This window comes from Bradyrhizobium sp. Rc3b (assembly GCF_900114915.1).
In the GTDB taxonomy this organism is placed as follows: Bacteria; Pseudomonadota; Alphaproteobacteria; order Rhizobiales; family Xanthobacteraceae; genus Bradyrhizobium.
In genome coordinates this window covers 1-57,671 of the sequence record NZ_FOUS01000002.1, presented here as the reverse complement: position 1 = coordinate 57,671, position 57,671 = coordinate 1, and the positions used below count along the sequence as shown (strand labels likewise).

The following is a 57,671-nucleotide window of genomic DNA, read 5'->3' as shown; positions in this document are numbered from 1 at the left end:
ACAGTGATCGCGGCGCAGAAGGAGGCCGAGGGCTACGGCACGCTGCATTCACCTCAGCATGCCTCGGCGCGTGACATGTTCGAAGGCGTGTTCTCGGAGATGCCGCCGCACCTGCGACGGCAACGCCAGGAAGCGGGAGTCTGAGCGATGCCGCGCAAAACCATGATCGAGGCGATTCGCGAGGCCATGGATGTGATGATGTCGCGCGATGACGACGTCGTCGTGTTCGGCGAGGACGTCGGCTATTTCGGGGGCGTGTTTCGCGCCAGCCAGGGCCTGCAAGCGAAATACGGAACGAGCCGTTGCTTCGATACCCCGATCAGCGAGCTCGGTATCGTCGGCATCGCAGTGGGCATGGCGGCTTACGGCCTGAAACCCTGTGTCGAAATACAGTTCGCCGACTACATGTATCCGGCTTACGACCAGATCGTCTCCGAGGCTGCGCGGTTGCGCTATCGCTCCAACGGTCAATTCACCTGCCCGCTCGTGGTGCGCATGCCGACCGGCGGCGGCATTTTTGGCGGCCAGACACACAGCCAGAGCCCGGAAGCTCTGTTCACGCATGTCTGCGGTATCAAGACGGTCGTGCCGTCGAACCCACGCGACGCCAAGGGCTTACTGATCTCTGCGATCGAGGATCCCGATCCCGTGATCTTCCTCGAACCGAAGCGGCTCTATAACGGTCCATTCGACGGTCATCACGACCGGCCGGTAACGCCGTGGTCGAAGCATGATCTCGGCGAAGTCGACGACGGACATTTTGCAATTCCGCTCGGCAGCGCCGCGATCCGCAGGCCGGGTGAGGCCGTCACCATCCTCGCCTACGGGACGATGGTGCACGTCGCCGAGACCGCCGCGACCGAATCCGGCATCGATGCCGAGATCATCGATCTTCGCTCGCTGCTGCCTCTCGATCTCGACACCATCGAAGCCTCGGTCAAGAAGACCGGACGCTGCGTCATCGTGCACGAGGCGACGCTCACCTCTGGCTTCGGTGCTGAGCTCTGCGCATTGGTCCAGACACGATGCTTCTATCATCTGGAATCCCCGATCGTGCGTGTCGCCGGATGGGACACGCCCTACCCGCATGCGCAGGAATGGGACTACTTTCCGGGCCCTGCGCGTGTCGGCCGCGCATTGATCGAAACGCTGGAGGCTTGAGATGGCCGAGCGCGTGGTCAGGCTGCCCGACGTCGGCGAAGGCATTGCGGAAGCAGAGCTGGTGGAATGGCACGTGAAGGTCGGCGATATCGTGCGCGAAGACGCCGTGCTCGGTGCCGTCATGACCGACAAGGCGACGGTGGAGATTCCCTCGCCGACGGACGGACGGGTCATCTGGCTCGCCGGCAGTGTGGGCGACGTTCTCGCCATCGGCTCGGACTTTGTTCGGCTGGAGGTAGACGGCAAAAGCGCGCCAGCGGCGGAGGCAGTGAAGTCGGCCTCGTCCACGGCAAGCACTTTGGCCAAAAAGCCTGACGTTGCCGCAAGCGCCCCGCGCATAGCGCGCGAGCCGCCCAACATGCTGAAGTCGCAGCCCTCTGCGGCGCCACCCCACCACGCAGGCGATCGGCCTCTCGCCGCCCCCGCGGTTCGGCTCCGCGCGCGGGAGGCAGGCGTCGACTTGCGTCAGATCCGCGGCACGGGTCCCGCCGGGCGGATCACCCATGATGATCTCGACGCCCATCTCGCGCGCGGCCGCACCGGAACGACGGCGACGCCGTATCCAACGCAAACCGCGGTCACCGACATCAAGATCGTCGGCTTGCGACGCAAGATCGCCGAGAAGATGTCCGTTGCGAGCTCGCGCATTCCGCACATCACTTATGTCGAAGAGGTCGATGTCACCGCGCTCGAGGATTTGCGCGCGAAGCTCAACAGCCAGAAGCAGCCGGGTAGACTCAAACTGACAATGTTGCCGTTCCTGATGCGCGCCATGGTGCGCGCGATCGCCGAGCAACAGCATCTCAATGCCCATTTCGACGACGAGGCCGGGATCGTTCACCAGCACGCAGGCGTTCATATCGGGATCGCCACGCAAACGCCGGCCGGCCTCGTGGTCCCCGTCGTCCGGCATGCGGAAGCGCGCGACCTCTGGAGTTGCGCCGCCGAGGTGGCACGGCTCGCGGAAGCGGCTCGGAACGGCAGCGCCACCCGCGACGAGCTCACCGGCTCGACCATCACCATCACATCGCTCGGCGCGCTGGGCGGGCTCGCGACGACGCCCATCATCAATCATCCGGAGGTCGCGATCATCGGCGTCAACCGTATCGCGATCCGTCCGCATTGGGATGGCGCCGCCTTCGTGCCGCGTCAGATGATGAACCTGTCGTCCAGCTTCGACCACCGGGTCATCGATGGGTTCGATGCAGCCCAGTTCGTGCAGCGGATCAAGACACAATTGGAGACACCCGCCATGATCTTCATTGACGGGTAGGATGATGACCGAAATCACCTGCAAGCTCCTTGTCATCGGCGCGGGCCCCGGCGGCTACACCTGCGCGATCCGTGCCGGCCAGCTCGGCATCGATACGATCATCGTCGAGGCCGAGAAGCCGGGTGGAACCTGCCTCAATGTCGGCTGCATTCCTTCCAAGGCCTTGATCCATGCGGCCGGTGAGTATGAAACCATTGCGCGCGCCGCGGCGGGCGAGAGCGCACTGGGCATCACCACCGCGAAGCCGTCTCTCGACTTCGCCAAGACCATCGCCTGGAAGGACAATATCGTCCGACGTCTGAACGGCGGTGTGGCTGGTCTCTTGAGAAGGGCCGGTGTCAGGCTCGTGGCCGGCTACGCTCGCTTCCGCGACGGCAAGACCGTCGAGGTCGAAACGCAATCCGGCCGGCAGGTGATCCATGCCGAAACGGTGGTGATTGCGGCAGGCTCCGAGCCGGTCGCCCTGCCGTTTCTCCCCTTCGGCGGGCGGGTGATCTCTTCGACCGAGGCATTAGCGCTCACCGAAATCCCGAAGACGCTTGTCGTGGTCGGCGGCGGGTACATCGGTCTCGAGCTCGGTACTGCATTCGCGAAAATCGGCACGGCCGTCACGGTCGTCGAGGCCGCGCCACGCATTCTCCCGCAATATGATCGCGATTTGAGCGAGCCCGTCGCAAGGCGCCTGACTGCGCTCGGCGCCACGGTTCTGACCGACGCAAGGGTGAAAGCACTCGAAGCCAATGGCACGGCGCTGGCGATCGAGACCGCCAATGGTGAGCAGGCTTCGCTCGCAGCCGACAAGATTCTTGTTACGGTCGGCCGCAGACCCGTGACGAGTGGCTTTGGCCTCGAGCAGCTCGATCTCGATATGGACGGACCATTCATTCGAATTGACGACCGATGTCGCACCTCGATGCATGGCATCTGCGCGATCGGAGACGTCACGGGAGAGCCGATGCTGGCGCATCGCGCCATGGCGCAAGGCGAGATGGTAGCCGAGATCGTTGCCGGCCGCCGTCGCGCCTGGGACCGGGTTTCGATCCCGGCGATCTGCTTCACTGACCCCGAGCTCGTCACGGTCGGCCTGTCACCCAACGAGGCGAGCAGCAGGGGATTCGACGTCAAGACGGACCTCTTCCCGTTCAAGGCCAACGGCCGCGCATTGACGCTGGATCGGGAAGACGGCTTCATCCGGACGGTCGTGCGAGCCGACAACCACCTCCTGTTGGGTATCCAGGGCGTCGGCGCCGGCATCGCCGAGCTTTCGGCAGCCTTCACACTTGCGCTGGAGATGGGCGCGCGGCTGGAGGATATCGCCATGACCATCCATGCGCATCCAACCCAAAGCGAAGCCTTTCACGAAGCTGCGCTGAAGTCGCTAGGGCATGCGATTCATATCTAAGCACAGGCGCCAACTGCGCAGTAGAGCTGCCAACTGGCGCCACAACGTGCGTCCGGTCACTGGTCATCGAGGGAGACCAAGGACGATCAAGCATCAGAGAACATGGTCCCATGCCTCAACAGATTGTGAGCCGCCGCTACCACGATGTTGCTGCGGCAGAACCGGCTTCCTCGATTGTCGTCCTATCGCAGAGAGATCGTGATCTGACTGATATTGGCCGCCAGCTCGAGTCCCGCCTTGGGGCCCTGCAGCACGATCGTCACGCCCTTTTCGTTGCGGAGGTGGGCGCCGCTGACGCCGCCGACCAGAGCAAAGCCACCGCCGACCGAACTGTAGGTGCCGGCAAAGTCGCCGACCTCGCGGATCCCGGAGGCCCAGCCATCGAGCCGGCCGACTGTCGCGCCGACCGTGATGCCGAAACTCAGGCCGCTGATCCTGAACGGATAGGACTTGCCACGATAGGTCAGCACGCCATTTCCGGCGCCGCCGCCGACCAGAAGGCCGGCCTTGACGATCTTGGCTCTGACGTGACCGGACGCCTGCGCCAAGGCTGGCGTCGCCGGCATGGTCAGTCCGATTGCCAACAGGAGGAACGCTATCAGGCCGAGCCTGCGCCGGCGCATGGACATGCGCCATTCAGGGTTTTGCGGCATCGACCTTCTTCCAAGTCTCATCGGGATCGAACAGCGTGGTGCGCTCGGCGACAAACGCCGTGCGCTTGCCGAGATCCTTCTGGTAGACGGTGCCGGCGTGATTGACCAGGAAGGTCATGATGCCCGAATTGCCGTACTCCGCGGGCCACGCGATCAGGGCGAAACCACCAATCATCTTGCCCTTGACCACATAGTCGAGCGCGCCGCCGGGCGCATCGCGCCCCTGCCCCTTGAGGATGCGGAAATAGTAGCCGTGATAGGGCGCAGGTCCGACGTCGCCCGCGCGATAGCCCTCCTTCGAGGCCTCGGCCGCCAGCGCGCCAAGCGGGCTCGGGTCGCTGTCGTCGCGCCAGAACAAGCCGTCCTTCTTGCCGGGCGATGAGACGATGCGCTGCGCATAGACGCCGGCGCCCTCACCGCGGTCCTTGTCGGCGTATTCGTTCTGCGCGTCGACAAAGGCGAGCGCGGTCTGGATCGCGTCGAGCTCGTTACGGCCGATGCGACGGCGCAGCACCTCGATGCGTCCCTCGTCGGTGTCGAACTCCCAGCCGGCCTTGGTATTGACCAGCGGAATCGGGAACGGGAAGTCATCGGGCCCCAGCATCAGGGTCGCCGTCTTGTTGCCCTCCGCCTTGATGCCGTGCTTGGCGTCATACATCGACGTGAAGCGCTGGCGGATGTCGTTGTCGGCGATCTCGTCGCCGGACGAGACGATGTCGTCTGCGGCGCGGCCCAGCACTTTCAGGATATCGTCTGGTCCGTTCTTGACCGCGGCGGCAAGCGCGGCCGCTGCATCTTCCGGCGTCTTGAAGGATTGCTGCGCCTGCGATGCTGAGCCGAGCAGCGCCAGCGCCACGAGTCCCGGCAACATCGCGCGACGGAATGATTTCAAGCCGGTCATGGCGTCACCTCCGCAGGAATCTTCGCGCCGCCGGCGAGCCAGTCACCATAGCTGCGGAATGTCAGTCCGAGTTTTTCGTAGCGAACCCGCAGATATCCATCGCTGCCGCGGGTCACGGCGGCAGGCATCACCTGTTCGACCTCCTGCGCCATGACGCCGACATAGGCCTTGTCGTTGCCGATGTAGCTGAAGCGATAATAGCCGAGGCCGTTCGCGAGATGACCGAGCAGGACGATGTCATGCTTCAACGCGATGTCGGAGCGTCGGCCACCGCCGCCGCCACCACGGAAGCCGCCACCGCCGCCTCCGCGGAATCCACCGCCGCCACCGCCCCGCATTGCCATTCCGCCACCGCCGCCGCGGCCGGCCATGCTCGGTCCGCCGCCGCCACCGCGCGGCATGCTTGCCATGCTGGATCGTCCGCGCGCGGACGCCGCCGCGGCCGAGCGGCCGGAGGAGACGTTCATGGCACCGCCGCGATTGCCGCCACCACGGTTGGCTGCCGCACCGCCGCCGGCGCGGTTGGCGGCCTTGGCGCGATCTCCGCCGCCCTTGTTTGCAGCCTTGGCGCGGTCACCACCGCCCTTGGCACGATCCGCGGCTCCAGCGCGATCGCCCCCGCCGGGCCGATCGCCGCGGTTGCCCGCACGATCACCCGCACGATCGCCTGCGCGATCACCGGGACCACCACGATCACCAGCACGGTCACCGGCGCGATCGCCGGCCCGGTCTCCAGCACCTTGGTTGGGACGCAGCACCTGGTTGCCGTCACGGCCGCGGAAATCCATCCGGTCCGACACGCCGGCCTTCAGGTTGTTGTTGCCGAAACGCTGCTGAACGTTGCTGTTGTTGTAGCGCACGCCACCGCGATGCGCCGGATTATGCTGCCAGCCGTTACCGATGTTGGTGGTGCGATGATTGACGTAGACATTGCGGTTGCCCCAATTGCAGCCGCCGCCCCAGTAATTGCCCCAGCGCCCGATCGCCCAAGCCGTGCCGAAAGCGAGGCCCGCCGCAACCACGCCGGCGCCGATATAGGACGGGTAGCCCCAATAATACGGCGGATACTCCGCATAGGGCCAGCTGCCATAGACCGTCGCCGGATCGTAATACGGCACGTACATCTCCGCGGGATTGGCCTGCTGGATCACAACGACCTGCTTGCCTTCCTGCGACTGGACACTGACCTTCTGCTGCTTGGTCGTGACCAGCTTCTTGTTGTCATAGGCCTTGTTGCGCAAGCGCTGGATCGCATCCATCACGTCAGGCTGCTGGGCGAGAAAGGCATCGCCGAGCTTCTTGGTCCAGTCGAGCTGATCGCTCATCATGGTCAGGACATCGGCGGTGCTGGCCAGCGCCTTGATGCTGTCGTCCCAGGCCTGCTTCTCGACCTCCGTCTTCAGCGCATCGCCCTTCAGGGTCTTGCGCTCCTTCAGCCAGCGGTCGGCCTGCACCACCTCCAACGGATAGGTTGAGGCGGCAAGCACATTGGCAAGGAGCTCGTCTGGATACAGTGCGATCGGCGCCACCAAGGCCTCGAGCTGCTCCGGCTTCAGAAGCTCGGCCGTCGGCGCAGGCGGAGGAGCCGGCTGCGCTTGCGGAGACGGGGCCGCAGGCGTCGTGTTGGTTTGCGCCGTTGCGGCGAACGATGTCGCCATGACGACCGCAAGCGCCATCAGGGTCTTGCCGCAGCGGAACATTGCATCCTCCCTTGCACTTCCAGCGTGGGACGATCGGGCCGGGACGCAGACGTTTGTTGATCGAGATCAACGAAACGAGGCCCTCGTGGCTGCTGCAGCGCGAGAGCCATGCGTCATTCGATCAGTTCGGCGTCCATCAGAAGCCGGCTCGGCACCGTCAGGCCGAGGGCATGGGCCGTCTTCATGTTGATGACGAGCTCGAACCTGGTGGCGAACTGCACCGGAAGCGATCGAATCTCGGCGCCGCGCAGGACGCGATCGACGTAGCCGGCGCCGTCGCGAAATTGCTGGGTGAGATCGGCGCCATAGGACATCAGCCCACCGTTCACCGCGTAGAAGCGGACCGCGAAGATCGCGGGCACGCGGCGCTGCGCCAGCAGTGCGATCGTCATCGCGCTCTGGGTCCCGAAGAAGCCGCCATCAGGGAGCACGACGAGGCCGCCGCCGTCGCGTGTCGCGCTCTCGATGGCCGCCGCGATCTCGGCCCCACTCCGGACGCTGGCACCGGTGACCTTGAGACCGAGCCGGTTTTCCATCTGGTGCGCCGCCTGAAGATAGAACGGCGCATAGGGCGACGATTCCGGATTGAACAGCAGCGCCGCGTGGCTCATCCCCGGCACCATATCCTTCAGCAGACCGAGCCATTTCCCGCTCATCGAGTGCTCATAGAGCGAGAAGCCGGTGAGATTGCCGGTCGGCCGCGCCAGATTGGCGACGAGGCCGGTCCCGACGGGATCGGAGAGCCCGACGAAGACGATCGGAATTCGCTGCGTGGCATCGCGCAGCGTCCGGGTCGTGCCCGTGCTGGTCGAAAGCAGTACGTCCGGCCCGGCGGCAATGAGCTCGAGCGCCTCCAATTGCTGGCGTGCCGGACTGGGACCCGGCCAGCGCACCTCCAGGCGATAGTTCTGGTTGGCGATCCAGCCACGATCGGTGAGCCCCTGCTGAAAGGCATCGACGCGCATCTGCGCGCCGGGATCGCCGGCGACATTGCCGGTCAGCACGCCCACGAACGGCGCTCTGTCCTGGGCCCGCGCCAAGACCGGGAACGCCGCCGCGGCACCAACCAGCGACATGAACTCACGGCGTCTCATGGCCACCGACACTCCCCACATGCGCCCCCATCCCGGTCATCGCGCAATTGCGAGAAGGAAACGGCTTCGCCGATCCCGTGAGCTTGATCAAAATCAAGACACCGGCGATCAGTGAAGGATCGGAAGACGGATCGTGAAGAGCGCGCCGCCCGCGGCCTGGTTTTCGGCAGAGATCGTGCCGTGATGGGCCTCGATGATGGTTTTGGCGATCGCGAGCCCCATGCCCATACCCTGGGGCTTGGTCGTGAAGAACGGATTGAACACGTTCGCAAGGTCGGAAGCGGCAATCCCGGGACCAGTATCGGAGACCCGGATCTCCGCTTCGTTGCCGACGCGCAGGGTCGAGACGCTGACCTGGCGTTTTCCGGGATCTGCGTCGAAGATCGCATCCATCGCATTGATGATCAGGTTGAGAACGACCTGCTGAAGCTGGATCGGATCGCCTCGGACATGCAGGTCGGCCAGGACAGGCGTGTAGATCAATGTGATCCGGCGTCCATCGGCGACGGCGCGCACAAGGCCGATCGCTTCGCGGACCATATCGTTGAGCTCGATGTCCTTGACCTCGAACGGCGTCTTTTTCAGAATACTGCGTAGCCTGCGGATGACTTCGCTGGCCCGCTGATCGTCACGCCGGATGTCGGCGAGGATCTGCCGGATCTCGTCGATGTCGGGCGAAGCGGCCTTCAGCATCAGCTCCGCAGTCTCGGCGTTGGTCAGGATGGAGCCGAGCGGCTGGTTCAGTTCATGGGCGATCGACGTGGTCAACTCGCCAACGGCCGAATAGCGGTTGGCGTGAGCGAGCTCGGCCAGACGCTGGCGTGACTCGACTTCGGCGATCTGGCGCCGACGGCGCTCATGCAGCATCCCGCTGATCAGGCCGGCCTGCACCAGAATGACGGACGCGATCAGCAGCATCTGCCAACGATAGCGCTCCCAGATGCTCTGTTCGCGAAACATGATTTCGCTGCCGGGAGGCAAACGGCTCTCGCTGATGCCCCAATGCTGCAATTGGCGCCAATCATATCTCGGCGCGGCGAATCCGATCGGCTCGTAACTGATGCTCGCTGGTTTCGCGCCGCCGAGAATGCCAATCGCCGCACTGACGGTCCTGGAACTCGTTTCCGCGATCATATGCATCGGTCCCCCGACAGTGCCGTCACCGAAGAACGGCTCCTGGTAGGAGAAGATCGGGGCATTCGCGGCCGCGTACAGGCTGCGCAAGGCGATGTCGCTCTCGTGGACGACCCCAGCCGCATCGACCGACATCAGCCCCCAGAACAGCGCGGTGTGCGGCGGCAGCTTTGAAGCGCGCTTCAGGATTTCGTCGAATGACAAGTCCGAGTACCAGACCAGCTCGACCTCCTCGCCCAAGGGTTGCAGTTCCCGCTTGACCTCCTCCACCCAGAACTTCTCGAGCGGCGAGGCGCCGATCACGACCACAATCGACTTTGTGTCAGGCAAAATCTGGAGAACGTTGCGGAACGCGACCATGAAATCGTTGCGGATCGCCACGACGACGTCGTTGTCGCTGAGATCGGCGCGATTGATCAGCCGATGCTCGACCGCGGAGAGAATCAATGGCACATCAGGGAATAATCTTCCGCGGTATTTCTGCGCAAACCGGGCCGCAGGCGCGCCGATGCTCAACACGATGTCGGGCATCGCTCCCTGGTACAGCGATTGCAGATAGTCGACGAAAGGTGCCTCAGGACCGGGATTGTTGAAGCGCGCGGTGAGCAGCGCGTGCTCCTGTATATCGAGTGGCCAGGGCGATTGCCGTTCGAGCTTGGCCTTGATGTCGCGCGCATACTCGCTCCACGGCCGAAAATCACGGCCGAATGAATGCAATACCAGGACGCGCTTCAGCTCGCCGCGGAGACTCCGCTCGACTGCACCAACTCGCCCGGCGGACAGGCACACGGCGAAAAGCAGCGCGAGACAGTATAGCGCCGTCACGGCCCCTGGCCTGACCTTGGAGATGGACGTGCGCCCGCTCATGCTCCATCCTTGCAGCTCCAGCAACTGCTGTCGCGGAAATTCTAGCGGGAATTGCACCGCTGCGACAGGCCCCGGGGGCGGCTTCACAGCTCAATGCCCGCTCAGCACCAGCGTCTGGATCGGCAGCAGCAGCGCCTGGATGCGCAGCAGCAGCGCGTGCACCAGGCCGACACCGTCGACCACGTGCAAGGCGATCTTCCTGCTGGTCGAAGTCCCCTTGGCCGAGATCTCCTCGTGGTTGCTGGTATAGGCATTGACGACGCAGCTGCTGCCCGGCGTCACGCCTTCGAGGCCACCTTTGTAAAGCGGCTCCAGGAACACCAGGATGGTGCCGGGGCGGACGGCGTTCTGCGGATCGACCAATTGCTCCCCGGATCGGAATTGTCCGGCCGCGATGTAGTCCTGGACTGTCGTGATCACCATGGGGATGATCACCCATGGCCTGGAGATGCAGGTCGCTTCCGCCACCATGCCCTCTTTCATCACCTGTGCCTCGATCTGGCCGAACCCGGCCTGCAGCATCTTGCGGCCGGCCCCCTCCGGGATGAGAACGCCTGCAGGCCGCATGAGTTGATTGACGACGTCGCCGGGACGGATCAGGAATTGCTCGACGCGCCCATCGACACCGGCGCGGACCAAGGTCTTGTCGATATCCACCTGGGCCTGGTCGAGCGCGGCCTCCGCGCTGGCCTTCTGCGCCGGCAGCAGGATGGAGACCTGCATTGATACGGATTGCTTCGCGGCGGTCGCGGCATCGATCCCGGACTGACGTTGATCGACCAAAACCTGGAGCTTGTCGATATCACGCTGCGGAACGATGCCGGGATTGCGGCGCTGGAGCTCGGTCTTGACCTCGAGCTCGTCCTTGGCCTGCTGATAGTTCGCCTTCGCCTCCCCGATCTGCGCCTCGGCCTTGACCACGTCGGCCTGCGCGGTCTGCATGGCGGCATCGACCTCCGCAACCTTCCGCCTGGCGGTTTCGAGCGCGGCCTGCTGCTTCGAGTCGTCGAGCGTGAACAGCACGTCGCCCTTCTTCACCGGCGCGCTGAAGCCAACCTTGACCTCGGCAACGCGGCCGGAGCCTTCGGGCAGGATCGGCACGGTGCGAAAATAGAGCGTCGCCGATGACGTCGAAGGATGGAAGTAGAAGATCATAGTGATCAGCGACACCGTAAGCATCAGGCAGCCGGTGATGCCCCAGCGCAGCTCGTACCAGACCGAGAAGAAGGTGATCTCCTTGCCGAAACGCTTGCCCTGGGCGTAGCGGCGATAGAGATAGTCCGGCAGGATCGTCAGCAGCGAGCAGAACATCAGCTCAAACATGGCTGTGCTCCTTCTTTGCGGCTTCCGGCTTCTGTGCGGGAGGCATCGCGGCCTCCGTCCGGATCTCTTCGCCACCGGCGGCTGGCGCTGCCTCTGCAATCTTCTCGACCGACCCGGCGATGCTACGCAGCGGGGTGCCGAAATCGGGAAGATCGATCAACGCGAGCAGGAGGCCGGCGACCCAGAAAATATGCATGTGCGTGAACAACGAGATCAGGCCGAGCACCGCGACGAGCTCGAACTGCAATTTTTGTGATTTGTGCGCCATCCGCTCGGGCAGGCTGTGCAGCTTCCAATAGAGCGTACCGACCCAGAGCACGGTGCCGATCAGGAACAGCCCCATCACAACCATCAGCGTATCGGTCCCGCTCCCCGGCGCCAGATAAAACGGCAAATGGTGCGGAGCCATCGGATGAAGCTGGTCGCTCAAAGCGTCTCTCCCGATCAAATGCGCATGTGCGATATTGTGTTCGGCAGGCCGCGGTTTGCTTGATTTGAATCAAGGGAACACCCTCCGCCCGACCCTAGCGTTTCCTGGATGCTGATTGGACAACCATCAGGAGCCGCAAGCCATGCCCGGCCTCGACGATCTCATCCCCAACGCCGCCCAGATTCGGAAGGAAGCCGCCCTCAAGGAGGCCGAGAAAGCCGAGGAGTATGTCCGCCTCGCCGCAGCGGTCGAAGCCGAGAAGCGCGCGCTGATCGAGCGGCTCAGCAAACCCTCCGGCAAGAGCGAGGAGGAGAAGATCAAACTCGCCTCGACCATCATCCAGCGTGCGGTGCGAAACGGCCTGACGGAGGTGCTGGTCTATCGCTTCCCCAACTCGCTTTGCACCGACAGGGGGCGCGCCATCAACCAGATGGAAAAGGGTTGGGAGACCACGCTGACCGGCATCCCCAAGGAAATCTTCCAGCTCTGGACCGATTATCTGAAGCCGCGTGGCTATCGCATCGCCTACCAGATCATCGAATTCCCGGGCGGCGTGCCCGGCGATATCGGCGTGACCATCTCCTGGGACGATTAGTTCTGGGGCGATTGACAAGCTCAGCAGCGAGAGGACCGGCATGGCCAAGGATGCGCCCGCGGAGCGAATGAAGCGGAAGGACTATGAGAAGGAGCTGGAAAAGCTCCAGGTCGAGCTCTGTCACCTCCAGGACTACGTGCGGGCGAACAAGCTCCGGGTGATCATCGTGTTCGAAGGCCGTGACGCTGCCGGCAAAGGCGGCACGATCAAGGCGATCACCGAGAAGGTCAGCCCGCGCGTGTTCCGCGTCGTGGCGCTGCCGGCGCCGTCGGACCGCGAAAAGACACAGCTCTTCTTCCAGCGCTACATGGAGCAGTTTCCGGCGGGCGGCGAGATCGTGATCTTCGACCGGAGCTGGTACAACCGCGCCGGCGTCGAATATGTCATGGGCTTTGCTACGCCCGCCGAGCACCAGCGCTTCCTCTCCCTCTGCCCGCAGATGGAGAGATACGTCATCGACGGCGGTATCATCCTGATCAAGATCTGGCTCGAGGTCGGAATGGACGAGCAGGAGCGTCGCTTCCACGCCCGGATCGATGATCCCGTGCGGCAATGGAAGCTGAGCCCGATGGACCTGGAGTCCTACCGGCGCTGGTACGACTATTCGCGAGCTCGCGATCTGATGCTCAAGCAGACCAGTACGAAGGAAGCGCCGTGGTACATCATCCGCTCCGATGACAAGCGCAAGGCGCGGCTGAACTGCATCGCACATCTCCTCGGCGCGATTCCCTACAAGCGCATCAAGAAGGACAAAATCAAGCTGCCGAAGCGCTCCGAGAAGGGCCGCTACAACGACCAGGCCGGCCTGAAGGGGATGAACTTCGTCGCCGAGCGGTATTGAGACGCGAAAAGGGCTGCCGGTGAGGCAGCCCGATTGCCCTGATTGCCCTCCGGATCACTTCAGGCGGATCGTGACACCGCCGACGGCAGCCGACACTTCCGCGCCAACCCTCGGACCGCTGAGCTGAAGGATCACGCCATTGGCGTTCTGCAGCTGAACGGCGCCGGCGCCTGCGGCCACGGCTCCGCCCGCTCCTCCCACCGCATAGGAGCCTTCGATGGATGCTGGCCCCTTCAGATTGAGCGCCCGACCGACGAACTTCGTGGTCGAGGCCCCGACGGTGAGGCCGACGCTCATGCCGGAGACGGTGAAGGGATATTTCTTGCCCCTGAGGAGCAGAACGCCCTCACCGCCCCCGACACCGACGATGAAGCCGCCCTTGGTGAAGACGACGGCGACCTCGCCGGTCTCGGCACGCGACGGCGTGCTGAGACCGGTCAGGGCCGCAATCGAGGCAACCAGGGCGACGCCAACGGCAAGTTTCTTCATGACTTTCTTCCCCCTCTTGATCATTGCGCAAGGATCATTGCGAAGTAGCCGAACACGGTGAGCAGGATGCCCGAGACGGCATAACCGACCGGGAATCCGATCCAGGGCACGGAGCTCTGGATCTCGACCGCGGCCTCGCGGGCCGGGCCGGAGTGCGACCGCGCGCCGGCAACGCCGCCCATCAGTACGGCCGGGTTGATCTTGAAGACGTGGTAGCCGATCGCCCAGACGATGAACGGCGGGATCGTGCACGCAATGAAGCCGACCAGGAATATCTTCAAGGCAACCGCACCCGTGAGCTGCGACAGCAGTCCCGCGCCGGCATTGACGCCGACGATGGCGACGAAGACCACGAGGCCGAGATCCTCCAGCACGTTGCGCGCCGCGTTCGGCGTGTTGCCGAAGAAGCGCAGACGCGACACGACCGACGACACGATCACACCCGACAGCAACAGACCGCCGGCGTTGCCGAGGCCGACCTTGGCGCCGAATGCCGGGAATTCGATCTTGCCGATCAGGAAGCCGATGATCATGCCGACAGCCAGCGTCAGCAGATCGGTCGAGGTGTTGGACCTGGCGATGCGGCCCCACATCTCGCCGAGCTCGTTGACGGCAGACTTCAAGCCGACCACGGAAACGATGTCCATCCGCTCCAGCTTGGTCTTGAGACCGGCCGGAATCTGCACGCCGCCGCGCTCGACCTTGGTGACCTGCAGCTGGCCGGCGATCGCGGTGTCACGGAAGGACTCGAAGGTGCGCCCCACCATCTCCTTGTTGGTGATGAGGATGTCCGCCTGGTCCATGGGAATGCCGAGCGTCTTGGCATCCGAGACCTCCGGACCGATGAGGCCCATCTTCTCGGTGAGGTGCTCGGTCGAGCCGCCGAGGGCGACGATGTCGCCCTTCTGCAGCACGAGGTCGGCATCCGCGCCTTGCGGCTCGCCGTTCCGCCCGACATTGACGATCCGGTATTCCGGATTTATCGCGCGGAACTTCGCGATGCTCATACCGACCGTCGCCGGGTTCTCCAGCCGGTAGGCCCGCAGACCGAACTGACGATAGCCGGTCAGGCCGCCGCCTTCGAGATCCTTGACGCCGAATTCCCGCTCGTACTGCTTCGCGGCGGCCCTGGCGTCGACGCCCCACCAGCGCGGCAGGTATTTGCAGATCAGGATGATGCCGACGGTGCCCCAGATGTAGGTGATACCGTAGGACAGCGCGATCATGCCTGAGGCATCCTCAGGCTTCATTCCCTCGGGCAGCTTGACGACGCCCGACGTGACGGCCTGCTCGGCCGAGCCGATCGCCGCCGACATGGTCTGCGATCCCGCCAACATGCCGCCGGCTGCGCCTGGCGGGAGAGAGAACATCTTGGCGCCGATCACCACCAGCGCCAGTCCGATGACGCTCGATATCACCGCCAGGATGCAGAACTTCAGGCCGTCGCCCTTCAGGCTGTTGATGAAGGACGGCCCGACACGCAACCCGACGCCATACATGAAGAGATAGTAGAACAGGCTCTTGGCGAAATTGTTCAGCTCGAGCTTCACGCCGTAGGTCGACGACCACACCGAGACGCCGGCGCCGACCACGATGGCGCCGGCAACCATGCCGAGGCCATACCCCTTGATGCTGGCCCGGCCGATATAGACGGCGAGGCCGACGACGAAGAACAGCAGCAGGTACGGATTCTGCTGCAGGAACGTGAAAAAGCCCTGCATGTTCGATCCCCTCTAAGATGCCGCTTTCAACTTCGGCGTCGCGGCGGGCCTGGGCTTGCCGATCTTCGCCAAGGCTTCGGAGCGGACGAGCTTCAGCCCTTCCTTGGCGTCGTAGCCATGGATCTCCTTCACATCGAGCTTGCGCATGAAGTCGATGGTCTCCTGCGTGATGACCTGACCGGGCACCATGATCGGGAAGCCCGGCGGATACGGGATCACGAAATTGGCCGAGACGAGCTCTGGTCCCGACTTGAGCCGGCGATCGATCTCGGGATCGTTGAGGCGGATGTGCTCGCAACCCGCCACGTCGTAGGCAGCGTAAAAGCCGCTGCGAATGTCGCCTTCATTGGTCTTGCTGCCGGCATCGCCGCGGAAGCTCGGGTGGAAATGCGAGAAGTTGGGCAGATCAGGTACGTCGGTCATCAGGCTCTTGACCCGTGCCTCGAAGGTCTTCTTCGCATTGACGCCGCCCTGCGCCAACCCGCGATCGACCTCGCCCGCGATCTCGGCGAGGACGCGGATGAGATGCGCGACGTCGCTGCGGGTGTTGTTGATGTTGGACTGGACCAGGACCGAGTTGCGCGAGGTCTTGTTGACCTGGATGTTATACTCGTTGGCGAGGATACCCTTGAACTGGGTGCCGTCATAACCAGCCATGCCGCATACCAATGTCATACGGGTCGGATCGAGGCAGAACTCGTCTTCGTCCAGGCTCTTGAGGGTGTTGACCCAATTCACGCCCGCGGCGAGATAATCGGTAAAGCCGCTCTGGCGATACTGGGCAGGCACCATGGTGTCGGCGCCGAGGATGCGGAAATATTTCGAGATCAGCGGGTTGTTGTTGACCGCCTGGCGAATGGCAAGCGCGATCTCCATCGCATTGGCCACGAGGCCGTAACCTTCCAGCTCCATCTGCCGCCTGGAGATATCGAGGCTGGCGATGAGTTGCTGGTTCGGGCTGGTGGAAGCGTGGGTGAACACGGCCTCCTTGAACTGCTGCTCGACCGTGTGGAATTCGACGTCCTTGACCGAGAGCATGGAGCCTTGCCGGATCGCCGACATCGACTTGTGGGTCGAGTTGGTCTGGTAGACGCGCAGGCGGATCTGCCTGGGATCGGGAATCAGCCGGGTCTTGAGCAGCATCTCGTCCGACGGGTTCTTGCCGAGCTCGGCCTGCTGCTTCTCATAGGCCGCGACCGACTTCGGGTCGTGCATCCACGCCTCGATCTCGTTGGCCGCCCCCATGGCGGTGCGGCGGCGCAGGAACGGCGAGAAACGCGCGAAGCCGAACCAGGCCTCGTCCCAGAGGAAGATCAGGTCCGGCTTGAGAGCGAGACATTCCTCCATCACCCGGCGGGTGTTGTAGATGTGGCCGTCGAAGGTGCAGTTGGTGAGGTCGATCATCTTGACGCGGTCGAGCCGGCCGTCGGCCCTGGCGCCGAGCAGCGCCTGTTTGATCGTCTTCAGCGGCACCGCGCCGTACATCGAGTATTCCGTCATCGGGAAGGCTTCGACATAAAGCGGCTGCGCACCCGCCAGAACCATTCCATAGTGGTGCGACTTGTGGCAGTTGCGATCGACGATCGCGATGTCGCCCGGCGCGAGCAGCGCCTGCACCGCCATCTTGTTCGATGTCGACGTGCCGTTGGTGACGAAGAAGACGCGGTCAGCGCCGAGCGCCCTCGCCGCTTTCTCCTGCGCCTTCTTGATGTTGCCGGTCGGCTCCAGCATGCTGTCGAGGCCGCCCGTGGTGGCGCTGCTCTCGGCCAGGAACAGGTTCGGCCCGTAGAATTCGCCCATGTCGCGGATCCAGTCGGACTTGAAGATCGACTTTCCACGGGCGATCGGCAAAGCATGGAACGTGCCGATCGGACGCTGCGCATATTTCTTCAGATTGTCGAAGAACGGGGTGTCGTAGCGATCCTGAATGCCTTCGAGGATGGACAGATGCAGCTCGAGAAGCTCCTCGACGGAGTAGAAGATGCGGCGAACGACGTTGGCTTCAGGGTTTCCAGCCAACTCCTCGACGTCGCGGTTCGAGATCATGTAGAGGTCGAGCTCGGGACGGACGCGCTTGATGATCTGGGCGAGCCGGAGCGCAGAGGCGTCGGACTCGTCGTTGAGGCCGGCCGAAGCCGTGATCGAGCGCAGCACGGGTGCATTGTGGCGCGAGCGCAGCCCGAAGCCTTCGTTGATGATGACGGCCGCGATATTGGGATTGAGCATGGTCGCGCAGAATGCATCTTCCAGGCTGCCGACGATGACAGGCTCATAGATGAAGCCATCGATTGGGCGCCGCAACTTGCGCCATTCGGCGGCGAGCGCCGGCCACTGACTTGATGATACGCCAGTCACGATCAGGGTTTCGAAATAGGGCCGGCGTGCCGTATGCGCACCGAACGTCGGTGGCACCAGCTCGGGCGCGTCGCCATTACCATCATCCTTCGCGCTCCAGTCGCCGGCATGCTGGCGGAAGGATCGTGTCGTCAGGGCCTGGGTAATCCGCGTCGCAAGGGCGAGCGTCGTTGCCCCATCGCCCGCGGAGGCCGCTTCCCGCAGTGCCGCCATCAGCTGCAGTCCGGGATAGCCGTAGAACTCCTCCGTCACCGAGAGCTCGGCCAGTGCCGCATCGTAGACCGCCCGATTGCCGACGCGAGCCCACGCCTTCGCGGCCTCCACGAGGTCGCGCCAGTCATCCGCCCGCGCGCCCGGCCCGGAAAAGAACTGATCGATCCGCTTTTGCGCCGGCTTGGTGTCCTTGGACATGTGTCTCTCCCGATCCTCGACGGTGCCTTGATGGTCACTCGATGGTCATTTGATGCCAGTTGGGGCGAAGCTGAGCGTGATCGTGAGTTCGGCGCCGCTGGCTCCATTGATCCAAGTCAACGGTCGGACGCATTCTGGCGAGACCGTCGGCCGCAGCGGTCATTCGCATTGCAACACACCCGCTCAGGCCGTCCGCTGCGCCGTCACGGCCTGCTCGTCGCCGAGAACGCTATCGAGCGATCGCAGCCACTGGCTGCTATCCGTCCTCTCCGCCAGCCCTTCCGCCCGCAAGAGATCGCGGAGCTGCGCGTGCGCGCCGACGATGGAGAAAATGACCTTTCGCGCGGCGAGCTCGTCGTAGAGGTCGTGCAGCATGCCCGCGCCGGCGAGATCGATATAGGGCGAGGCCGAGAGGTCGCAGACCACCAGCCGGATCTCGGGCGCGCGCCGAAGCGCGATCAGGACGGTTTCGAGGATCGTCTCGGCGTTGATGTAGAGCAGCGAGGCTTCGGGCCGGAACGCGATGACGCCGATCAAGGGCTCGACGTCCGCGTGCCTTGAACTGTCCGAATAACGGCCGCTGCCGGGCAAGCGGCCGAGGAACGCGACGTTTGGCCGCGAGGCCCGGGCCAGCAGCAAAAGGATCGAAGCGATCGACGCCAGGAGTACGCCTTGCAGGATTCCGAGCAATAGCACGGAGACCAGCGCAATCGTTGCGGCGTAGAAGTCGATCCGGCTGACCTGCCACATCCGCACCAGCGCGCGAACGTCGACGAGCTTGTAGACGGCGGCAAAGACGATGGCTGCAAGCACGGCCTTGGGCAGGTTGGTCAAGAGTCCCGTGAAGAACAGAAGGCACAGCCCGAGCGTCACCGAGCAGATCACCAAAGCGAGCGGCGTCCGTGCGCCGGCGCTGTCATTGACGGCCGATTGCGACAGCCCGCCGGCAACCGGATAGCCATGGCCGAAGGCGACGACGAGGTTCGCGGCGCCCAGCCCCAGGAACTCCTGCCGGACGTCGAGGGGATAGCCGTGCTTGGCGGCGAAGCTGCGGGCGGCCGAAACGCCCTCGATATAGGCCAGCAGGATACACCCTGCGGCGAGCGGGAAGAGATCGTCGAAGTCCAGCAGGCCGAGCGTCGGAATGCCCAGGGCCGGCAGACCTTCCGGTATCTTCCCGGTGACGGGCACGCCGAGAGCCGGCAGGCCGAGGAGCGTCGCCGTCCCGATCGCGAGCGCGACGATGGTGATGCCGACCGGTTTGCCCGGCAGCAGCCGTTCACCGAACAGGAGGAGCAGCAGCGCGACCGCGCCGACGGCGAGCACGAGCAGGTTGACGGTCCCGAGCTGGCCGGCCAGCGTGATGGCGCGGTCGAAGAAATTGTGGCCGCCGCCGGCAACGCCGAGCAGGCTCGGCAGCTGGCTCATGATGATCGTGAGCCCGGCACCGGCCTTGAAGCCGACCAGGATGCTGTCGCTGACGAGGCGGACCAGCACGCTCAGCTTGAACAACCACGCGATGAAGCACAGCACCGCCACTGCAAAGGCCGCAAGGCTTGCGATCTGCGCGTAGCGTGTCGCATCGCCTCCGGCCAGCGCACCGACAGTGCCTGCAATCATCAGGGAGATCGCCGAGGTCGGCCCGATCGCAAGTTGCCGGGACGAACCGAGCAACGCATAGCCGATGCCGCCGAGCATATAGCCGTAAACGCCGATCTGAGGCGGCAGGCCGGCCAGCGCGGCATAGGCGAGCGAGACCGGGATGGCGTAAGCAGCCAGGGTGACGCCAGCGACGGCGTCGGAGGAAAACCACTCTCGCCGGTAGGCGCCAAGCCAGCCGGCCGGCGGGAAGAACCGTATCCATCCAGGTTCGGACGGCGCACTCATTGGACCGCCCTCTGATGCGACGCTTCGCAGCGCAGCAAGACGACCAACAGCGCGACCACGGGAATGCCGAGCGCGAGGTCCGGAATAGCCTTGGTGGCGAAGGCGCCCAGCGCGGCGCCCAAGCCGAACACGGCGCACAAGGCGAAGAAGATGCCCGACCGACGCAGCGTCCCCAGCGGCGCGTCTCCGGCGGCGGCCAAAAAGACAGCCTCGATCGCCTGGCGCATGTTGCCCGTGATCATCACCGTGCTGCAAACAACGCCCTCGACCCTGGTGAAGATCGCGGTCTGCATCGCGGCGACGAACGAGATGCCGAGCGTTCCAGCCAGATCCGGCAGCCTGTTGTGCAGGATGCTGATCGCGATCAGCAGCAATATCTCGAGCAGGGTGCTGATTGCGCTGGCCCGCTCGCCCGCAGCGCGGCGCAGCCATGCGGCAATCACGATACCGGCGGCAAAGGCGAGAAGCGGCGGCACGAAGTGAAACGCCTTCGTCCAATCGCCGGCCGTCGCATAAACCCAGAGGAAGATCAGGTTAGCCGTCTGGGCATTCGCCATGACGCCGTGGACGATCCAGGTATAGGCGTCGATATAGCCGCCGACGAAGGCGAGCAGCAGGACGATCTCCACGGTTTCGTCGCGGCGGATGGCGCCGGCCGCGAGGTCGAGAGCGCTCATGTTGATGATGCCGGCTGTCGCGAATTCCGCATCATCCGATAGGCGGTGCCTTGCCGCTCGCAGGGCTTGATCTGGATCAAGCAATGCCCGCGATTTCCCGACTGAGATCTCGGCAAAGCGCCGGGGGAAATGCGACATGGATACCGTCAGGTGGATCATCTCCACCGCTCCCGAAATCTTTCTGCTGCTGGCCGTCGCCATCGGCACGATCCTCGGCCGAGTCCGGATCCGCGGCTTTGCCGTCGGGACCACAGCCTGCATCCTGATCGTTTCCGTGCTGCTCGGACAGCTCGGCAGTTTTGCGTTCCCGCCGCTGCTCCGCGTCATCCTGTTCAGCCTGTTCGTGTTCACCATCGGCTACCGGTCCGGGCCCGAGTTCTTCGCCTCCTTGAGCGTCCGCACGCTCGCGCAGGTCGCCATGGCGCTGGTGCTGGGCGGCACCGGACTGGTCGTCGTCCTGTTGTTTGCTCACGGCTTCCGGCTCGATCCCGGCACCGCCTCCGGGATCGCGGCCGGAGCCTTGACGCAATCGTCGGTCATCGGGACCGCCTCAGGCGCATTGGCCCAGCTCGGCCTGCCCAAGGATGTGCTGAGCCAGCAGGAGGCGAACATCGCGGCGGGCTACGCGGTGACCTACGTGCTCGGCTATATCCTGACGCTGCTGTTCGTCCCCTTCGTCGCGCCGAAATTGATGCGGATAGACCTGAAGGCTGAGGCAAAGAAGCTCGAGGCGGAGCTTGCCGGCGGCGAACCGCCCAAAACCGAAAATCTCTCTTATCGCAAGTTCCAGGCCCGCGCCTATCGCGTGACCGCGGGCGCCGGGCGCACCGTCAAGTCGATCGAGGAGGAACTTGGCAGCCGCACGGTCGTCGAGCGCATCGTCCGCCAAGGCGCGGACATCGAGCCACGTTTGGAGACCGTGCTCGAGGCCGGCGACGACATCGTCATCGCCGGCCGCACTGCGGTCATCGTCGCCGCCAAGCCGATCATCGGCACCGAGATCGACGCCGACGAAATCTTGAAGGCCGTCCCGGGCAACGTGCTGGAGGTGCTCGTGGACAATCGCCATCTCCACGGCCGCTCGATCCAGGAGATCGCGGCGCGTGTCGGCACCGACGCCCGGGGCGTTTTTCTACGCGCCCTCACCCGCATGGGCCGCGAGGTTCCCTTGAGCGCGGACACTCGGATCTATGTCGGCGACGTCATGACGCTTGTCGGCAGCACGCGCAATATCGAACGTGCAGCAAAGGCCATCGGCCAGATCCTGCGGTCGGGTGATCGCGCCGACATCGCCTTTCTTGCCGCCGGCATCGCCGCCGGCCTGCTCGCGGGGCTCGTCAGCTTCAGGATCGGCGGCGTCGCGCTCACGCTTGGCGGTGGCGGCGGCGCGCTGATCGCGGGCCTCGTCTGCGGCTGGCTGCGGTCACGCAAGCCGACCATGGGCGCATTGCCGCCGGCGGCGCAACAGACCCTGAGCGATCTCGGACTCGGCGGCTTCATCGCGGCGATCGGGCTCGGCAACGGTGCCGCAGCCTGGGCCGCGATCCAGGCCCACGGGCTGCTTCTGGTCGGCATGGGTCTCGTCATCACGCTCGTGCCGCTGATCGTCGCGACGCTGTTTGCCTTCTATGTGCTGCGCATGAACCCGGTCGTGACCTGCGGCGCACTGGCGGGAGCCATGACCGTCGATGCCGCGGTGACCGGCGCGTGCGAGGTGGCCGAGAGCCAGACGCCGGTCCTCGGCGTCGCCGTGCCCTATGCGGTCGGAAACGTGGTGCTCACGGTCCTCGGGCCGATCATCGTAGCGGCAACCTACAGCGGATGACGGAGACCCATGATGCGGCGACCGGCCAGATCGGTGCTGGGATGTTTTGCGGCCATATTGTTCGCTTGGGCCGCTTTCGCCGCGGTCGCGCGCGCGGCGGATGACGTCCTCATCCAGGAAGAGATATGGGCGCTGCCACTACCGCTTCCGATGTTCGCCTATCTGGTGCGTCCCGTCGGCGACGGTCCCTTCCCGCTCGTGATCATGAACCACGGCGTCTCGCTCAACCCGACCGACCGCAGCTTCTTTCCGTTGGTCGAATTTCGCGACGCCGCCCAATGGTTCGCAAGGCGCGGCTACCTCGTGGTGGCGCCGGTCGGCTCCGGCTATGGCGCAGTCGCCATCGACATTCCCGAGCGCGCGATCTACGGACCATTCTTTTCCAAGATCGGCAAGTGCAGCAATCCCAATTTCCACGACGCCGGGCTCGCGGTCGCCAAGGTCGACCTCGATATCATCGACTATCTGGCCGCCGAAAAGCGCATCATCCCCAAGGACGTGATCGTGATCGGGCAGTCCGCCGGTGGCTGGGCCTCGATCGCCTTGTCGAGCATGAACCCGCCGCAGGTGAAGGCCATCATCACCTTCGCTGCGGGTCGTGGTGGACGCGTCGGCGGCAAGCCGAACAACAACTGCGCCCCCGACAGGCTGGTTGAGGCCACCGCGGATTTCGGCCGCACATCGCGTGTGCCGATGCTGTGGATCTACATCGAGAACGACACTTTCTTCGGCCCCGACCTGTCGAAGCGCATGCATACGGCTTTCACCGCCGCCGGCGGCCGGGCCAAGTACCACCTGATGCCGCCGTTCGGCAATGAAGGCCATTTCTTCATCGGCTCGAGGGATGCCATCCCGCTCTGGTCGCCGCTGGTAACGACGTTCCTCGACGCGCTGAAATAGATGCCAGATCCGTAGGTGAAATCATGCCCGATGCCCGTGACTGCCTTGCCATTCTTTTGCTTATCACCATCGCCGGCGCCACGGCAGCGCCCGGCCATGCCGCACCGAAGGGCGCCCACGGCGAGAAGCCGGCGGCCGAAGTCGCCACACGTGGTCAGCGTGAAGCAAAGGACATCAGCTACGGCGGTTGGCAGAAGCTCTGCTTCAAGGCCGGCGGCGCGCCCACGCTGTGCCGGACCTCGATCACCGGCCAATTCGCGACCGGACAGACGGCCGTGCGCGTCGATCTGATCGAACGCGAAGACGCCGCCACGGCCCGGCTGCAACTGTTCGTGCCTGTCGGCATGTACCTGCAACACTCACCGAAGTTGAGCGTCGACCAGGGCGCGCCCTTCCGCCTGCCCTATACCTGGTGTCTCACCAATCTGTGCATCGCCGCCGATGTGGCGGCGCCGAAGATCATCAGGGAAATGGAATCCGGCAAGACCCTGACGCTCGAACTCGTCGATTCGAACCTCCTGGCCCTGACGACTTCGATTCCGCTGGCGCAATTCGCCTCAGTCCACAAGGGAACGCCAGCCAGGACGCTCGAGCAGCAGATCGACGAATAACGGCCGGAGTCGATCTTACGAGGTGCCGGCGCGTTCGACGGACTCGATCAGTGACTTGCCCGTAAAGGGCTTGATCAGATAGGCGATGCAGCCGGACCCAAGCGCCGCAGCGCGGTTCGCGGGGCTGTCGTTGCCGGTAATGTAGATTACCGGTGCGGTGACGCCCTGCTCAGCCAGTCTTCGCCGGACGTCGATGCCGGATTTTCCACCAAGATCGATGTCGAGGACGATGCAGATCGCGGTGTAGAATTTGCCGTGCTGGAGCAAGGCCCTAGCGGAGTCGAACAGCGTGGCGTCGAAACCGTGCCCACGCAGCAACCTGCTCAGGCTGGTCCGCATGGACTGATCGTCATCGACGACAAAAACGGACGGGCATAGCGGCAAGGCGATCTGCCTTTCGGGAGATGAACGAACTGCGAGGGCTGTGACGGCGGTGGGATACTGCACACGCTTGCTTTGCGTTGCCGACCCGGCGCCTGTGCATCATTGCGCACGCCTCGCCGTGCACTGTCAACACGCCTCGATATTGTCCTTTGGGGCAATCACACCGTGGGAACCGAGCTTGCGGTGACGACGCAGCTAATGCTCGTTCGTACCGAGCATTCCGAGCCGTTCCGCGATCGAAACGAGTTCCGCAAGCGAATGAACCTGCATCTTCTCCATCACCTGATGGCGGTGGGCTTTCACGGTGCGTTCGGTCGTCCCGAGTTCATGCGCAATCTGCTTGTTGATCCGGCCGCGCACGATGAGATTGAACACTTGTCCCTCGCGTTGCGTCAGCGTGGCCAGATGAGTCCGAAACGTCTCCAGCTTGCTGCGCTGGGCGCGCGCCGTCCGCTGACCCGCCAGAGCGCGTTCGATCGCATCGATCAACTGCTCGGAGGATATCGGCTTGGTCAGGAAGTCTTCCGCACCTGCCTTGATCGCCCGCACGGTGGTCGGCGTGTCTGCATGCCCCGTCAGGAAGATGATCGGCAGCGTCGAGCCGGACGCGATCAATCGCGCCTGCAAATCGGGGCCGCTCAATCCTGGTATGCGCACGTCGAGCAGAATGCATCCGGCCTGCTCGGGATCCAGCGCAGACTCCTCCAACTCCAGCGCCGACGCATAGGTCGCGACCTCATAGCCCGCGAGCTTCAGACGCCGTGCTATCGCAGTCCGAAAGGACTCGTCGTCATCAACCACGTGAACGAAACCCGGCACCTTCAACCTCTCGCCCAGTTCCAGCGAGGACCATTGACGTCCTCTCGCTCGACAAAGTCAGCTTCAACAGTTTGAGAACCGAAATATCTGCTTGCAATGAGCCAAATCCCCGCAGCGGCAGCGCTTTCTCATTCTGCGCACCAAGCGCCAGAAGCTGTCCCTTGGTACAATGAACCTAGGGACAATGGATTGAAATACTGCCTTGGGGGTAAATCAACCCGGCGGGAGCGGGACAGCGCGGCGCATTCCCAGCAGCGAAAATACTCGTCGAACGGACCAAATTCGGCGATGAGCTGAGGACTTGGCCTATGTTTGTTCGCATCACAACCGATTCCGCACTGCGTCCCAATTCCCTCCGTGACCTCGGCATGACCAGCGATTCAAATGCGCTCGTCAGTTTAAGCGAATTTTCGTACAGAAAAGGCACCGAGATTTACGGTGAAAAAGAGCCCGCCGAATATGTCTATCAGGTCAAGGCGGGCGCGGTGCGAAGCTACAAGCTGTTGTCCGATGGTCGCCGGCAGATCGGCGCATTCCACCTCATCGGCGACATCTTTGGGCTCGAGAACGGTGGGGAGCATCGATTCACGACGGAAGCGGTCGTCGACACCACGGTGCGCCTGATCAAGCGGCAAAGTCTTGAAACGGTGGCCGAAAGCGATGCCATGGTAGCCAGAAACCTGCTCAGCATGACCACGAACAACCTCCAGCATGCGGAAGACCACATGCTGTTGCTCGGCCGCAAGACCTCGCTGGAGCGGGTCGCGGCGTTCCTGCTCGAAATGGACAAGCGGCTGACGGCGGCGGGCGTCATCGCGCTCCCGATGTCGCGACGCGATATTGCCGACTATCTCGGCCTGACGCTGGAGACCGTCTCACGCGCTCTGTCGCGCCTGCACGAGCTCGGCATCCTCGGCTTCATCGGCAACACCCAACGGCAGATCGTGTTGCTCGACCGGAACCAGCTCGCCAGTCTCGATCTGCAGCCTTGATCTTGGTTCGACTTGCACCCGGATCAGCGTCTACTGGACGGCACGTGACGCGTCGTCGATAGAGATCGCGCGACCTCCAAAACGCCTGGTGACGATGATTTGAACGCCCATGCAAAGCAGCAGGAATGCTGACAGTCTCGTCACCGGTGCCTCCTCGCCGAACAGCCGCGCCATGAAAGCGAGCCCGTACGGGTTGATGATCGCGAACAGATCGCCCAAGCCGAACAGGAAATCGGCGATGAGTCCCGATCCCGTCACATCATCCACGCCGCTCCGTTGCGATGCTCGGATTACCCCGAACCGGTCCAGATGCCTTGACGGCTTCGAGATGGTCGAGCGTCTTGCGCAGGACCTCGAACAGCACGGCCGCCGACCATCCAAACAGCAGCACCCCGTTCATAGCTGTCAGTGGGCCAATGAGTCGCCACTCGCGAACGGGCGTGACATCACCGTAGCCGAGAGTTGTATAATTGACGAAGGCAAAATAGAGCAGTCCGTTTTCGACACTCGCCGCGCCGACAATGCCGTAAGTCGCGGCCCACACGAGGACTTCGAGTGTGTGCGCGACCATCAGCACCACGGCGGTGGCCATCATCACGCCCATCAAGTGCGATCCCGGCCGCGTCGTGTGACGCAAACCTGCGCTGCGGGCTATACCGACCGCGACGACGGTCACCAGTGCGTGCAGCCCGATACCGACCAGGCTAACAAGCGTGCCGACGAGAAACTGAAGCATCATAGCGCCCACCGCATTGCAACTGGCTGGTCCTGGTCTTCGATCACCGAGTTCCGAAACGACTGCGTCGCCACAGCTGCATCAGGTCAGCTGCTCGGCCATGCGTAGCTGGGCGCCGCCGGCAAGCGTCGCGATTGATCCACGTCAATGGTGGATCGCATCATGGGGGCCACGGAAAAGCGGTGAGATAACATGCGGACCCTATAGTCGTTCAAGTCCACCCCGGGAATAGCAGATTTCATGACTGCGCCGGGCCCCGGTGACAGCTTCGCGAAGCATCCAAAGCAGCTCCGCCGTGGGAATCTGATTGCTTCGTCAGCAAACCGTCGCGTGAGCTGAGACGCTCTCGGAGCACGATGCCGCTAACAGGCCTTGGATCCCTTCATCGATGCCCGATCGGCGAGGAGAACACCGGCGGCGGCGGCCGGTAGGGAGTGACGGAAACTCCGAAGTTCCGGCCATATTGCTGCTGAACACCGGGGATGTTGACGACCCCGAGCTTGGGGTCAGGCGATCTGGCATCGATGGGCGGCAGATTGATGCTCGGATTGACTCGATCGACCTCCCTCCTGAGCTTCTGGTTGAGACAGTCCATCGATCGGCTGGAACCGATTTCTACCTCTACGCATCTGTCGGGCAAGGCCGGCGCGCGGCTGCCATTGGGCGGGGCCGACATGCGGCCATCAGGAGCGATCCTGGGTGCGCTGCTTCCGATTACGATCGGCGGAAGAATGTTGACCTGCTCTTCGGCCACGGCTTGTGACAGGAGACAGGCTGTCAGAACGAACGACGGCGCTACCAGCCGCATCGCGATCTCCTCTTCCAAAGAGTGGGCGCGAACTGGCTCACCCGGACAATCCGTTCGTGCGCACGGCCCCTATCGCCCTGCCCGCGCCTGCGCAACGAGCGCGCTGAGCTGGGTGTTGAGCGCAACAATATTCACCGTGCCCGTTCGCGATAAGCCCACACATTTCCGCCCGCAGCCGCGGCCCGATGGAGCCGGCTCGCCAAACGTCGGCACGGGAACACTGCCGGTCACGCGAAAGCCGCGAGCGGTGAGCTTGGAACGCACCGCCATGCAGTAGTTCACCGAAAGGAATGAGAAGCGCGTTTCGCCATGGCCGGCGCGATATTTCATCGCGGCGGTACAGAGGTCGCCGCCGGCGAGGCGCCAGGCCTTCGCAAGATAGACGACACCGTAATGGATGTTGATCTCGGGCACGGCCAGATCGGCCAGCGTGCCGGAGAAACCGAGCATGCGTGCCGTCGAGGGCAGGATTTGCATCAAGCCGACTTCGCCGACCCCGCCGACGGCCCGAGGATCATATCCGCTCTCCACAGCCATCACCGCCTCGGCGATCTCGGGCGCGAGACCGGCCTGCGCGGCCTCCTTTTCAATCAGGGCGCGATAACGCGAACCCGCATCGGGGGCCCGCGGTGGCAGCGCTTCGACCGCAGCGTGACGAGCGTCGACCGTTTTCGGTGCCGAGTTCGTCTCGGCGCGAGCGCCTGCCGTAAACAGTTGGGCGAGCAGAAGCAATCCCGGGACCAAAGCCGTCGACGGGAACGACATCATTGACCGCGCCAAGCCAGCGCTCCCGTTGCGGGCCGACATTTTCTATTTCTCCTGCTGCAATCGATCCGTTGCCCGCAGCGAGAACCGCAAGTGCAGCGGTTGCAGCATCTCGGGCGGTGGCACACCAACATTTCCTCCGGTCAGCAAGGCCCGAAGCCCGACGGAAGCCTTGGGGTCATCGAGTCCGTCGAGCTCGACGCGATGCAGCCGACCGTCCGACGATACCCAAGCTCGCAGAACGAATGTCACAGGCGCCGCATCGCCGCCTGTGACGCGGCGGTCCAGGTACTCCTGGAGATGTCGTGCCCTTACGTCGTCGGACGCCAGTCGCTGCTCGATCTTCTCCTTCAATCGCCCTGCGAACGCCTGCCAAGCCGGCGGAGCTGCATCGGCCGCACGGTAGTCGCTCCTATCCGCGGCAACGGGCGATGCGTCGACGCCAGCTCCGGCGACAAGCAAACCGGCCGCCGCAGCCAGCGAACCCGCGATTCTATTCCACCACGTTGCGCGGAATTCACGGTCGGCCATCGTCAACATGTCTCGCTGGACTTGCGCGCGAACTCTTTCCGAACGCCTCGAGGACATCGCAACGCGCTACTGAAGAGCGGCCGCCTGGCCGCTGACGTCGGCGTTCTCGTATCCGGCTGCCTGTTCGACCGGCGCCGTCGTTCCCTTCCTGGCCGACAGCTCGCGAAGTTCATCGCGCAAATAAACGATCAGCTCCTGGACCAGGCGATCCCAGATGTCGATCTGCGCGCGCAGATGGTCCGCGGTCACGCCGCCCGCGACCGAGACATCCAGGGAAAGCACGAGGAACTGCTGGCTGAGTTGAAGACGCGCAAACCGGCGCGTCGCGTTCCAGCGATTGACCAGATCGAGTGGAAGCTCGCCCTGAACCTGGAGCACCGCAGTAAGGGCTGCATCGACGAAACTCTCCGCGTCCGCGAGCCAATTCCCCGGACGAATGTCGAAGGTCAGACCGCCAGTTGCCGAACGGAGATAGGTCAGATTGACCACGGGATCGGTGAGCTCCTCCACGCGGTAACCGACCTGTTGCAGTGCTGAACGCAGATCATTAATGGTGAGCTTGACGATAATTGTATTGGACATTGCTAACTCCACTGCGACTCATTTCCGGGAATTGTCGAGCAAACCCGAAAGGGCAAGCTCGTTGAGAATGGGCGGGTTCTGCTTGAGCAATTCAGCGAGATAGGCCCGCCGCAGCGCGGTGGCCCGCTCGCTGCGCATCTGCTGCACCAGCTGATCGCGCACTTCGGGCAAGGTCCGGGTGTACGCCGCCTTCGTGTCGATCAGCTTGATGATGTGCCAGCCATCGTCGAGCCGGACGGGCTCCGAGATCGTATTCCTGGCCAGTCCCTGCACCTGCGCCTTGATCTCCGGCCGGATCTGGTTGTCGGCCACCCAGCCGAGATCGCCGCCGCCTTTTGAATCGCTCTCCGCCTGTGCAATCGCGCCGAAATCGGCGCCTGGCGCCTTCAGCTTCGCCTGGATTGCCTCGATCGCCTTCTTCGCTTTGTCGTCAGCCGCTTTGTCGCCCTCGGTCGCTGCGACGAAAATCTGCGCGAGGTGGAACTGACGAGGCACCAGCAAGGCGCCGCGGTTGGCGTCGTAGACCTTTTGGACCTCGTCCTCGCTCGGGAAACTCTCTGGAGGCGTCGACACCGATTGCAGATAGATCTCGACCACGGCGTTCTCGCGCACGCGATCGAGCTGCGCCGCGACTTTGGGCTGCTGATCCCACTTCTTGGTGATCACCTCCTGCAAGACCAGCCGGTTGGCGAGCAGCATGCGAACCGCCTGGCTCAGCAGCGCCGGGTCCTTCGCGAGCGCCGCTTGCTCGCGCGCTCCCAGCGCGCCGACGTAAGCGCGGAGCTCCTCCGCCGAAATATTGGCATCGCCGACCCGGGCGATGACATCGTCGCCGCCGGTCGTCCTGGCGGAAGCAAGCCCCTGGGTCGACGGTGCGGGGGTCGCCGACATCGGCGCTGTCGCGGCGGGAGCCGCCGGCTTCGGCTTCACCGCGGGTTGAGCCGGACGTTGAGGCGCCGGCGCGGTCTGGGCAAATGCCGTCTCCACCGACAGGCTCAAGATCGCCACGGCAGCTCCGACAACAAGGGTCGATCTCGACGATCGGATGACGTTGGGACGGTTCATGGTGTTGCCTTCTGGTCAAGCAGCTTGTCGACACTTTCCTGGACGAAATTCTGCGCGCCGACGCGGCCTAGACCCGTCAGCGGCTCGCTCGCGACTGCGGCGTCGCCCAGTGTCAGGCTGCGATATCGATTGAGAATGTCGCGGCCGACATTGACGAGTTGCACGTTCTTGGCCTGGCAGCTCTTGGTGCTGGCCTTGAACGCCGCCGCCTCGCCTTCGAACTTGGCACGCTCTGCGTCCTTGGTGCGGGCGACGGTGGCGGCCTCCTCGTAAGCGACCTTCCACTTCTCCAGCGTCTGGTTGCGCTCCTCCAGACGCTGATTGAATTCGTCGACTGCTTCGCGATGCTGCTTCTGAAGTTGCTTCGCTTCCGCCTTGGCCGCATCGATCTGCGCCTTCAGGGCCGCCTTCTCGCGGTCTGCGTCCGCGATCTTCGCCTGCAGCGCCGTGCGCTGGTCCTCCATCTGCCGCGCCTGCGCGATGGCGCTGCGCAGCGCCTCGCGCAAGCGGTCGGTCTCGCTTTCGGCATGAACCTCGCCACAGAACATCGCGGTCGCGATTACGGCCGCCACGAGACCGGTAATCCGGGAAAGCATGATCAGAACCTCGCGTTCAGATCGACTTGCAGGACATCGACGGCGTAAGGCACGCCTGCGATGTTGTTCGCGCTCAGCCAGCGGACGCTGGCCCACACGTCATCGCTGAGTCCGACATTGCCACCGACGAAGTAACCCTTGAGATTGGTGCCGCCGAGCCCGAAATCAGAATCGACGAACGCGTCGATGGTGGCGTCGGATTGCAGATATTTGTAACCCGCATGCACGTTCCAATCCCAGAGATGCTTGATCTGCCTATGGCCGACGGTGACGCGGCCGAGCCATCCCTGATTTCCGCCGTTGAAGGCACCTGGCACACCGGCCGCGACATCGGGCCCGCGGTTGTTGACGGCATATCGATTCATCAGATTGCGGTCAAACGCGCTGTTCCAGACGTACTCGCCGTCGAGCACGATATGCACCGGGTGGAAATGGCCGAGATCGAACTGTACGCTGCCGACGACAGGCCGATACTGCCCGACCAGACCAAAATATTGAAAGAGCGGCGGCACGGCCACCGCCGGGTCGGAGACGATATTGCGCAGCGTCGTATAGGTGTTGCCCTTCTGGGCGAACGACGGCCGGGTCACATCGCTGTCGCACAGATCCGACGATGACTGCACCAGACAAGGGCTGGAGAAGCGTCCCTGGACATTGGAGAAATCGTAATAGGCGGCGGCGACGCGCATCGAGGTTTCGGAGCTGAGGCGCGCCGCCACGCCCGCCTGGCCGCCGAACAGCCATTTGTCGTGGCTGGCGAACTTCGTGACCCCGCCGGTGTTCGCATCGAAATTGGTACCGATGTTGAAGTCGGTATTGTAGATCGGGAACGCACCGGCTACCGCGAACGGCGTGACGTCCTTGGCGATCTCATACTTTCCTTGCACGGCGAGGCCGTCGAAGCCGAGATCCTTGTGCCAGACGAGATCGGTCGGCGACCAGAACGGATTGTCGAAGCGGCCGACGGACACCGACAGGTTTCCATCCCAGGATTGATGCTTGAGATAGCCCCGATCGAGCCACAGCGCGTATTTCGAGAAGTTGCCGCCGTTCGCGCCAAGCGACTGATTGGTGGAGACCGGCGAACTGTTCTCTCCCGTCGCGATGCGTATGCCCGCGGTAAACCCATTGAAGATGTCGGCCTCCATGCCCAGGCGGGCGCGAAGCCGGGCCTGGTGCCGGTCCTGCGTGGCGTTGTAGGTCGGCGCGAAGCTGTTGCTATTGAGATCGTACGGCGAGCCCGTATTGATCGCGTTGAAATTATAAGCGTGAAACTGATCGTTGCCTTCCGGAAAGAAGCTGCCTTGATAGCGCGAGCGTATATCGCCCGTGAATCGGATCCGCTGCGCCCACTCCGGATAGGCGCCGGGCGAAGCCCAGTTTTCCTTTTGCGCCTTGGCCATCACTTCCTTCTTGATCTCCTCGCGCAGCTGCCGTTTGACCACCTCCGGCACGTACGTGACGTGCCGGGTGCCGGGCGGCGAGGCAGCCGCAGTTGCTGCGGTCGCGGCCTTTGCCGCTTCATCGGCCTTGGCGGCGGCGTCCTTCGTGGCCTGGCGCGACACATAGGCTTCGTCGTCGGCCTGCTTGATCAGCGCCTGGGCCTGCTCCTCCTTGATCACGCCTTGCTTCACCAGCAAGTTGACCAGATTGATCGTCGTGTTCGACGACAGCGGCTTTGCGTCGGACACGGTGGGACGCTTGGCTTCGGACTTCTTCGCCGCCATCGGGCTCTGATCCGGTGCGGCCTGGCCAAAAGCGGGCGCCGCGACGGCAAGCGCACACAGCGATATGGCGGTCGACGACGTCAGGCGGCGTACGTCGCGTTTCTTCTTGAACATAAGTCCCCAGTCCTCTGCTAGTCACTCGACTCGAACGAATTGGTTGCGGCGGATCAGCTTGGCCGGCGCGCCGTGACGCGCGTCACCATCGGCATCGGCATGTCCCTGGGTGGCGGCTCCCTCAACACGAGACTGCCAAGCACGTCGTTGCGGATAGCGGCGTCGAGCTCGGCGTCGCCGGTCGACGAGACCAGCTGAATGCGACTGACGCGGCCAGTCGCATCGGCCCACAGCCGGATTTGCACCTGCATCGTCGCATTACGCGTCTTGCCGTTGGCGCGGAGCGCCGCCTCGATCTGCGACTGCACGATGGAGGCATACCAGCCCCAACGACTGCCGCCGCCTCCTCCGCCGCCATAGGGGCTGCCGCCCACCTTGCTGCCGAGATTGAACAGGTCGCCGGGCCCGACGGCCTTGGCGTCGAGTGCCAGCGGACCCGGCGGCTCTTCGTTCTTGGCGTCCTTGATCGGCTCGTCCTTCGGCTTCTCGACCGGCTTGTCTTCCTTGAATTCGGGCTCCGCCATCTTCGGCTGCTCGACCATCTTCGGCTCGGGCGGCGGTGGAGGTGGCGGCGGAGGCGGCGGCGGCGTGATCGTGACGACGGTCAGCTCGCGCACCTGGCGCGGCGGCGGCATGTCGTCGTGGCCGACGAGCAGGAATATCATGACGCCAAGGACGCCGATGATGGCCAGGGCAGCACCGTAACGCAGCCATGATTTCGCTCGCGGCAAGGTTGGCGGTCGCGGACCGCCCTTCTCATTCGGTGTCGTCATGACACCGCCTCGAGCGCTACCGGTTCGGAATTCCTGCCGGTGACGTACTGCACGACGAAATTCACGACCGTATCGAAATCGGTCGTATCCAGCGTGATCGTGGCATCGGGAGCCGCCTCGATGACGACGTGATAGGTGGCCTGATCGGGCAGGAAGTCGACATAGGCAACGCGATCGATCGACAGGCGCGAGCCTGGGCAGCGCGACATCGCCAGAAGCAGCGGATCGCGCTCGGGCGCGCGGCTCGCGACTTGCTTGCGCAGCAGGTCCGCAAGCTTGACCAGCAGGGCTTCACCGCGGATCGGGAAATGAAGCACCGTGCCGATATCGGGCGCGCTTCGTCCGACGCCGGCTTGCTCGACCTCCCGCATTCCAGCAGTCGGTGCCCGCGGCTCGAGCGAATGCGCGCTTACGAGGGTCGATGGCACGTCGACGGCGGCCCGGTCCGCACCGGACGATATCCCGCGAAGCCATGCCCACAAGGCCCTGGCTCCCCTTCGTGGATCGGCGCGCATAACCATGGAGGTGCCCATTCGTTCCGTCACTTCACAAGCGGCTTGGTCGCGAGCCCGACCTGCGTCAGGCCGACACGGCCAAGCAGGTCGAGCACGTCCATCACGCTCTGATATTGGGCTTGCGCATCGCCGCGCAGCACCACGGGGAATTCCGGCGTCAGGGCCTTCTGCTGCACCAGGCGCTGCTCGAGCTCCGGCAGCGTCACCGGGATCGTATCGAGAAAGATCTTGCCGTCGTTGGCAACCGTGATCGCCTTGGTGGTCTGGGTAGCGAGGCTCGGCGCAGCTGACGCTTTCGGCAGATTGACCTTCTGGCCCTGCACAGTCGCCGTCGTCATGATGATGAAAATCACCAGCAGCACGTAGGCGAGATCCAGCATCGGAGTGATGTTGATGTCGTCATACGGCTTGGAGTCGTTCTGGACCTGCATCGTCGTTACTCCGCGGCGATGCTGCGTTCGATCTGGTCGGCGGAGTAGAACTCCGCCATTTTCGTCACGAACTCGTCGACGAAGACCTGGATGTCGGTGGTCAGATCCTTGATGCGGGAGATCAGGTAGTTGTAGCCGAACAGCGCCGGGATCGCGACGCCCAGGCCGGCGACCGTCGCGACCAACGCGGCGGCGATGCCCGGGGCGATCGCATTGACGTTGACGTCTCCGCTGGCTGCGATGGCGGCGAAGGTGATCATGACGCCAACGACGGTGCCGAGCAGGCCGAGGAACGGTCCGCCCGAGATCGCGATGGTCAGCACCACCATGAGCCGGTTGAGCCGTTGCGTCTCCTTCACCGAGCCGCCGTCCAGCGCGGCGCGGATGGCGGCAATCGACGCGGCCGAGAGCACCGGGATACGCTCGCCCTTTCCGGCGAAGCGATGGCGGATCTCCGATGCCCCGATATGGTAGATGCGATAGAGCGACGACGCCTGCATCATCTTGGCATCGACTTCGTCGATCCGGCCACCCAGGGTCCAGATCTCGTCGGCGTCGCCGCGATCGAGCATGGTGAGATCGGCCGCGAGCTCGCGGAAGCTCTTCATGAAGCGCGCGTTGGCCTTGGCTTGCTTGTTCAGGTAGGAAGCCCTGTCGTACATCACGACCCAGCTGACGACCGCGAGGATCAACAGGATGCCGATCACGATCCAGCCGTCGAGCGTCACCGATTTCAGGATCACTGCGAAGTAACCCGACAGCCAGCTCGCGGTCTCCTCGTCGACGCTGAAACTCACGAGCTTGGCCTGATTCGGTCCCTGCCCGGTGGCGACGAACTTGATGAAACCCGGCGACCGCGCAACCTTTGCGAACTGCAGTTCGTCGATGTCGCCGACGAAGCCGGCCATGGCCGCGGCGGCAACAGTTGCGGCCTCCGGTGCCGGGGCTGACGCATCCGGAGCTGCCGCACCGTCCGCTGCAGACGATGGCTGTGCCGCCGCGGCACTGGCCACGGGTGACGCAGGCGCTGCATCGCCCCCGACCGTGGCATTCGTGCTAAGCGCCGGCAGCGTTGCCGCGAGCGACGCATAGGGTGAACCATCAAGATAGAGCACGACGTGGCCGCCGTTCGCGACGACGGCGACATGATGCCAGCCATTCGGCGCCAGCGGCGCAGCGGTGCCGCTGCGTTGCGCGGACTCCGCGTTCGTGACCTCCACGAACGGCACGCCATTATCCAGCCCGATAACGAGACCGTTGGCGCCGTCACGGCGGCTATACAGGGCTGCGTTGGGCTGCATCGCTCCTGGCTTGATCCAGGCAGACCATGTGAATGCAGCGTTGTCGCTCAAGGCGAGCGACGATGCAGCCGGCAGAGTCAGCACGCCGCGACCGTCGAAGCGCAAGCCGGTGCCGATCAGCGAGCCGTCTGCGGGCTGGCCGACGCTTTGCGCATTGTTGGCCCAGACCGACGCGTCCAGCGCCGGCGTGCCTCGTTCGTTGAAGTGATAGACCAGCAGCGTATCCGGATCGTAAGTCCCCTTCGGATCGCTGGTCGCGACCGCCTTCTTGTTGCCCGAATAGAGCCAGATGTCGGTCTTGGCGCCGGGCTGAAGGTTGGGCACGGCCACCCAGAGCAGCGCCTCGCCGAGCAGCGAGTCGTATTTCTCGATGTGGTGCTTCAGCGGTGTCTTGTCGTCGCCGGCCACGAAGCGCAGGTCGCTGCCGTCATCCTTGGCGGATGCAAAGCGGAAATTTCCGACATGCAGCCGAACCAGGACGGGCGCAGTCCCGATCGGATCGGTAATGCCGGCACCCGATGCGCTGGCGTCGATCGTGATCTTCTTGCGGAGCTGCCACTCGTCGTTCCACCACGCCCTGGCAGGCGACGGACACAACATTGCGGCCGCAACCAACGCTGGCACCAGTCCTGTCAGAGCTCGCCGAAGCGCCGATCGGCACACGCCAGCCATATGATCCCATCCCGCAGTCATCAGAATTCACCCCAGATTCGGAAATTGACGCGCGGACTCCTCGCGCTCGAGTAGGTCTGACTGACCATCGGCACCGAATAAACCAGCGTGCCGTTCAGGTAGTCGAACATCTTGAATCGGCTGCCGACGCCGTAGCTCCACAGATTGAACTGCGATTGCTGGTCGGGAAGTGCGTTCAGCATGGTCGCCATGCCGGCGTCCGCAAATGCGAACGCCCGCCATTCGTTGAAGATCGTGAAGCGCGCCTTGCTCTGCCCGGTCTCGTCCTTCATCCGGCTTTGCAGCATCTCGCCCACATTGGGGCTGCGCAGCTCGAGATTGCCGACAACGCCGTTGTCGCCGAGCGTCTCCGACTCGAGATAGCCGCGCACGGTGTCGAGGCCGCCGACGCTGAACTGCTCGCTCGAGACCAGCGGTCCGTCCGCGACCTGTCCCTGCACCTTGCCGTAGAGCTGGAAGCCTTCCGGCAATTCCTGGGTATGCGCGACATCGACGTTGAAATGGGTGAAACTGGGGGAAGCCGCGTAGCGCTTGTTGTCGAACGGCACCACGCCATCGCCCAGCGGCCGCAGATTGTAGGTGACGGCGGCATTGAACTGGGTCGTGAACCCCTCGTCCTGGAATGTCGCGCCATAACTTGCGACAAACGGATAATAGGTGACCGGAGACGAGAAGCCGACACCGCCGAGCTTCACGGTCTGATCGAAATGCTTGTAGTCGACCCCGGCCGAAAGCGTATGGAACAGGTTTTCCCGCGTCGGCAGCGTCATCACCGCGCGACTGCCGATGATCTCTCCGGGCCCGATCACGTTCGTGCCGCCCACGGTCGCGACATCGCTGCTCGATTTCACGCCATAGAACAGGACGCTCAGCCAATCGACGTTCTGCACCCGCGCCAGATAGGAGCCGGAAAACACCTCCGCGTCGCCCGGACGTTCCGGCGCGACCTGATAGCTGAAATTGACGGAGTGGCCGAGCTGCCAGAGATTGTCGTAGTGCACCGTGCTGCTGACGCGCAGCGCCGTCGTATTGGGGGACTTGCGGTTATTCACTTCGACGTTGGCATGTATCGGGACCTTGTCCTCGACATTCAGGTCGACGTCGACCGTGCCCGGCGTCACACCGGCGCGCAGGGCGGGAGTTACGCGTCGATCGGGCCATTGGTTGAGCGCGACGATATCCTTGGTAACTTCGTTGAAGTTCGGGACCGTCCCCTCCTTGAGAGAGCCCGCGCCCTCGGCGATCTTGTCGAGCCGGAAATAGCGCGCGTTCTTGACCCGCAGACGGCCGACCTTCAGCTCCGTCACCTTGAGGGTGATCATCCTGGCCTGCGCATTCTGCTGCGGAACGGAGACGCTGACGGTCTGATAACCCCTGTCGTGATATGCCTTCTCGAGTGCCGCCCGCGCCTTTTCGACGTCGTCGGCACTCTTGTTCGGCCCGAGATATGGATACACCGCCTCTTCGATGTCGATCTGCGGGAGCGTCTCGGCGCCCTGGATCGCGAAATCGTCGATGTCGAACCGCTGCACGGCGGCGGCCGGCTTTTGCGCGGCAGCAGCTTCACTTGCCGGGAGAGCGGACGGGTTGTTCGTCTTCGGCGTGCCCGTTGCGGAGACCTTGGCCGCATGGGCTGGAAGCGCGGCAACGAGGCCGCCGGCCAACATGCCCGCCGTCAGACAAAACAACGCCGTGCCCGCCGACGCATGCCGGCGGTGCTCGCAATCAATTCTACTTTTCACAGATGCCCCGCCCGACTCCCGAACCAGCTAAACGAGGTCACGGCCGGACACCGTGATCACGTCCCCTCGCTCTAAAGACGACTGGGCCTCGCCCAACCCGCAAAACTTTTTTGCAAGATCGGGAAACGTTAGCGATTATTTTACGAGCAGCATCTGGCGTGACGTGCCAGCATCGATTCTCGCGCAGTAACGAGAATGGGCCTACCCATCCGGCCGGATGAGGCTCAACCGAGCAGCACAACTCCGCCCGGCAGCGACCGCGCCTGGGCTCCGAACAGCTGCTGAACCTGGGGCACGAAATCCCCGAGCTTGTCGATCTGAAACGTGCCGTTGACCATGCGGCGTTTGAGATCCGGATTGGTGATAATGATCTTGCCGGAACGATAACGATTGACCTCTTCCACGACGTCCGCAAGCGGCCGATCGCGGAAGATCAGGAGCCCCGATTGCCAGGCTGTCACCTGCCCCGGGTCGACCTGCACCGAGGCTTCGATGCCGCCCGGCGAGTAGGACACCTGCTGTGCCCTGCCAAGTCGCACCGTTCTCTCGCCTTGCGCAACATCAACGCTGCCGCTCAGGCAGGTCACCGACACGGCGCCATCGAGGCAACGCGCGTTGAAATCCGCTTCCACCGCGGAGATCTGACCATTCGCCGCCAGCAGCACAAAGGGGGTGGCGGCGGACGTCGCCGCTACAGAGGCTTCACCCGATATCAGTTCAATCCGGGTTTCGTTTGACGCCGAACGCAGCGCGATGCTGGTCTGCGTATTCAGCTCCAGAGACACGTTCGGCGCGACCGCGATTTTGCGCAACTCGCCCTTTCCGGTCCGGTAATCGGCGGAGAGTTCTCCGAGCGACGGCCAAAGGCCAAGCGGCGGACGAACGATTGCGTACCCCACCGCGGCCGCTGCCGCGGCGCCCGCACCTCCCAGAAAGGCGCGCCGTCCAATGGGCCGGGACACCGGTCTTCGTGTCAGCCGTGCGACGTCTCCTGTCACCGGCCGATCCGCCAACTCCTGCGCAGCGACGCCCGCATGACGAAAGACCCGAGCCGCGTTCCTGAAGGCGGCTTCGTGCGCGCCGCTTTGCTGACGCCACGCTTGCAGCGCCTCGACGTCTGCCCTGGTCGGTTCACCCGTCTTGAGGCGAACGACGAAGTCCAGGGCTTCGTGCAGAAGCGCATCCGGCTCAGTTGTTTCGTTGGTCGCGGTCAAGATCCCTAGCCCATCTATCGCACTCGCCAGACCGGTACCCACACCGGGCCAAAGACGGTCAGAGGCGATATGTTATCGATTCCCCTCAATTTCGAACAGCGCCTTCCGGACCGGGACATCGGCCGCAACGCCCCGGCAATCAACGGCAAGACACATCCGCGGTCGGGGAAGCGAGCGGCCGCGACTGCCGGCTTAGCCCACCTTGCAATCGCTGTCACTGCCGTCACCTGCGTCATTCCCCCCGGAAGTCCTCTGTTTAGCTCGCGGCCTGAGACGCCTGCCGGTGCATCTATTCGATAGACGAATGGCGCCCGGCTATCCCGAAGAAAAACCATGCAAGGATAGCCTATCGATCAAACCTTCTGCCTGCGCCAGGCGAAAAAAGCCCTCCGATGCGCCGGGTTGCAATATCGACGCGCTCAGGATCGCGGACGCGGGCCGCCGAGACGGCGTCGCAATGTATGTTCGAGGCTGTCGGCACAATGGCCAAGCGCCAGCTTCAGATCGCTCTCGACGGTCCGGATGCTGACATTGAGACGCGCGGCGACCTGGTGCGCTGGTTGCCCCTCGATCGAAATACTCCGAAGAACCTCGCGGGGCCGTGGCGGCAACTCGGCAAGCGCGCGCTTGAATGCCTCGATTTCCGAACGCGCCTCGACCACTCTGGCCGGATCGGGTTCGTCATCACATATATCGAGAAGCGCATCTATCTCCGACGCGCTGACACGATAGTTCTGCGCTTTCTGGCGATCCTTCGCGATATTGATGGCGGTACGAAAGATGTAATCGGCAGGACTGCGTACGGGCTCGGCATCCGTGACTCGGTCGAGACGCAGAAACGTTTCGTGCAAGGCTTCGTGGGCGAAATCGGCCGATCCTAACCGGCGCGTAAGCTTCCGGATCAGGCCTTCATAGTTCTCGACCAACTGCCCCCGCAGCCGTATTCGATTGCTATCAGCCACGTTTCACGTGCCCAACATACTCTGGTATTTCCGGCGCAAACATTGCCTACGCAACTACTGCAAAAGGTTCGGAAGGTCGTAGCGTTGCCGGGCTACACATTTATGACACAAGGCGCGAGCGACGACATCGCGTCCGGCCCGCCACTGCACGAATGCCTGTCCATCGCCCAAGCACGGACTTCATGGCGGGTCAAAACTCGAGCTCCAGATGAATATTGAGCCGATCCGGCAGCTCGGGCGGAATCGGCGGCAGCGGCTGGGCTCGCCGGATGGTCTCGATCGCCTCCTTGTCGAGCAGCAATTGACCCGAGCTCGTCCGAACCCAGACGCCGAGTAGCGTACCATCCCTGGCCATGGCGAACTGCGTGACGACCGTTCCTTCAAGGTGCATCGCGCGCGCCGCGTTGGGATAGCGCTGATAGCGCGAAACGTGCCGAAGCAGCGACTGCTGAAATTTGATGGCGGCACTGCTGGCAGGTCCGCTCACGGCGGACGGCGCCGACATGACATTTGAGGGCGGAGCGTCTCCGGGCGTGAAGCTTCTCGCTTTCGGGACCGGAACGGGATCGTCGGATGGCGTCGGATTTGGGTCCTTCAATGGCGTATCGGCGCTGCTGGCGACATTCTCCTTTTCCGGTTGAGAATCCGAAGCGACTGCTATCGGAACGGCATCGGGCCGCGGAAGCAGCTGAACCTGCACGATCGCAGCCGACTGTTGCCCCGGAGAGCCGGCTGGCACTTGCATCCTGATCCAGTAAACGCCACCAACGAAAAGAACGGCCGCCAGGGCGGGAATACCCAGCAGGCGATAGAACTCTCCCGATGGCGAGGCGGCATCCAGGTCGTCGTCTCGATAGGATCCAAAGACCGCCGCTCGTCCCTTCTCGTTTCCAGGGCGGACATCGCTGTCGCTCATTGCAGGGACTTCACCATGATGACGACGCGGACCGGCTGTGGCGTATTCGCTGGCGCCGGCTTGCTGATCGTCAAGCCCCGAAGCGCCGCCGACACCGCAAGATCCCGTTCATGGTCCCCGGTCGAGCGGAATAACTCGGTGCGTTCGATCGTGCGCGCGGGATCGATCCAGATATCCAGCACCGCGCGATAATTGCCATCGCGCGTCCTTGCGTTCTTTCGAAGTGCATTCTGAATGTCCATCTGCACTCTTTGGCTATAATCCTGCAATCTGGCGGCGTCGTCGGCATCGCCGGTCTGACGCACGCGCAATCTTCCCAGGAACAGGTCCGATGTTGCGAGCGGAGCCGCCGGAGGTGCATAGCCGACACCTTCTGCGCTGGGAAGAGCAAGCGTGATGGCGTCGGGACGAATATAGCGCACCTTCAGCTCCGTGCCCGCGAGCAGCAGGTTCAGCGCTTCATCGGCGGCATACGTTCCTTCAACCGCGACCGACGTTCGACCGACCGCGGAGTTGCTTTCATAGAGCACTTGAATGCCGGTGATCTGTCCATAGGCTTGCAGCGCACCAGCCAGGGACTGTGCCGGAATGCGGAATGCGATCGGCCTTTCCGCACGCGCCACCCGGTCTTCTTCAGCGGCATTGGCGCCGAGGATGACCGTCATCAGCCAGGCGGGCAATAGCACCAGCAAGCGGAACGCGGCGCGGCGACCGCCTCGAGGACCGTCGGCATCCGACGCCGCGACGCCATGCAATGTAACTGCTTTCATCGTGCTGCTCTTGTCGACCAGAAACCGCACTTCGGCTGTTTGGATCGTTGAAGCGCGGGCGATGCCTCCTCTATATCGTTTGCATGACAGTGATCTAACCGGTGCAATCGGCCGGGTGGGGCCCCACCCGGCCGATCGATACGAACCGGCACGACCGGACGTCGGACCCGGATGCCTGCCCGGGCCCTGCCCTAGAGCGACGCCTTGCGCCCCAGCCGCTGCAACAGCACGGCTCGCTCGTCCTCCGTCAGGTTCTTCAACTGCTCGGCCGTGAACTCGCCATTGCCGAGCACGCGGAACATGCCGTTCGGATCGTAGCTCTGCTTGTCGGGCGCCCGCCGCCTCTCATCGTCGCCGGCATCGGGCTGAGGAAACTGACCGCCGCCGCCACCGCCGTACCCGAGAACTTCGACGATGATCACCGACGGCCGATCCGAAGATCCCTGCTTGGTCACGTCCTTCACGGCGTCATTTGCAGCCTTGTCCTTGGTATCGATCGCGAGCGGCGCAGTTTTGACCTCCGCCTTCGGCACTCCTTTGCTCTGGCCCGACACCTGGATGTTGTCCACGTTGACGACGAAGCGCGCCGCAATGAGGATGTCGCCGCTGACGCGGATGCCGGCGTCGCCGGCATTCACGGTACCCTGGGGAGCGATCAGGTTGACGTCACCTTCCGTCACCCCGGTGAAGCCGATGATCGTTCCGATGCCGCTTCCGGAAATATCGGCCTTCTCGAGCACGCGCGTGACGGCATCGATATCGGTCAGGATCTCCGGCGCCGAGGGCACGCGCGCGGTCTTGGCGCCGCGGCCGGCGTCGATGTCGCCCTGCGTCGACCAGATGATCTCGTTGCCGCCGGCAAAGGTCAGGATACGCGAGCGGTTCACGGTGACGCTGTCGCGCGCAAAGAGGTTGATGTCGCCCGGTCCCAGTGTGACGAGGCCGAACTCCACCGGCGCCGGCTTGCCGAGCGCAGCAACTTGCAGGCCGCCACCGGGGGTCAAGACCTCGATGCTGCCGCCCGACATGGTGCGGAACTTGGCATTTCCGGTCCTGACGTCGCCCGCCCAGTCGCTGCCCGGGAACAGCGTCTCGATCGCGGCATAACCGCGATTATAACCGCCATTGCGTGGCTTACCGCTCGTGTCGGGTGTGTTCTGGTCATCGCCTGCGGCCCGTAGCTCCTGCATGTAGACCTGCCGAACGAAGCGTTCGCGCACCAGCATCGGCAGGGTCTGGAATTTGGTCCAGGCATCAAGCGGAGACAGCTTCTCGCCGGTCACGTCCTCCACGAAGGAGACGATGCCGGTGCGGGTCCTGTGCGGCCCGGAGGAACGTTGCTCGAATGCGTCGGTGAGATAGAGCGGTACCACCGTGCCGTCCGCCAACGTGGTCTTGAGATAATCGGGCATCTTCCCGATGTTTGCCGGATCGAGATAGACCGCCAGGAACGCATCATAGGATGGTTGCTTGCCCTTGAGGCCCGCCATCACGGTGATCGCCGCGCTCTGCTGAGGCAGGCCGAGGATCTGCGTGAAATCCTTTGGCCGGTTGTTGGAATCATATTCCTGATTGCCTGTGCTGAAGATCGCCAATTCCGGCGCGTATACGTCACGGCCCGCGCTCACCTGCATTGCGCCCGGTCCCTGGACAAAGATCGAGCCTCGCACCGGGCCGCCGATGATGTCGTTGCCAGCCTCGAGTAACGACACGTCGGTCGGATGAACGTTGCGCAGTGAGTAGTTGATGTTGCGGATATCCGTGCCGGCACGGAACCAGGTCTGCTCGTTGGCCATGACGCCGGCCGTGAGGATCGAGCCGCTCTGGGTTATTAGCGTTCCAACGATCGATCCGTTCAAGGCATAGACACGGCTCGGCTCGTAGTCTGCCTCGTTCGGCAGATGGTCGGGATTGCGAAGGTTGTACAGATGCAGCGTGTGGCCGGCGATATTGCTGGCCGGCGCGGAGAAGGGATTGACCAAGACGTTGTGGAGCCCGCTCAGGGTGTCCGGCGAGGAACCGCCGAGGTTGACCGGAGAGGAAACGGTGCCTCCCACAGGCTCGAACGGTGACGGAATCATCTCGAGCGCAGCGCGGGACATAACGATCTCGCCGACGAGGACGTCGTTTGCGGCGAGAAGCCGCAGCTCCGGATTTCTGCTCGGCATCGTGTACAGCGTGCTGTTCAGCACGGAGCCGTTCAGCGCCGTGACGCGCGTTTTCGGCGGATAGATATTTGCGGCCAACGAGTTCACATTCGCAAACACCTGCAAGGCCGGCGTCGTTATGTCCTTGGACAGATATGTCGCCTGCCCGACCAGGATCACGTCTCCGCCCGTCGATGTCAGGTTGAGCGCGGTGCGCTCGCTTTGACTGCTCATGAACGTCAGTTCGTGGGACATCCCCTTGCCGACCAGAAGCGGATCGAGGACCGTTTGCAGCCGCAGGTCGCCTGCGGTTCGCACGTCCAGGGTTGCGTCACCGAGCGACAGGATCGGGGCGATCGGATAGGTGACGATTTGCGTCCCTACCAGCGCCTTGACATCGCGCCCGACCGCAAATTCACCAGCGGTAATCGTTCCGGCGCCGCGCCCGATGTAGTAATAGCCGGCGCGAACGGCGCCGCCCGCCTCAACGGTCATCGCGCCGCCGTTGCGCAGTTCCAGGAACTTTGCCTCCGTCGTGGAGCGCCCGCCCCGCACACGGCCATTGGTCGGCAGCGCGACCGTCAGATTGTTGAGATCGCCATCGGCGCGGACCTCGACATTGCCGCCGCCCAGCGCGCCGACCCCGCGCAGGAAGTTGGCGTAGTCAATCCACCAGGAGCTTTGTTGAGCCGGCATCTGGCCGTATGCGGAATGAGCCCAGGGACCGAAGACGTAGGCGTTATCCGTCGCACCCTGCCGGTTTAGCCACTCCGAATAGTGCTGCATCTGCGAGCGGTCCGCCGGCAGGGCCACGTCGATATTGCCGCCGACCGCAACGGCGAGATGGCCGCCGCCCACTCCGTAGGTCGCGTTCGCCGGCGCGGTGGTGAAATCGTTGAACGTGGCGAGATCGCGCCGGCCAGCGGTATAGATCGAGGCGCCGCCCTTGAGCTGCAGATCACCACGCGCCGCGATGCTGACGTCGCCGGTGCCGGTGCGAACCATGGTGATCGGATTGACGGTGGTCGTGGTCGGCCCGGGCTTGGTCGTCGCATAGAGCGAAGTGATGGTCGCAAGATTGGGGACGATCTTCGTCAGGTAGAAGTCCTTGAAGGTCGAGTATTTCGTGATGACGTTGAGGCGGCTACCGCCGCTCGCGGCCGTGCTGGTCCATCTGAAGTCGGCCTGCGGTTGCGCCGGATTGGTGTTCAGGCCCTTCGCGGCGGCATAGTCATTCCAGAGGTCGAGCACGTAGCCGTAGGCTGGATCCGTCGGCAGACCGAAAGAAATCTGCGCGCTGGAATTGCTGTTGAGACGGGTGCCAGAGGTGGACTCCAGGCTCGCAGGCCAATCGGCGGGATTCATCGTCGTCGAACCAGGCGCACTGCCCGCGCCAAAGCTGGCAACCGAGTCGACAAGAGCGGTCGCGGCGACGGAATTCAGGCCGCTGACATAGGTGTAACCCGCCTGCTCGCTGAGCGTGATCTTGCCCGTCGCGCCGCTGGCGAGGCGCGTCGGGTCGGCGCTTTCGCCCATCGGCGTGGCGCCCGCGACGAGCCCCAAGCTCCAGGAAGGCACCGCCACCCTCGAGCCGTCCGGCTCGGTGATGGAGGGGAACAGGACCGAATAAGCGAGCGCATTCGGCGCACTTGCGCCCGGCGAGTTGGCCTCTGCGCTATAGGGAACACCGACCAGCGTGGGCGGCGCCGTCACGGTTTCGGTTTTCCTCGTGCCGACCGTCGCAAAGGTGATACCGGCATAGACTGAAGGGTTGGTTGTGCTCGCGCTGTCGTAGGGCGAGAGATTGGACGTGGTACTGGTGCGACCGACGTTGAACACCATGCTCAGGTTCGTCGAGATGGTGCCTTTGGCGGCGACGTATGTCGAATCCAGCGGGTTGGCGAACTGGAAGAAGCCGTCCGTCACGCTGCCCTTCAGATCGATATTCCCTCCGGCGCGCATGGTCAGGACGCCCGGCTCTCCGAGAATGCTGCCGCCGGTGCGATAAGCCATGGTCGTATGGTCACGGAGCAAAGCGCTTTCCTTGCCGGCAACCACATAGGCCTTGCCCAGTACCGGCTCGATCGCCATCACGCCAGCCGCGAGCGCCGAGGCCTGATTGACCACGCCTGCGCCGAGATTCCAGTTACTCTTGAGCACGATGTCGCCGGAAAAATTGAGCTCTATGCCCGCGCGCGCGTGGAAGTTCGACTGGCTCGTCAGTGAGCCAAGATCCGCATAGCCGGCACTGACGTCGAAGTCGCGCACGAATTCGACCAGCGTGCCGGCGCCGTAATCTGCCAGCACGTTGAGCTTGCCGGCCGCGGCCTTCGTGAGATCGAGTTCGGCCTGGCCGCCGCTATTGACGGTGACGCCGACGAAGCGCGGATCGGATGCAAGCGTCGCAAGGTCGAAGCGTTTGTAGCCCTCCAGCACGATCTCGCGCGCGCCGTTGATCGTGCCGGCAAAGCTGACATTCACCTTGTCGGCCCCTGGCTGCTCGATGACGGGCGCACGCAGGGTGACCTTGCCGCCTTCGCCGCCCGCCACGTCGATCACGCCGCCCAGTACCCGCAGCACGCCGTTCGAGATTCCGAGTGTGACCCGGCCGGAGCCGAGCCCATTCACCGTGTCGGTCGCACCCGCCCGCAGCAGCGCCGCATTCGTCACGGTCAGACCCTGGCCGCCATAGATCGAGATCGAGCCGCCATAGGTCGCACGCGCGTCGATCGAGCCTGCGACGGTCACCGTACCCTGATCGGCAGCCAGCGCGAATTCCTCGGCCGTGGTCGCGCCGTCGAGCGTGACGTCGCCGGAACGAATCCGGAAGCTGCGCGATTTGGTGAAGCCGGCGCCATTCAGGCGCTGGTTGAGCCCGCCGAAATCCGACAACGCGGCGATGTCGAGCGAGAAGGAGCCGCCGCGTTTGCCCGCCGCGGCCCTGGCATTGATCGTGCCTTCCAGCGTGACCTGGCTGCTGTCCTGTTCGATCGCAAGCGTGCCCGCACCGCCACCGATGGGACGTCCTTCGGAGTCGCGGGCCGAGCCGAGATCGAGGGTCGCGCCGGACGCGAGCAGCACCGAGCCGCCGCGGGCACCCAGCGAGATGATTCCGGCATCGGCATATTCGGACACGTCGAAGAACTCCTTCTCGAAGCCCCCGACGTCGATCCGCGAACCTGCCGCGAGATTGACGTTGCCATTGGTGGCGTTCAGCTTGACTGTTCCGCCCAGCGCGTCGATCCGTCCGGCGAAATCGACGGCGCGGCCGGTGAGCGTCCAGCGGGAGCCAAGGCTGTCCTGGTCGCGCGCAGGGCTAGCCGTCCCGTAAGCGGCAACCGTGAGGATTCCGGTCGTGGTGACCGACTGCTGGCTGCCGCTCCGGCCGGTCATGACCGGCGCTGACAGAGTCACCGCCGCGCCGGCGACATCGAGCGAGCCCTTGCCTTCGCCGGTAATGCGTGTCGTTCCCGTCAGCACGATGGTGTCGAAACCACGCAGTGCCTTGGCGCCCTCACCCAGGGTCAGCTCGGTTGCCGTGAGCTTCAAACTGCCATGACCGGCGCCAACCGGCTCGCTGAACGTGCTCGCCGTATTTTCCAGCACAACCCGATTGCCGTTCACCGCGATCTCGCTGTTGCCGCGGCCCACCAGCCCTGCGGCATCGAGCGTCACGGCCTTGAGGCCCGACAGGTCCACCGCGCTGTGGAAATCGATGGTTGAATAGCTGCGCAAGGTCAGGTGCTGGGTTTTGTTGAGCGCGGCCAGTGCCGCGGCATCGAGCACCAGCCCGCTGCCGCCGCCGAAGCCAATCCGGCCCGAAGCCAGGGACAGCGCTGCGCCCGTCAGGCTGGCCTGGGTGACGAGCGCGTTCCCCGTCGCGTCGATCAGAAGACTCTTGCCGCCGTCGAGGGTGGCACCGGCACCGATCGTTACCCGGCCGCCGACGGTCGTATCGACGTTCTTGCGGCGGACCCGAACCGCGTCGCCGTTGGACAGGCGGATCAAAGCACCCCAGTCGCGATCGGACGCCTGCGGGGCCATCACGAGATCGCCGGCGCCGGTCGGCGCCTCGCCGCGCGCGACGATGACGCTGCCTGCGGAGACATCGATCGTGTCGCTTGCGGCCAGGATGATCTCCGGTCCCGTCAACGCCGAATTTGCACTGTTGCGCACGACGATGTCGTGAGCCTGCACATCAACACGCAGACCGCCGACGTCGCCGCTGCGGAAACCACCGACCAGCAGGCTGCCGGCGCCGAAGCCGGACAGAGCAGCGGCATCGATGACCAGATAACCATCGGCCCGCAAAGTGCCGGCGCTCTGGTCGGCACCCAGGATTGCGATCTTGTTGGCGGCGATATCGACCAGGCCGCCGCGGGCACCCGCTGCGGCCTGAGAATGCAACTCGCCCTTCAAGATCAGGTCCTGTGTCGCCTTGAACACAACCGAGCCGCCGTCGACCGGCAGACGCGGCGTGACGATCTGCTGACCCGTGAGCCGATACTGCGTCAGCTTGAACGCATCGGAGGCGAAGAAGGTGTTGGCGAAGGCTTCATTGTACTCGCTGTATTGCCTTAGCACAGAGCCCGACATCACGCGCCACGCGGACGACTGCTGGTCGCGGCTGCCGTCGAGCGCATTGGCGCGATAGCCGGACACGACCGCCGTGCCGTCGGCCATTACCGCGGACGTCGTCGCCCGGCCTGTCGAACCGGCGACTGCCTGGATCGCATAAGCGCCCGGAAGCATCGCGTAGGAGGCCGGCAGCAGCGTGTACCAGCCTGCCGGCAATCCGCTGCCGGCGTCGAGCCAGATGCGATCTCCGCTGCGGATCGACGCCGAGCTGGGCGCTGTCGCACCCGCGAAAGCCGGCATGACCGCGAACAGGCCCGGAAGCGCCAGCATGTCGTGCGAGCCGCCCGGTCCCGGCACGTGCTCCCATGCCATCAAGTCGCCGCCACCCTTGATGTTCACCACCGATCCGGGGGCGAGCTCGACCGTCGGCGCCTCGAGCGTCACGCGCTTTTCCGGCAGGCTGGCAATGGTTGTCGGCAACGGCCCGGTCGTCACCGTCCAGTTTTCGTTGTTGCTGAGAGCACCGTAAGGCAGCACGAGGCCGTCGCCGGTCACCGAGGTGACGCTGCCGGCGCCGAGGGTGAGGCGCTGGCTGGCCTTGAGCGTGATCTGGCCGAACGGCGCGCGCAGGGTGCCGTTCTGCTCGATCGTCGGCGCTTCGAGCGTCAGGGTCCCGCCGGCCGACAGTGCCAGACCGGGAGTTCCGTTCTGCTGCACGATGAGTTTGTCGCTGGCCATGATCGTCGCGTTGATCTGCGAGGTGGGATAGATCTGACCGGCCTTCACGATCAGCGTGCCGTCGACGTCCAGGAACGCGGGCTGGCTGACATTGCTGTGCGTCAGCCGGATGTCGTTTGCCTCGAGCACCGTTCGTTCGAAGCCACGGATGTTTGCCTGCACGATGTCGATCACGGACCCGGCCAGCGTCAGCGTGCCTGCGCGCACCGGATTGCTCGGCGCCAGGCTGAACAACGAGATGTAAGGCGCAAAGAACCGCGAGCTGGCGCCGTTGCCGTTGATCAGGGATCCGGTGATCGAAATCGAGCCGCTGAAGGCGAGGTCGACACCATCCAGCCGTGTCGTCGACGGGAGAACGAGATCGGCGAAGCCAGCCCCCTGCAGGCTCGAGCTGCGCACGACCAGACCGGACTGGGAAGCCGCCGTTTCGGACAGGATTACGGTCGACAGCGCAGACGCCAACGTCACCTTGCCGCCACGTGCGCCACTGCCCCCGCTCTGGCCGCGCCAGGCTCCCTGCACCAAGCCCTGCTGGGCTTTGACACTGATCGAACCGCCATTGCTGGCGAGGGTGACTGGCGCGAACTGGTGGTCATTCGACTCGATGTCGAATTCGCCACTGACACCCGCGACGTCGACCAGCGAGCCGGCTTCGAGTGCGACCGTGGCCGCCTCAAACGCAACCGAGCCGCCATTGCGTACGACGCCGCTGCGGTGTCCCTTGACGTCGATTTCGCTGACTGCCGTACCGCGCGCGACGATTGCGCCAGTATTTGCCACAACGATCGATCCCGTGCTTGCAGCAAGATTGATCGTGCCAGCCAGGGCCTCCACCCTGCCGGCAACAGACAGTGTACCGGTCGAAGAACCGAGCAGGGACAGCGCGATCGTGCCGCCGGTGTCCGTCCGCACCGTCGCTCCCGCGCCGACCGTCACGGACCTGCCGCTGAGCGAGAGCGACGTCGGCTCGAGCGCCAGGCGCTGCGACGGCGACAACACGGCGAGCGGGCCCATCTCGCTGATCGACGTGCCCGTGCTGAAGCCCGAGACGTCGACGCCCCTGAGATCAACGTTGTATGGGAGCTGCGTGACGCTTGCTCCTTCGGCGATCGTGATATCGCCGCCCGTGGAGATCTGGAGCGAACGGAAACCACGCTCCGAGAACAGGGTTTCCGACAGGCGAACGGTGTTGGGGGACGTCGGCGTACCGCCTCCGATCTGCAGCGACTCCGTAGTCAGATTCATGGCCATACTGCCGCCGGAGCCAGCCGCATAGGCCCGCATATCGGCGTTCGCCAATTCCGCCACTTCGGTCGTGTTCAGCGTAATCTTGCCGGCATCGCCGAATTTCACTTGCGGCTTGCCGCCGCGCAGCCTGTACCAGCCACCGCCGGATACGTCGAGCACGACGCCCGGCTGATAGTGGGCCTGGTCGAGCGTGATGCTGCCGCCATTGACGACCGGCGGCAGAGCGGAGGCAGCGCCGCCTTTCACTTGGTTGACCCATTGGCCGCTGACGTCGATGGCCGCACCGGCTCCGAATGATACGTTCTCCGCGCCCAAGAGGTTGACATTGCCGCCGGGTGCGTGGATCACCCCGTCGATCTTGAAATCCTGGCTATATGCAACGGTGGAATTGGCCTTGATCGAAAACGTGCTGCCCGGCGTCAGCTCGAGCGTCGTGCCCTTCTCGATCGTGACGTTATTGGAGACGTAGAGCTCGATCTTCCCCAGTCCGGCATCTGCAAGCGCATCCGAGTCGAGATAGGTCGTTCGCAACCGGAACGAATCCTGGTTGCCGGGAGCGCCCGAATACCAGGTGGACGGAAGCTGCGACGTGGCCGTGAAATTCGTCGGCAGCTGTGTGGGATCCTTGGAGATCACGAGCTTGCCGAGCAGCCAGAGCCGATCTTCGTCGCCGTCGCCGCCGAACGTCAGCGAGCCGGCCTTGGCGGTCTTGCCGCTTACGGCTTGACGCTCGCCGACGATCACGCCGCCCCAGTAGCCGCCCTCCAGCGCAACACCTTCGGTGGCATAGAACTGGATGGCGCCGGCGTCGCGTCCCTCGGTGAAGCCACGTTCGAAGTGGCTCGTCGACCACGGCGTGCTCCAGGACTCCGATTTACCCCAATTGTTGTGCGTGCGATTGAACCCGCCGGCGAAACCGACATAGATCCTGTCCGGCGTCGCCGAGGCGATGTCGTAGATTTTTCCATCGGCGCCGAGCAACTTCGTCGAGTTGACCATTCCGTCCTGATAGCGGAACGACCCGCCCGAGACATCGAGCAACGAGCCCTGACGGGTAATGATCGAGCCGGCCGATTTGAGGGTGATGTTGCCGCCAATGGTCGACAGCTCGGCGAGATTCGTCTTGCTGTTGCCGATCCAGGCCGAGACGTCGCCCAGCGGCGTCCCGATCCATTCGCCCGCGGCCCCTCCCCAGTTCACGCCGGCCATAGCTCCATCGGCGAAGACGCCGCTGGCGCTGCGATCGACCGTGATCTTCTGGCCCCGCAGCCACGAATTCCGCAGCAGCGGTGAATCACGCAGCTCGTTGATGCGCAATTCGGCCTGCACAAATCTCCGCGACATCGGGATCAGGACGTCCTGCACGCCGGCGGCGCTGACATAGGCATCCTCGCCGATATAGATCCGGCTACCGTCGCGGACCGGCGTCTCGCCGTTGATGGGCTCCTCGGTGGGCGCGGGCACGGTGCTGGCCACGATGCTGATGGTGCCGGCGGGAACCAGAATGTTCGCCTGCGCCCCGATATCGATCAGGTTACCGCGTAATTCGACGCGCCCCGGCTTGTAGCGCGTGGCCTTCGCCGTCTCCTCGATCTCACTCGTGTCGGTGGCATCAGGCAGAACGGCGGTGACGCTGCCCGGCGAAAGATGCAGGTCACCCGTCTTCCAATACACGAGCTGGGCGTCGAGGCTGCCGCTCGAGGCCATCATGCCGTTGCTGTAGGCATCCAGTCGGATCGATCCTTCGCGGTTGTTGAGCGCGGTTGCCGCCAGCATCACGCCGCCCTGGAAGATCTCGCGCCCCATCACGGTGATGTTGCCGCGATCGGATTGCACGACGCCGGTGTTCACGACCTTGTAGCCGACCGACGCCGCGCGCGCGTACATCTCGGGCAGCAGGATGTCGCGAACGCTTTCGCCCCAGGGTTTCTCCGTGAAGAGATCCCAGCCGGCGATCGCACCCATCAAATGGTTGTAGTTGAACAGCCAGGGCATCGGGGCCGTCACGGCGACGTCCACGCCGCGTACGTCGTTCGGATTGGTTCTCAGATAGACCTGTTCGCCGGCAGCCATGATGATCTGGCCGTCGGGGACGCTGATTTGGCCGGCATTGGAAACGATCGGCGCGAACAGCATTGCCTTGCCGCCGGTCTTCGCGCTGATTTGAGCTCCAGCCTGGATGGTGACGTCACCCGGCACGCCATCCGGCGTGAAGCGCGCAGGCTGGCTCGGATCGGTGGCCGGCTTTTGCGAATTGGCCAGCCGCGGATTGTATTCGCCGAAGGTCGGCAGGTGTATGTCGTTGGTGAGCACTATGGAAGTGTTGATCCCAGCCAGGAACTGCGCGTTCGACAAGGCGAGAGATGTGGCCACGAGGGTGCCGACATCCACCTGGCTGGAGCCACCGAAGATGATACCGTTCTTGTTGATGATATAAACCTGCCCTTCGCTCCTGATGGTGCCGAGAATCTGGCTGGGAACGAGGCTCGGGTCGAGGACACGGTTGAGCGCGATCCAGTTGGCGGCGCCACCGCCTCCGGCGGACTGGTTGAAGTACAAGTCGGTCTCGCGTCCGACATTGAACTTGTTCCAGGTCAGGATCGCCTTCTGCTGGTTCTGCACGACCTCGACCTGGACCCGCCCATTTGAGCCTGTCGATTGGGTCGGCTGAGCGGCGCCGGTCCAGGCCGGTTGGCCGTCGATCACCGCGGTTGGATTGCTGGTCGGATTGAGACCTCCGGGAGCCAAACCATTCGGCACATTCGGAAGCAGATTTCCGGGATGATTTTTGTTCAGGCCGAGATTATTCGGACCGATCAACGCGCCGGCTCTCGCCGCCGCCTGCACGTCGCGCATCGCACGGAGCGACGCGTTGATCCGGCTCATCGCCTGCGCTGATGCGATCGATGCCGCCTGCCCCGCCGTGTTGGTCGTCACGGCGACGTTTGCCACCGGGCTCGCGCTGCCGCTGCCGAGGTTGCGCGCATCGGCCGCAGCTGACCCCACCAGCAATGCAGCCACACTGGCACCGCTGAGAAACATCGCGTGTCTGACGGACCGGGACGAGCGAAAACGGACGGTGCGGTGGGACAAGACGGCATTCCTTCTGGCAGCACGGCTAAACCCGATGAAGGGTCGTGCCTCGTCATTCAGAGCGATAACGATCTAGCTCTAAGACGGAAGCCTGTAGGCGAACGCGCACGGTTTCTGTGTGAAAGTTTCTTGTCAGCGGGGCGTCAGCCCAGCAGAACCAGGCCGCCCGGCAGCTTTCGGGCCTTGACATCGAAGGCCTGTTCGAGGCGCACGAGGATTTCATCCATCTGATCGATGCGGAAACGGCCATTGACCGGCCTCTGCGCGAGGCCTGGATTGACAAGGAGAATTCGGCCGGCGCGATAACGATTGACCTCGTCCACCACATCCGCGAGCGGGGTAGCTCGGAACAGGACGATTCCGCGCTGCCAGGCGGATTCCGCCTCTGCGTCAATCGCGGCAACCCGACCGAGCCCGCTGGCGTCGTACCGCAAGCTCTGCGCCGGGCCGATGACGGCAGAACTGCCGTTGCGCTCGATGCGCACCTGTCCGTCGAAGCAGGCGACGCTCACCACCGTGCCGGCCGGACCGCTCATGCAACGCACGTCAAAGCGTGCATGGCGGCCGATCGAACGCCCATCCGCCGCCAACACGACGAGCGGACGTACGCTCTCGACCGACTCGAAGAGCGCCTGCCCTGCAAGCAGTTCCAGGCGATCGCCCTCCCCGCCAGCGGGGTGGACCGCAATGCTGGTCTGCGTATTTAACCGGACCGCGACGTTCTCCGCCGGCCGGACTTGCCGCTGCTCGCCAACGGCCGTTCTGTAGTCGGCATTCAGTTCACGGAGGGACGGCCACAGGCCCAGCGGCGGGTTGGTAACAGCGACATAGGCGGCTGCGGCGGCCAGCCCGCCACCGAGAAGGAGCCGGCGATCGAGCACCGGACGTGGCGTCTGGTGGACCGGCAACGCCTCGATTTGGTTGCGCGGAATGCTCGCGCCGGCCCGGCGGATGTCGCGCCATACACCGCTCGCCGCAGCGAAGGCAGCCGCATGCTCCGGGCTCGCGGCACACCATCGTTGCAAGGTCTCGGCATCAGCAGACGTCGCATGGCCGGAATCGATGCGCTGGACCCACGCGATCGCCTCGCGTTGCAGCAGGTCGAGCCTTTGCGTCTGTCCCTGAATCATGGAGTCATTCAGCCTGGTCATGGTCGCGATCACCGCGCGGCGGCGACAGGTCACGGTTCAATGACGAATTTCGCGGGTCCGGTGCGCAATCCGCGTCACCCATTTGCCTTTGCCGCGCCAGACAATACTCATGGGCGAGTTGCAGCTCCTTTGAGACAAGGCGCAAGGATACGCCAAGCCGATCCGCGATCTCCTGCCGCGCCATGTTGTCCACCCTGGCCGCGAGCAGGATGGTGCGACGGCGCGGCGGCAGCTCAGCGAGTATGGCGGCCATCGCATCCAGATCCGACCGTGCCTCCGCGACTTCGGCGGGACCAGGCGTCTCGTCGGCGACCTCGAGCAGATGCTCGATGTCGATCTTCGTCAAACGGCGCTTTTCAGCGCGACGATGGTCATGTGCGACGTTGAAGAGTATGCGCAGCAGATAGCTGACCGGATTGTGCAAGGTGCCAATCGTCGTATCCGTGCGGGCAAGGCGCAGCCAAGTGTCGTGCAGGACGTCACCCGCCATCTCGGACGAACCCAGGCGGCGGGTCAAGCCCCGCTTGAGATCGTCATATCGGTCGAGCAGCAGCCGGCGCAGCATCGCCACGGAGGCTTCAGTCACCGCACGCCTCCGGCCGCCTGCGGCAACACCGTCGCACCACAACTCATTGTGACGCCCGAGGTCTGCGGCAGGACCACGATCAATACCGGCTGTGCAAAGCCGGAGGGCACCGGGGCACCCACACTGAACTGTCGAAGCGCGCTGTCGATGCCGCGGTCCAGCTCGGCCGTGCCGGCCGATCCAAGTCGTTCGAACCTGGCTACGGCCCCTGACGGCGCGATCCAGACCAGGGCCGCGATGCGATAGCTTCCAGGCCGCGCCCCGTTGGTCCGGCACAGAGCATCGCGCAGCCGCGCCTGAACGACACCATAGTATTGGCGCGCGAGAGCAGCAGCACTGCCTTCCGGCGGTCCGGCGGCTTCGGGCGCCGGGGCTAGAACGAACGAGCCGTCTTTCAGGAAGCGGGCGGTAAGGCCGGTGCCCGCAAGCAGCAGCTGCAGCGCCGTCTCCGGTTCAAAGCTGCCCTTGACGGCTCCTGAGGTGCGGCCCTGCGCAAGCGCCGGACTGTAGAGGACTTCGCGACCGGTCGCATCGCCGTATCGCTCGAGTGCGGAGGCAAGCTGCTGGGCCGGAATGTCGAACGACATAGGCGCGGACATTTCCGAGCTCGCGCGCGGCGACCCGATTGTTGCACCGTTTGGCTCCGCTTCGGCTGCAACGGCCGCAAACATCAAACACACAGCCAGATACGGCACGCGACGTGACACCGATCAATTGCTCCGGCAAGCCATCAGCACCGCGAGAGGCGAATGACGATCGTCCCGAACCCTTGCCTGGATGCCACAAGAAGTTCTCAATATACGAACGTTTCTTGACAAGGATATGTCACTGATCACTTTCCGAGCCGGAAGCACGCAACGGGGCGGCGCCCGCTCTCGAGCAATGGTCTGAGCTTTCAAAGAAGGTCGGTTGCGTGAATCACGAAGATTGCATCGATCAATAACGATGGAGCGCTTCAAATCAGGAAGTCATGAGGCGCGGCGTGATGCGGAACGTTATGAACGTGGGCGACCGCGTGTTCGTCCATTGCATTGGGAATCGATTTGCCGATGACGTGGAGGTCCTCTTCCTGACCGGGCGAAACGTGCGGACCGAGCGAGCCACCAAGCTCGACTACCGCGCCGAATGTGGGAGGAGTCGCATAGCTATCGAAGCGAAACGCCAATTCCGCGCCGCCAATCTCGGATGCAACTTTAGCCGGCTGTACGGGTTCCAACGCGGTTGCAGCAGGTTGCGCAGCCTGCGGCCAGTTTCCGGCGTTACTGCCATTTGCGACGCTTGGTTCGATCATCTCGGCTGCTCCAGGTGCGTCTGAAAAATTTGAGTGCCTTGAATTGCCGCGTTCCACGCCATCTGCTTCAGCCGTCTTCGCTGAACCTGGCGAAGCGTCCGAAGCCGGGAAATGACGCTCGTTGTCGTTGCCGAAATTGTGCCCTGGCATAGA

At 63.9% G+C, this 57,671-nt stretch carries 46 protein-coding genes and 1 pseudogene (1 of these 47 running past the window's edge); 10 read left to right on the top strand and 37 right to left on the bottom strand.

Annotation, left to right across the window (positions count from 1 at the left end; all coding sequences use genetic code 11):
* The 4 genes in view from BM190_RS03740 to lpdA are tightly spaced (at most 4 nt apart) and all read left to right on the top strand, a layout consistent with a single transcriptional unit that may run on beyond the window.
* Positions 1-144 carry the 3' portion of a 3-methyl-2-oxobutanoate dehydrogenase (2-methylpropanoyl-transferring) subunit alpha gene (locus tag BM190_RS03740; RefSeq protein ID WP_092252995.1) on the top strand. It extends 1,116 nt beyond the left edge of the window, so only the last 144 of its 1,260 coding nucleotides appear in the window; its start codon lies off the left edge, out of view; its stop codon occupies positions 142-144.
* A 3-nt stretch (positions 145-147) separates the two neighbouring features.
* Positions 148-1,161 (top strand): alpha-ketoacid dehydrogenase subunit beta, encoded by a 1,014-nt coding sequence (locus BM190_RS03735; RefSeq protein ID WP_092252071.1) that lies wholly within the window; start codon positions 148-150, stop codon positions 1,159-1,161.
* Position 1,162: 1 nt separating this feature from the next.
* Entirely contained in the window at positions 1,163-2,434 is a 1,272-nt protein-coding gene (locus tag BM190_RS03730; RefSeq protein WP_092252069.1) for a dihydrolipoamide acetyltransferase family protein, read from the top strand.
* 4 nt (positions 2,435-2,438) lie between these two features.
* Positions 2,439-3,836, top strand: coding sequence for a dihydrolipoyl dehydrogenase (gene lpdA / locus BM190_RS03725; RefSeq protein ID WP_092252993.1), 1,398 nt, complete (start codon positions 2,439-2,441; stop codon positions 3,834-3,836).
* Positions 3,837-4,018: 182 nt separating this feature from the next.
* Here lpdA and BM190_RS03720 read toward each other — a convergent pair whose 3' ends face one another.
* The 7 genes from BM190_RS03720 to BM190_RS03690 form a co-directional block, all read right to left on the bottom strand.
* Positions 4,019-4,465 (bottom strand): hypothetical protein, encoded by a 447-nt coding sequence (locus tag BM190_RS03720; RefSeq protein WP_244550579.1) that lies wholly within the window; start codon positions 4,463-4,465, stop codon positions 4,019-4,021.
* 7 nt (positions 4,466-4,472) lie between these two features.
* Positions 4,473-5,390 carry a DUF2950 domain-containing protein gene (locus tag BM190_RS03715; protein ID WP_092252067.1) on the bottom strand — a complete coding sequence of 306 codons (918 nt, stop codon included), beginning with the start codon at positions 5,388-5,390 and terminating at the stop codon, positions 4,473-4,475.
* Positions 5,387-7,090: a DUF3300 domain-containing protein gene (locus BM190_RS03710; RefSeq protein WP_092252065.1), complete on the bottom strand. Its 1,704-nt coding sequence runs from the start codon at positions 7,088-7,090 to the stop codon at positions 5,387-5,389. Before BM190_RS03710 ends, BM190_RS03715 begins: the two co-directional genes overlap by 4 nt.
* Before the next feature lie 113 nt (positions 7,091-7,203).
* Positions 7,204-8,184, bottom strand: a complete 981-nt coding sequence (locus tag BM190_RS03705) for an ABC transporter substrate-binding protein (RefSeq protein WP_092252991.1) — start codon at positions 8,182-8,184, stop codon at positions 7,204-7,206.
* A gap of 108 nt (positions 8,185-8,292) precedes the next feature.
* Positions 8,293-10,185, bottom strand: a complete 1,893-nt coding sequence (locus BM190_RS03700) for a sensor histidine kinase (RefSeq protein WP_092252989.1) — start codon at positions 10,183-10,185, stop codon at positions 8,293-8,295.
* A 90-nt stretch (positions 10,186-10,275) separates the two neighbouring features.
* Entirely contained in the window at positions 10,276-11,508 is a 1,233-nt protein-coding gene (locus BM190_RS03695; protein WP_092252063.1) for an HlyD family secretion protein, read from the bottom strand.
* Complete coding sequence (locus BM190_RS03690; RefSeq protein ID WP_092252987.1) at positions 11,501-11,917, bottom strand: hypothetical protein; 417 nt, start codon at positions 11,915-11,917, stop codon at positions 11,501-11,503. The genes BM190_RS03695 and BM190_RS03690 overlap by 8 nt, the downstream gene beginning before the upstream one ends.
* 163 nt (positions 11,918-12,080) lie before the next feature.
* On the opposite strand from BM190_RS03690, the gene BM190_RS03685 reads away from it, so the two are divergent.
* Together BM190_RS03685 and ppk2 are read left to right on the top strand one after the other, a co-directional pair.
* Complete coding sequence (locus tag BM190_RS03685; RefSeq protein ID WP_018319937.1) at positions 12,081-12,533, top strand: hypothetical protein; 453 nt, start codon at positions 12,081-12,083, stop codon at positions 12,531-12,533.
* 40 nt (positions 12,534-12,573) lie between these two features.
* Positions 12,574-13,374 carry a polyphosphate kinase 2 gene (gene ppk2, locus BM190_RS03680; RefSeq protein ID WP_018319936.1) on the top strand — a complete coding sequence of 267 codons (801 nt, stop codon included), beginning with the start codon at positions 12,574-12,576 and terminating at the stop codon, positions 13,372-13,374.
* A 54-nt stretch (positions 13,375-13,428) separates the two neighbouring features.
* Here the strand turns inward: ppk2 and BM190_RS03675 are convergent, their stop codons facing one another.
* The 5 genes from BM190_RS03675 to BM190_RS03655 all read right to left on the bottom strand — a co-directional run bounded on the left by BM190_RS03675 (position 13,429) and on the right by BM190_RS03655 (position 20,914).
* A complete protein-coding gene (locus BM190_RS03675) occupies positions 13,429-13,863 on the bottom strand; it encodes a hypothetical protein (RefSeq protein WP_026202281.1) in 435 nt (144 codons plus the stop codon).
* A gap of 20 nt (positions 13,864-13,883) precedes the next feature.
* A complete protein-coding gene (locus BM190_RS03670; protein ID WP_092252061.1) occupies positions 13,884-15,584 on the bottom strand; it encodes an aspartate:alanine exchanger family transporter in 1,701 nt (566 codons plus the stop codon).
* A 12-nt stretch (positions 15,585-15,596) separates the two neighbouring features.
* A complete protein-coding gene (locus BM190_RS03665; protein ID WP_092252059.1) occupies positions 15,597-18,350 on the bottom strand; it encodes a decarboxylase in 2,754 nt (917 codons plus the stop codon).
* Positions 18,351-18,533: 183 nt separating this feature from the next.
* The gene (locus tag BM190_RS03660) at positions 18,534-20,237 is read right to left on the bottom strand and encodes a SulP family inorganic anion transporter (RefSeq protein ID WP_092252057.1); all 1,704 of its coding nucleotides are present in this window, start codon (positions 20,235-20,237) and stop codon (positions 18,534-18,536) included.
* Complete coding sequence (locus tag BM190_RS03655) at positions 20,234-20,914, bottom strand: YoaK family protein (RefSeq protein ID WP_092252985.1); 681 nt, start codon at positions 20,912-20,914, stop codon at positions 20,234-20,236. Before BM190_RS03655 ends, BM190_RS03660 begins: the two co-directional genes overlap by 4 nt.
* A gap of 136 nt (positions 20,915-21,050) precedes the next feature.
* On the opposite strand from BM190_RS03655, the gene BM190_RS03650 reads away from it, so the two are divergent.
* Genes BM190_RS03650 through BM190_RS03640 form a run of 3 tightly spaced genes read left to right on the top strand, consistent with a single transcriptional unit; the run spans position 21,051 to position 24,250 of the window.
* Positions 21,051-22,739, top strand: coding sequence for an aspartate:alanine exchanger family transporter (locus BM190_RS03650; RefSeq protein ID WP_018319930.1), 1,689 nt, complete (start codon positions 21,051-21,053; stop codon positions 22,737-22,739).
* 9 nt (positions 22,740-22,748) lie between these two features.
* Positions 22,749-23,639, top strand: a complete 891-nt coding sequence (locus tag BM190_RS03645; RefSeq protein ID WP_502686975.1) for an alpha/beta hydrolase family protein — start codon at positions 22,749-22,751, stop codon at positions 23,637-23,639.
* Positions 23,640-23,662: 23 nt separating this feature from the next.
* On the top strand, positions 23,663-24,250 hold the full coding sequence (locus tag BM190_RS03640; protein ID WP_092252055.1) for an invasion associated locus B family protein: 588 nt from the start codon (positions 23,663-23,665) through the stop codon (positions 24,248-24,250).
* A 15-nt stretch (positions 24,251-24,265) separates the two neighbouring features.
* On the opposite strand, the gene BM190_RS03635 is transcribed toward BM190_RS03640, so the two are convergent.
* Positions 24,266-24,634: a response regulator gene (locus tag BM190_RS03635; RefSeq protein ID WP_283806118.1), complete on the bottom strand. Its 369-nt coding sequence runs from the start codon at positions 24,632-24,634 to the stop codon at positions 24,266-24,268.
* 195 nt (positions 24,635-24,829) lie between these two features.
* Positions 24,830-25,453: a response regulator transcription factor gene (locus tag BM190_RS03630; protein WP_092252981.1), complete on the bottom strand. Its 624-nt coding sequence runs from the start codon at positions 25,451-25,453 to the stop codon at positions 24,830-24,832.
* Between the two features lie 308 nt (positions 25,454-25,761).
* Between BM190_RS03630 and BM190_RS03625 the strand changes: the two genes are divergently transcribed.
* A complete protein-coding gene (locus BM190_RS03625; RefSeq protein ID WP_092252051.1) occupies positions 25,762-26,445 on the top strand; it encodes a helix-turn-helix domain-containing protein in 684 nt (227 codons plus the stop codon).
* Positions 26,446-26,475: 30 nt separating this feature from the next.
* Here BM190_RS03625 and BM190_RS40215 read toward each other — a convergent pair whose 3' ends face one another.
* The 23 genes and pseudogenes from BM190_RS40215 to BM190_RS40205 form a co-directional block, all read right to left on the bottom strand.
* A complete protein-coding gene (locus BM190_RS40215) occupies positions 26,476-26,712 on the bottom strand; it encodes a hypothetical protein (RefSeq protein ID WP_092252049.1) in 237 nt (78 codons plus the stop codon).
* Positions 26,705-27,184, bottom strand: a complete 480-nt coding sequence (locus BM190_RS03615; protein ID WP_092252047.1) for a potassium channel family protein — start codon at positions 27,182-27,184, stop codon at positions 26,705-26,707. The genes BM190_RS40215 and BM190_RS03615 overlap by 8 nt, the downstream gene beginning before the upstream one ends.
* Positions 27,185-27,563: 379 nt before the next feature.
* Positions 27,564-27,989, bottom strand: coding sequence for a hypothetical protein (locus BM190_RS41000; protein ID WP_244550578.1), 426 nt, complete (start codon positions 27,987-27,989; stop codon positions 27,564-27,566).
* A 69-nt stretch (positions 27,990-28,058) separates the two neighbouring features.
* Positions 28,059-28,703 carry a transglycosylase SLT domain-containing protein gene (locus BM190_RS03605; protein ID WP_092252979.1) on the bottom strand — a complete coding sequence of 215 codons (645 nt, stop codon included), beginning with the start codon at positions 28,701-28,703 and terminating at the stop codon, positions 28,059-28,061.
* Between the two features lie 96 nt (positions 28,704-28,799).
* Positions 28,800-29,285 (bottom strand): hypothetical protein, encoded by a 486-nt coding sequence (locus tag BM190_RS03600; RefSeq protein WP_143109000.1) that lies wholly within the window; start codon positions 29,283-29,285, stop codon positions 28,800-28,802.
* A gap of 66 nt (positions 29,286-29,351) precedes the next feature.
* Positions 29,352-29,867, bottom strand: a complete 516-nt coding sequence (locus tag BM190_RS03595) for a YbjN domain-containing protein (protein WP_092252041.1) — start codon at positions 29,865-29,867, stop codon at positions 29,352-29,354.
* Positions 29,868-29,885: 18 nt separating this feature from the next.
* Complete coding sequence (locus BM190_RS03590) at positions 29,886-30,932, bottom strand: peptidylprolyl isomerase (RefSeq protein WP_210311194.1); 1,047 nt, start codon at positions 30,930-30,932, stop codon at positions 29,886-29,888.
* A complete protein-coding gene (locus BM190_RS03585; RefSeq protein ID WP_244550577.1) occupies positions 30,929-31,528 on the bottom strand; it encodes a hypothetical protein in 600 nt (199 codons plus the stop codon). Before BM190_RS03585 ends, BM190_RS03590 begins: the two co-directional genes overlap by 4 nt.
* Before the next feature lie 2 nt (positions 31,529-31,530).
* Complete coding sequence (locus BM190_RS03580; protein ID WP_092252037.1) at positions 31,531-33,369, bottom strand: putative porin; 1,839 nt, start codon at positions 33,367-33,369, stop codon at positions 31,531-31,533.
* A gap of 53 nt (positions 33,370-33,422) precedes the next feature.
* The gene (locus BM190_RS03575; RefSeq protein WP_092252035.1) at positions 33,423-34,142 is read right to left on the bottom strand and encodes a TonB C-terminal domain-containing protein; all 720 of its coding nucleotides are present in this window, start codon (positions 34,140-34,142) and stop codon (positions 33,423-33,425) included.
* Complete coding sequence (locus BM190_RS03570; RefSeq protein WP_244550576.1) at positions 34,139-34,624, bottom strand: hypothetical protein; 486 nt, start codon at positions 34,622-34,624, stop codon at positions 34,139-34,141. Before BM190_RS03570 ends, BM190_RS03575 begins: the two co-directional genes overlap by 4 nt.
* A 59-nt stretch (positions 34,625-34,683) precedes the next feature.
* Complete coding sequence (locus BM190_RS03565; protein ID WP_018319914.1) at positions 34,684-35,088, bottom strand: ExbD/TolR family protein; 405 nt, start codon at positions 35,086-35,088, stop codon at positions 34,684-34,686.
* 5 nt (positions 35,089-35,093) lie between these two features.
* A complete protein-coding gene (locus tag BM190_RS03560; protein ID WP_177236894.1) occupies positions 35,094-37,082 on the bottom strand; it encodes a MotA/TolQ/ExbB proton channel family protein in 1,989 nt (662 codons plus the stop codon).
* A complete protein-coding gene (locus tag BM190_RS03555; RefSeq protein ID WP_092252975.1) occupies positions 37,082-38,749 on the bottom strand; it encodes a ShlB/FhaC/HecB family hemolysin secretion/activation protein in 1,668 nt (555 codons plus the stop codon). Before BM190_RS03555 ends, BM190_RS03560 begins: the two co-directional genes overlap by 1 nt.
* Before the next feature lie 299 nt (positions 38,750-39,048).
* Positions 39,049-40,038, bottom strand: a complete 990-nt coding sequence (locus BM190_RS03550; RefSeq protein ID WP_092252029.1) for a FecR family protein — start codon at positions 40,036-40,038, stop codon at positions 39,049-39,051.
* 419 nt (positions 40,039-40,457) lie between these two features.
* The gene (locus BM190_RS03545; protein ID WP_092252027.1) at positions 40,458-41,000 is read right to left on the bottom strand and encodes an RNA polymerase sigma factor; all 543 of its coding nucleotides are present in this window, start codon (positions 40,998-41,000) and stop codon (positions 40,458-40,460) included.
* A gap of 190 nt (positions 41,001-41,190) precedes the next feature.
* Positions 41,191-41,916, bottom strand: coding sequence for an energy transducer TonB (locus tag BM190_RS03540; RefSeq protein WP_092252025.1), 726 nt, complete (start codon positions 41,914-41,916; stop codon positions 41,191-41,193).
* Entirely contained in the window at positions 41,913-42,686 is a 774-nt protein-coding gene (locus BM190_RS03535) for an STN domain-containing protein (protein WP_210286342.1), read from the bottom strand. Before BM190_RS03535 ends, BM190_RS03540 begins: the two co-directional genes overlap by 4 nt.
* A 191-nt stretch (positions 42,687-42,877) precedes the next feature.
* On the bottom strand, positions 42,878-54,439 hold the full coding sequence (locus BM190_RS03530; protein WP_092252021.1) for a filamentous hemagglutinin family protein: 11,562 nt from the start codon (positions 54,437-54,439) through the stop codon (positions 42,878-42,880).
* Between the two features lie 194 nt (positions 54,440-54,633).
* Positions 54,634-55,641, bottom strand: a complete 1,008-nt coding sequence (locus BM190_RS03525) for a FecR family protein (RefSeq protein ID WP_092252973.1) — start codon at positions 55,639-55,641, stop codon at positions 54,634-54,636.
* Positions 55,625-56,227, bottom strand: a complete 603-nt coding sequence (locus tag BM190_RS03520) for an RNA polymerase sigma factor (protein ID WP_018319904.1) — start codon at positions 56,225-56,227, stop codon at positions 55,625-55,627. Before BM190_RS03520 ends, BM190_RS03525 begins: the two co-directional genes overlap by 17 nt.
* A complete protein-coding gene (locus tag BM190_RS03515) occupies positions 56,224-56,826 on the bottom strand; it encodes an STN domain-containing protein (RefSeq protein WP_177236893.1) in 603 nt (200 codons plus the stop codon). Before BM190_RS03515 ends, BM190_RS03520 begins: the two co-directional genes overlap by 4 nt.
* Positions 56,827-57,182: 356 nt before the next feature.
* Positions 57,183-57,671 (bottom strand): annotated as a pseudogene (locus BM190_RS40205) (LuxR C-terminal-related transcriptional regulator); the annotation flags it as partial.

Excerpts from the sequence above, each read along its gene's own strand:
- BM190_RS03735 (WP_092252071.1), top strand. The coding sequence starts at position 148 with ATGCCGCGCAAAACCATGATCGAGGCGATTCGCGAGGCCATGGATGTG.
- BM190_RS03730 (WP_092252069.1), top strand. The coding sequence starts at position 1,163 with ATGGCCGAGCGCGTGGTCAGGCTGCCCGACGTCGGCGAAGGCATTGCG.
- lpdA (WP_092252993.1), top strand. The coding sequence starts at position 2,439 with ATGACCGAAATCACCTGCAAGCTCCTTGTCATCGGCGCGGGCCCCGGC.
- BM190_RS03720 (WP_244550579.1), bottom strand. The coding sequence starts at position 4,465 with ATGTCCATGCGCCGGCGCAGGCTCGGCCTGATAGCGTTCCTCCTGTTG.
- BM190_RS03715 (WP_092252067.1), bottom strand. The coding sequence starts at position 5,390 with ATGACCGGCTTGAAATCATTCCGTCGCGCGATGTTGCCGGGACTCGTG.
- BM190_RS03710 (WP_092252065.1), bottom strand. The coding sequence starts at position 7,090 with ATGTTCCGCTGCGGCAAGACCCTGATGGCGCTTGCGGTCGTCATGGCG.
- BM190_RS03705 (WP_092252991.1), bottom strand. The coding sequence starts at position 8,184 with ATGAGACGCCGTGAGTTCATGTCGCTGGTTGGTGCCGCGGCGGCGTTC.
- BM190_RS03700 (WP_092252989.1), bottom strand. The coding sequence starts at position 10,185 with ATGAGCGGGCGCACGTCCATCTCCAAGGTCAGGCCAGGGGCCGTGACG.
- BM190_RS03695 (WP_092252063.1), bottom strand. The coding sequence starts at position 11,508 with ATGTTTGAGCTGATGTTCTGCTCGCTGCTGACGATCCTGCCGGACTAT.
- BM190_RS03690 (WP_092252987.1), bottom strand. The coding sequence starts at position 11,917 with ATGGCTCCGCACCATTTGCCGTTTTATCTGGCGCCGGGGAGCGGGACC.
- BM190_RS03685 (WP_018319937.1), top strand. The coding sequence starts at position 12,081 with ATGCCCGGCCTCGACGATCTCATCCCCAACGCCGCCCAGATTCGGAAG.
- ppk2 (WP_018319936.1), top strand. The coding sequence starts at position 12,574 with ATGGCCAAGGATGCGCCCGCGGAGCGAATGAAGCGGAAGGACTATGAG.
- BM190_RS03675 (WP_026202281.1), bottom strand. The coding sequence starts at position 13,863 with ATGAAGAAACTTGCCGTTGGCGTCGCCCTGGTTGCCTCGATTGCGGCC.
- BM190_RS03670 (WP_092252061.1), bottom strand. The coding sequence starts at position 15,584 with ATGCAGGGCTTTTTCACGTTCCTGCAGCAGAATCCGTACCTGCTGCTG.
- BM190_RS03665 (WP_092252059.1), bottom strand. The coding sequence starts at position 18,350 with ATGTCCAAGGACACCAAGCCGGCGCAAAAGCGGATCGATCAGTTCTTT.
- BM190_RS03660 (WP_092252057.1), bottom strand. The coding sequence starts at position 20,237 with ATGAGTGCGCCGTCCGAACCTGGATGGATACGGTTCTTCCCGCCGGCC.
- BM190_RS03655 (WP_092252985.1), bottom strand. The coding sequence starts at position 20,914 with ATGAGCGCTCTCGACCTCGCGGCCGGCGCCATCCGCCGCGACGAAACC.
- BM190_RS03650 (WP_018319930.1), top strand. The coding sequence starts at position 21,051 with ATGGATACCGTCAGGTGGATCATCTCCACCGCTCCCGAAATCTTTCTG.
- BM190_RS03645 (WP_502686975.1), top strand. The coding sequence starts at position 22,749 with ATGATGCGGCGACCGGCCAGATCGGTGCTGGGATGTTTTGCGGCCATA.
- BM190_RS03640 (WP_092252055.1), top strand. The coding sequence starts at position 23,663 with ATGCCCGATGCCCGTGACTGCCTTGCCATTCTTTTGCTTATCACCATC.
- BM190_RS03625 (WP_092252051.1), top strand. The coding sequence starts at position 25,762 with ATGTTTGTTCGCATCACAACCGATTCCGCACTGCGTCCCAATTCCCTC.
- BM190_RS03615 (WP_092252047.1), bottom strand. The coding sequence starts at position 27,184 with ATGATGCTTCAGTTTCTCGTCGGCACGCTTGTTAGCCTGGTCGGTATC.
- BM190_RS41000 (WP_244550578.1), bottom strand. The coding sequence starts at position 27,989 with ATGCGGCTGGTAGCGCCGTCGTTCGTTCTGACAGCCTGTCTCCTGTCA.
- BM190_RS03600 (WP_143109000.1), bottom strand. The coding sequence starts at position 29,285 with ATGGCCGACCGTGAATTCCGCGCAACGTGGTGGAATAGAATCGCGGGT.
- BM190_RS03595 (WP_092252041.1), bottom strand. The coding sequence starts at position 29,867 with ATGTCCAATACAATTATCGTCAAGCTCACCATTAATGATCTGCGTTCA.
- BM190_RS03590 (WP_210311194.1), bottom strand. The coding sequence starts at position 30,932 with ATGAACCGTCCCAACGTCATCCGATCGTCGAGATCGACCCTTGTTGTC.
- BM190_RS03585 (WP_244550577.1), bottom strand. The coding sequence starts at position 31,528 with ATGCTTTCCCGGATTACCGGTCTCGTGGCGGCCGTAATCGCGACCGCG.
- BM190_RS03580 (WP_092252037.1), bottom strand. The coding sequence starts at position 33,369 with ATGTTCAAGAAGAAACGCGACGTACGCCGCCTGACGTCGTCGACCGCC.
- BM190_RS03575 (WP_092252035.1), bottom strand. The coding sequence starts at position 34,142 with ATGACGACACCGAATGAGAAGGGCGGTCCGCGACCGCCAACCTTGCCG.
- BM190_RS03565 (WP_018319914.1), bottom strand. The coding sequence starts at position 35,088 with ATGCAGGTCCAGAACGACTCCAAGCCGTATGACGACATCAACATCACT.
- BM190_RS03560 (WP_177236894.1), bottom strand. The coding sequence starts at position 37,082 with ATGACTGCGGGATGGGATCATATGGCTGGCGTGTGCCGATCGGCGCTT.
- BM190_RS03555 (WP_092252975.1), bottom strand. The coding sequence starts at position 38,749 with ATGTTGGCCGGCGGCCTCGTTGCCGCGCTTCCAGCCCATGCGGCCAAG.
- BM190_RS03540 (WP_092252025.1), bottom strand. The coding sequence starts at position 41,916 with ATGAGCGACAGCGATGTCCGCCCTGGAAACGAGAAGGGACGAGCGGCG.
- BM190_RS03535 (WP_210286342.1), bottom strand. The coding sequence starts at position 42,686 with ATGAAAGCAGTTACATTGCATGGCGTCGCGGCGTCGGATGCCGACGGT.
- BM190_RS03530 (WP_092252021.1), bottom strand. The coding sequence starts at position 54,439 with ATGTTTCTCAGCGGTGCCAGTGTGGCTGCATTGCTGGTGGGGTCAGCT.
- BM190_RS03525 (WP_092252973.1), bottom strand. The coding sequence starts at position 55,641 with ATGACCAGGCTGAATGACTCCATGATTCAGGGACAGACGCAAAGGCTC.
- BM190_RS03515 (WP_177236893.1), bottom strand. The coding sequence starts at position 56,826 with ATGTCCGCGCCTATGTCGTTCGACATTCCGGCCCAGCAGCTTGCCTCC.